The following is a 57,671-nucleotide window of genomic DNA, read 5'->3' as shown; positions in this document are numbered from 1 at the left end:
CGCTCATTATGATCAATTTCCAGGGAACCTCCAACTTTTTCCAATCGGTCCCGCATGGCTTTCAATCCATATCCCTCTTGAAAAAAGGGATGAGATGGAGCGATGTTAAGTACTTCAAATCTAAAAATACTCCCTCCCGGAGACTCAAACATGACATGCGCTTCTCTTGAGGTACTATGTTTCATAATATTTGTTAGTGCTTCTTGAACAGCCCGATAGATTGCAAAAGACTGCTCACCAGTTAGTGGTGCAGCAAACGCTCCATGCTTAACAGAAAAACTTATTTTCATAAAACTTTCCATTTCCAGTTTGCGAATTAAGCGGATCACTCCTTGTAAACCACCTACTTCTGTCTGTTTAAAGGATTTTACAGCACGTCTCGTTTCTTCTAAGCTTTGTTCAGCAAGTTGTTTAAGATCTGCTATTTTTTCTTTGTCTTTATCTTCTGCATGCAGGCGAAATACCTCAAACTGCATGATCAGTGCAGTTAGTTTATGTCCAACAGAATCATGTATTTCATGACCAATGAGCATTCGCTCATCCTGTCTGGCATGTTCTTCTTCTGTAACAAGCTGTCTTTTCATCTTTCGATACTCATCAAGTAAGGCGTCATTTTTTTGTTGTGTTTCCTTTTCTCGCTTATGTACGGCTTGATAATGGTATAACGCGCTTATTAACATCTTAAAAAACAAACTAATCCATATTACTTGTGTAGGACTAAGACGTGCTTCTGATAAGAGGCATATCAAACTTCCTAACTGAAACACTACCACTATTAAGCTTTTCCATCTAGGTAAATAAAAAACTGCTTCTGCCAGTAGTAAAGCATGTATGAAGAGCAGAAATGGATTTAGCAAATTGTCTGCCGGATAGAAAACGAGGATCGTTAAGATGATCTGGGTGCAAAATAATAGGGTTAGCACCAATGTTCTTTCTTTAAAAAGAGGCAGTATAAATAAAATAACTAAAAATAAACTTGTAGCGGCCAGCTGTCTCTCGTTTATACTTGATGGAAATTCATAAAAAGCTACTCCCCATACAGGGATATAAATAGCTAACCAAATAAGATATACCTTTTTCATCCGTATCTGTAAACTCCTCCGGAAAAGTGCAGAAAGTCTTTTTCTATTAGTATACTATGTTACACAACGTGAATCTCTAAGAACTAAATTGTTTTCCCTTTTTTCTTAATATCGGCATCCAAACCTGCTCCAATGGCCATTCCAAAACACATTCCAATCGGGATCCCTAAGGCAATATTGTCGAATATCGTTAATCCGAACACGACACCCAAACTCATTCCAATCGACATATAAATACTCATATAATACCCCTCTGGTAATAGTTTGTGTGTTTTCTGAAGATGGTTACAGATTTGCTGGATAAATTGGTGGTGTTGTTTTAGATCATGTTTATCTAATCCGTCTATATCCGCTTTTAATTTAATAAAGTGATTCTTAAATTCTAGTAATTGTTGCTCACATTCCTGGCAATTTCCAGACAATGATTCCAATTTTTCAGCAACTCGTTCATATTTATTTAAATCAAGTTTTCCAGTGGATTTTTTGTTATCTATACTTTTAAGTTCCTTTATGGTTGCTTTTATTTGATCAAGATGGTCCTTCATTTATGTTCCCCCTAGCATGTAACTTGCTACCTTTACATACGATTAACTGGTGAAAAAGTTTCAATATTGTGTTCAAAAAAAGAACAGGCAAAACATCCCAAAGTTAAAAGACGTTTTTGCCTGTTCTTATTTATTCAGTTTCGTTTGTTAAGCTTCATTTAAAACCGGTTTACCCGCTTCGATTAATACTTTATTTTGATTCATGAATAGCGTTAGGATGATGATGAACAGTCCTGTTCCTATCAATAGCCATTCGATTCTAATGATATCTGCAATAGGGCCAAATATGAGCATACCGATAGGCATCATTGAGGTTGAGATCATCCCCATTACACCAAACACTCTACCTAAATACTCTTCTTCAATTTTTTCCTGCAACAATACAGTTGTTGGTGTATTGAAGATCGGCATGGCCACTCCGAATAACGCCATAAAAATCAAGTACAACCAAAAGATTGGTGTGGCACCAAGGGCAAACGTACAGACTCCCATAATAAGACTTGAGAACGCCATTGTTTTCACTTTATTTGGGAAGCCTCCCCATGAAGCAATAATCCCCCCACCAATCATCATACCAATGGAAAAGGCGATTTCGATTGCCGTTAATTTCCATACATCATCACCGAACGTACGTGTCACCTGCAACGGTGTTAAAAATGCAGCAGGTGCCATTAACACAAAGAAAACAGCAAAGAATATGAAAAACGTTTTGAGAAATGCATGGTTATTTATATACTGTAAACCTTGTTTAAAATCACTAAAGTAGCTTGTGGTTTGTTTTTCAGCTGCTTTTTCATGGGTAGAGATTTTTAAAAAGGTAAGGAGAGTGAAAATCGCGATAACAGCTGTTATGACATCAATGAAAAAGATGATTTCAATTGATGTTGTTGCTAACAGCGCCGCACTTACCATTGGTGAAACAAACATGATAATGGCTTGAATACTTCCATTTGCTCCGTTCACTTTTGTTAGTTTATCCTTCGGAACAATTTGCGGAAGAATGGCTCCTACTGCAGGTGTTTGAATGCCCGTTCCAAAGGCACGTACAGCTGCCATCACAAACAGTAACCAAGTGGCATCATAGCCCATTAAAAAGAGAATGGCCAAAATGAGCGTCGCTGTTGCAATAAGCCCATCAGCTACCATAATCAACATTTTTCGATTGTACCGATCTGCCCACACTCCTGCAACTGGAGACAAAAGAAATGTAGGAATAAATCCGCAAATGATATACAAAGTCATCATTAAACCAGATTCAGTCTCCAGCGTGATGTACCACATAATCGCGTATTGGACTAATGATGACCCGAATAGTGATATTGTCTGACTACTTAAGAAGAGAATAATATTCTTAAACCAGTTCTCCTTGTGATCGTTATTTACTGTATTCATTTTTTAACAACTCGTTTCTATTAAGTTTTTTTAAATCTAGACTTCACCCACATCCATCTACATCGAACCGTTCTGATGTATATTTTTAAAGACATCAAAAAAAGAGGGAAAAATAATCCCTCTTTTTAAAAACCCGTTAAATAATGGTTTCCTTTAAAAATAGACAGACCAATCCCGTTGCTCTGAACATAGGCAGAGCTCCATACAAACGTATTCAATTAACGATTGCGGTCTAGGAATCTTAATCTCATTGATGCTGTCAAAAGGAAAACCTCCATTTCATCCATAGTTACTCCTATATTAACAAAAATGAATTACGTTAACAATACGTTTAATGATTTTTTACTCCAGTAAAAATTTGAATAGCATCTCTCAAAAACTCAGCTGTACCCGGTTGTTCCTGATCATAATAAGCTGTAAATCTCTCATCGTCGACATACATTTGAGCTAGACCTGCGTGTGCCTCTTTACTATAGGAAGGCCAGTGGAACAGTAACCATTGTTTATGCAATTGGGCAGCTCTTTGTGCTAATTCACTTGCAGGATCACCCATTATCATCGCATTTCTTAATAGTTCTCTCATCTCCTTTTCAATATTGACAGATTTTTCGTACTCCTCTTCAGACATATTCATGAATTTCTCATTCGATTTCTTGACGGTTGCTTCTCCGTATTTTTCACGGATTTCTTTTCCGTATTTATCTTCGTTTTCCTTCAGTGCTTTTTGTTTAAAGCCTTCGAATTTTTCTTGATCAGTCATCTTCATTCTCCCTTCTGAATGTGCAATTGTTTTTTCAACATTTGCAATTAGTTGATCTAATTGGTTTCGTTTATCAAGGAGACGCTCTCGATGTTCATGTAATGCCTTTTTGAAGTCAAAAGCAGGATCAGTCACGATATCTTTTATTTGATTTAGCTGCAGACCAAGTTCGCGATAAAAGAGAATCTGTTGGATAAGATTTACTTCATATTGTCCATAGATTCTGTAGCCCGATGAGTTGATTCTTGCCGGCTTAAGAATTCCAAGCTCATCGTAATATCGTAAAGTCCTCGTACTGACACCCGCTAATTCCGCAAGTTTGTGAATCGTGTATTCCATCTCTAATCCCTCCTTGATAATTTCACTTTACACCTTTACGCAACGTTAAGGTCAATACATGAATGAAGATTTTTTAAAATGATCAAAAAATGAAACGAAGCCATCACTTTAAACATCCTTTCTTCACGATTCATCCCTTTTAAACCTTTTTTCTGAATTCGAGTAAACCAATGCAAAAATAAGAAGAATAATAAATAAAATAAGGCCAATGGAGTTGATTTTTTAACCCTTCGCTAAGTGCCCATAAAAATAAGCTAAGACTGATTCCATACATGAGTTTACTCATAAACTTACACAACGCTACTTCATCATACTGAGCTTTTTCCTACTCAGACATCGTGTTATACCCCGCAAGCAGAAAGGCTCCTTTTCCTTTTGAATAGAACATAAGCGAATATCATGAAAGGTATTAATAAAATAAGATGGATAATAAATCCAGTCATAACTTATCACCTTCCCTTTACTATGTAAAATAATTGTCCATTAAATTCTACTATTACTACGGTCTACTAAAACAATAAGTTTCATTATACATCGGGAAGAAATCAATAAAGAAGTGGGAGTATTCACTTCTTTATTGTCTTGATGAGTGCTGTTACTAAACTGCTTTTTGTTTAAAATAGACCATGCCACCGACCGTAAAGACTAGAAATCCACCAATAATAACAAATACCAATGTCTCTATGGAAAATGTAAAGCCTGACTGCTGATCCATTACCATACCTAAAAACGGTTGTGCCCAAGGATACCATGGACCGAATGTTTCCGAATTTGCAATGAGTATGTTTGGTAAAGTTAGGATGACATTTAATGCAACAGGAGCAGCAAAACTGGACCAAGCGGTAGAAACCCATAATTGTAGAGAGATAATTGGTAAACATCCTAACCAGCCCATAAATAAGCGAAGGAATACTTCCTTCCAAGGAAATGGATCATTGAAACCATGTAACATTCCTACAAGAAATAATCCTGCTAACATCAGAATTTGTGTTAATGCCACAAACGTACAAACAGTGATGAGCTTTGCACTATATACTTGAAGCCTATCAACAGGTAAAGCTAATAATTGTTTCCATCCCCCCTCAGCGTGCTCATAACGGCAAACAGCTGCAGCAAATATTCCTGCAAGTAATGGTAAGAAGAGAATCGCTTGAACCATAATCATTGATAAAAATGAATTCATCCACTCATTTCCTGCATTTTCAAAGAAGTTAAAATAAGCAGCAATCGTTGAGAGTATTGGACTAATAAACAAAATTTGTAAAACTTTCGATTTTTTGAGCTTTAACCATTCTGTATAAATAAGTTTACTTAGCATTACTTCACATCCTTTTGATCAAAATGGATGAGACTGGTGATAAAAATGACCCCACCGACAATGATTCCTAGTAACACACTGATTTCTGGTATTTGCCATTTATTCTCTAGCAATGGCCATTTCCAAATCAACCATTCCGGCCCGCCATAGGCATACATCGACACAACCGAACCAATAATTCCGATTGTTAATGGTGTACCTTGGTTTGATGATGCAACAGAATACCATAACTGAAAAGCTAAGATTGGCAAGGCTGCAAAAAAAGGATAAAAGCTGTTAATGGCGATCTCCTTAATAGGCATGCTTTGCTCCCAATCAAAAAAGCTGCCAAACACAATCGTTCCAATAAACATCAGCAATGTAGAAATACATAACATATAGCTTATTGTTATAAATTTGGAGCTGTAGACTTTTACTCGACTGATAGGTAGTGCTAACAACTGTTTCCAGGAATTCGTCTTATGTTCGATATTAGCAAAAAGAGAGGCAAGCAGTGTTGTTCCTAAAAGCAAAGCAGGTGCGAGAAATAAATTGATTTGCCGTAACAACTGTAGCCAATAATCATCTGTTTGGCGGATGAGCCAATCATAGCGAACCAAATAATTAACGGTTGTTAAAGCGAATATCCCAATCGGTCCTAAGAAAACAAGAATCCACATGCCGAATGATATTTTTTTAAAGTCTGTTCGCAATAATCGAAGGATCACAGGCTTTGCGCCTCCTTCGTCATCTCGAGGAAAATACTTTCAAGGGAGCGTTTTTCCTCCTCAACTCGGTACACGTCTAACCCGTTTTGGACAAGGGCACGAACCATCGCAGCAACATCTCTATTGGTACTTTGATTAAACGATACATAATCTCCCTCTGCATTCCCTTTTAAGCCCTCTTTAAGAAGGACTTTCCAAGCAGCCTCTCGATTGTTTGTTTGGATACGAATTTTGTTAACAGATTTCTTTCGCAAAACGTCAATTGAATCTTGGAAAATAAGAGATCCTTTTGATATAATCCCAACCTCTGTAGCCATTTGGTCAATTTCTGATAAAAGATGGCTTGAAACAAGAACAGTCACACCATATTTTTCTGGTAAACTCTTTATTAATTCGCGCATCTCAATGATTCCTGATGGATCTAATCCATTTGTTGGTTCGTCAAGGATAAGGAGTTCAGGACTACCGAGCAAGGCAGAAGCAATTCCGAGTCGTTGCTTCATCCCTAACGAAAACCCTTTAACCGGTCGATTGGCATCCTTTTCTAATCGCACGATATTAAGAACTTCGTCAACTCGTTCTTTAGGAGTTTGTAAAATAATTTGGAGTAATTCAAGGTTTTCTCTTGCCGACAAATTCCCATAATATGATGGGGATTCAACCAAAGACCCTATGTTTCGTAAGATGGTTTGCTTCTCTTTTTTTAGTTCTTTACCAAAAATATGGATCGAACCTGAAGTTTCTTTCATTAATCCTAAAAGCAGCTTGATTGCTGTTGTTTTTCCAGCTCCGTTTGGACCAAGGAAACCATATATAGCTCCCTTAGGAATTGATAGATTCACTTGATTAACCGCAGCTTTTCCATTAAATGTTTTTGTTAAATTGCTGGTTTCCACAACGTATTGATTCATTTTAATCACCTCTATTAACACGATAAACAATGAATCTTAAAACGAAGTGGTGGTAATGTTTAAATTTTGTTTAAATCTACGGAAACATCAAAAAAGAATACGACGTTGATCAATCGGATTCTTTCGATAAGCATATTGTAGTTCCACCACTAGAGGTTTCAATATTCCAGGTAATGTCCATTTCCTTTGTCATCAGGTCAATGATGGAAAGGCCAATCCCTACACCCTCTTGTTCTGATTTGCTTTTCATTCCAGGTCCTTTATCCATTATATAAATCGTATTCCCTTTACACAGGATTTTGATATACTTACCTGACTTGGCATGTCTCACTACATTTTGAAAAAGATTGTCTAAAATTCGCTCAAACCAATTTGGATCCATCTTCCAAAAAACTGTTTCCTCAAACAAATCGATCTCTACTGTAAACTGTTCCTTTTCAAAAATTGGATACCAAGCTGTTAGCGATAGTCGGATGACTCGATTAACATCAACGTTTTGAGGCTTGTACGTATACTTTCCTGATGTTAATAATGTGTAAGATAGAAGGTTTTCAATTAACGTATGCAAATGATCAATTTTTTTATCAATGATTTCAATTGATTTCTGTCCGTCAGATGAAATGTCTTCATTTTTTAATGTATAGGCGTGGGCTCTAATGGTGGCTAAAGGCGTACGAAGATCGTGGGATAAATTGGCAATAAGCTCTTTTCGCAATTCCTCCTCCTCTTGTTCCCGTAACCGGCTAGCCTCTAAACGTTCAATCATTTTATTAAATGATACTTCCAGTTCACCTACTTCATCGATTTCACCAACTGTAACTTTATCTGGAATTCGTTGATCCTCTACATCCATTGAAGCTTGAAGTCGTACGATTCGTTTTCGAATCGACCGGAAAAATAGCCATGAAAGAGCGATAAATAAAAGTAACAATAGTCCAACAACCACGATATAAATGATTTCAAAATAATATTCAAGTTGTTGAATTGGATAATCCATATACTTCTTATCAATTTGCAGAACAATAAAACCGTTGTTTTCTTCTTCTCCAATAAACGAGACAACCGTAAATGGATCTCCGCCATAGCTTTGTTTCATAAAAGAAACTGTATAGGATGGTGTCCAGTGATCAGGAATATCTGCTGTATTGTCGGATATATAACGAGTTTTGCCGTTTTCATCTACCCAAAATACAGTGGATTCATTTATTTTATTTGTTGTTTCTTTTAAAGCAGTTACCATTTCAGCTTCTGTAAGCCTGTCTAATTCTTTTGCCTTTTCATGCCACTCAGTCTCAACTTCTTCACTATCATAAACATCCATCTCGTTGTGCTGAACAATAATAGCCGGCATATAAACAACCATTGATGCAAGTGGAAAGGCTATTGGGAGGATTAACATCGCACATACAATTAAAATTAAGTACTTTGTTTGCAATGTATTGCGTAGCTTCATTGTTTTAACCTATAACCAATGCCTCGGATTGTTTCGATTATGGTAGGTTTGGCAGGGTCTTTCTCAATTTTTTCCCGAAGATAACGGATATGAACCATTAATGTCTTGTCACCTTCAAAATAATCTTCTTCCCAGATAGATTCGTATATTTGTTCTTTCGTCAAAATTTGTCCGGCATGCTTTAATAAATAATCGAAGATTTGGAGTTGCTTAGATGTTAAAATAATTTCTTCGTCGTCTTCTTGCCGAAAAAGCTGATATTGCTTAGGAAGATAGCGTAAATGTTGAACGCTTATTTCTGAAGGCACAATGCGATCAAAACGGCGTAATAACACACTTATTCTTGCAGCAAGCTCATCTGGATGAAAGGGCTTGGTCATATAGTCATCTGCAAATTCAAGACCTTCCAGCTTATCATCTACCTGTGATCGTGCTGATAACATGATGATAGGCAAAGATGGCACTGTCTTTTTCAGGCGCTTACCAATGGAAAAACCGTCTAATCCGGGTAGCATAACATCAAGAATGGCAAGATCTGCTGCATCTGCATGCTCTATGGCTTTGTCTCCGTTTTTTAACCAGTTTACTTGATACCCTCGCTTTATTAGGTCTTGGTATACCCATGAGCCAAGTTCTTCTTCATCTTCTATGTATAGTATTCTCATAAAATAGGATCCTCTTTCCGGGTAAAGTCAATATATGTAAACTATATCATATTCTAATTGTTGAATTTGAATGTTCCACATTTTACTTAAAAAAAGATTGTTAGGTTTGTTTGGAGCTATTCTTTCGATCAAAAAAATGAATCTTTTTCCATTATTATACGTAAAAGCTTGTAATACAATGAGAGGAGTAGAGGTTTGAATACGTTAAAATACTTTTTCTGGGTAACAGATATTGGTTTTATCATTTATTGGATCGTTACATTGTTACATATCATTCCAAATGAGTACCTTTTTAAGGATTACAATGATCCCATACTTAGTGCATGGAATTGGTCGTTTTTACCTTTGGATTTACTAATCTCGTTCACGGGATTAATTAGTTTATATGCATATAAGAAGGGTAATCCCAATTGGATCAAATTTGCGCTCATTTCTTTAGTCTTGACATCCTGCTCCGGTCTTCAAGCTATAGCCTTTTGGACTCTTAGATCTGATTTTGATTTAACCTGGTGGATACCGAATCTTTATCTATTAATCTATCCATTAGTTTTTATCCCGGGTTTTTTTAAAAAGGTTCAAATTTAGTCATAATCTTTTAGATATTTAGATATAAGGAAGTGGAAACTTTTTTTAATGAAATCAACATATTGATAGGAGAGTGCTCGCAAAAGGCACTCTCCACTGCAAAAAAATTATTTTATCGCTGCCAATACGTCAATTAACATCTCTTTAAATGTGTTACGATTTATTGCTTCACAAACCCGAACATTTTTTGGGCGCTCCAATCGATTATTTACATCGACCAGGCTATATCCTCTTGTCAATTCTCCGACAGTTTCAACATCTACATGATAGAGATTCGATATTGTCATGATGTTTTCGTTTGCTGCAACTGCGGCAAGTAATGTATCCGGATGTGTTGTGCCATTCAATTTATGTACACTCTTGTTAAATTTCATGACAACTTTATTAACATCTTTAAAAAATTGAGAACCTTTTGTTGCCAAAGCTTCAATATCCTCATGGTCCTGATCATTCATAATTGAATATCTAGTACACATTTCCCAACCAACCATTGTCATTGGAATACCTGAATGTAGAACTATTTTCGCTGCCTCAGGATCAACATAGAAATTGTATTCAGCACTTGGAGTTATATTTCCTAATGAATTATTCGTTCCCCCCATAATATATAAATGGGGAATTTTCGAAATGATGGTTGGATCCTTTTTAATTGCCATGGCAATATTCGTTAATGGAGCAATAGCTAATATATGTATTTCTCCGGGATATTTATGAACGGTTTCAATTAGAAAATCAACTGCATGTCCCTCTGAAGGAGACTGGATCGCTTTTTCGAAAAACGAATCCCCCATTCCATCCTTACCATGAACATCCTCAACAGTACGATGCTGGTTTACTCCAAGACCCATTATTGGACGTTCATACCCTTTAAATACGGGAACTTCTTCACTCTTTCCTGCTACTTGTACTGTATAAAGTGCATTTTCAACCTGTTGATCGAATTGTACATTTCCCCCGGTGACCATGATGCCTTCTACCTGAAAATAATGAAGAGCAGTTAAGATGGAAATTGTATCATCGCCTGCTGTATCTGTATCAATGATTACTCGTTTCTTTTCTGCCATTTTAGAAATCCTCACTTACATTCTTAGCTAGTTCAGTTATGTAATCAAAGAATGCGTTGCGGTCCACGTCATAAACGACATTTACAGGTCTTCCTTCAGCTGTTTCAACCGTACGCCCCTGGCTCGGACCTTCTGTTAAGACAATGCTGTTAATTGTTTGTACCTTTACAAGATCAGGTTTGCCGACAAACGCAGTTGTTAACACATCCCATAAATAATAGGTAGAGTTCGTTGAAAAGTGAACGAGAGGCGGAACCATTGCATAACACTGCCCAAGGAAATCCACACCAAGATTTTTACGTTCTCTTGCCCAACGCTCACGCACATCTAAAGTTAGCGGGACTTGATTTGTACTTTCAAGAGCAACAAGATCAATTTCTATCTTCGTTTCCCATACACGGGCTGCTGCCTCAGGATCCCAATACACATTCCATTCGGCTGTTCCATCGTGTTCAGGCTCATGTACATTTCCTTCCTCGCGAAATGTACCTCCCATCCAAACCAGTCGTTCAATTTTCTTCTCTATTTCTGGTGCTGCATCTAACGCACGGGCAAGATCGGTTAGCGGTCCTGTAAATAATAACGTTGTTTTTCCATCCGTTTCTTGAATGGTTTTGATTAAATGAAGATGTGCAGGTATATCTGCAGCAGGTGTGACTACTTTTCCGGCTTCATTAAGTATTGGCAGCGCATCTACATAAAACGCATGCATGCGCCAATCTTTCGGAAATGGATTTTTTGCGCGCGAATTTGATTCCGCTACGTCAAGTCCTCCGTTTCCAAAACGATCAATAATTTTCCGACTTGCAAACATTGCAGGTTCTAAGTAACAATCTGCCGGAATGACCGAAACACCTGTAAGTTTAACAGTGTCCATTTGTAATAATAAAAATAAAGAAATTAAATCATCTACACCGCCGTCATGGTTAAAGTAAATTTTCTTTTTCATGTTAATCTCCATTCTTTTTCATTATTGTAAATATGTTCAACTTTATAATGTGGGATAAAATGTTGTCAATATAATTCCTGTATAAGCACCTGAATATTGTATGTATAAAGTTTTTACAAATAATGATCATTATCAGTTAAATTACTATTTGAATCATGAATAAAACATTTAATCATCCATCATTCAACAATATAAAATTATGTACCAGTTCGCTTTCATTAACAGAAATTCTAATTACCAAATCTTTTGTCCGGAATACAAATTCTTTAACACCGATAAACTCAGATTCAGCAATCAAATAGAATTGTGTTCCCTTTTTAAAGCCTTTAAAGTTCTTCTTTAGTTTATATATTTTCATTCTCTTTACCCAGCTACTTCCCTTATATGCTATTCTAATCTGAAATTATCAAGATCTGCATTGCATGTCAACTTAGGAACTAAAGAGTAAGAGTATCTTCTAATTAGTTTTGTTAGGATGAGATCCCTTTTTTATAATAGGAGCATTTTTGCCTAATATTACCGAAAAGACAACCACCACCGCTATGACTAGCGTGAAAAATGTGATGGATTCATCGAGAAAAACTGTTGCAAAGAGAATCATTAAAAATGGCTGTAAATATTGAATCTGACTTACTCTTGCTATACCACCCAAAGACATTCCACTATACCAAGCAACATATGCTAAAAATTGACTAACAACAGCTAGGTAAAAGAAACTGACCCATGCTTGAATGGGAGCATGAAGCATTTCAATGGTAAGATGTAACCCTACAGGAATCATGAAAAACGGTGCACCAATCAAAATTGCCCACGCAATGACTTGCCAACTTCCTAATTCCTTCGCTAATTTCCCTCCTTCTGCATAACTCAGTCCAAGTATCAACACAGCTGCCAGTATGGCTAAATCAGCAAATTGTAAGTGACCGAAACCTAGATGAAAGGCATAGATCATAACAGCCAAAGACCCTATTAAACTAGAAAACCAGAATTTTTTCGATGGAATTTCCCCTGCTCTCAGCATGGCAAATCCCGCTGTAGCTAATGGTAACAAAGCGACTTCTACTGCCCCATGAGAAACAGGCAAGGACTCCATTGCCCAAGATGTGAGGAGCGGAAATCCTAATACGGCACCAAAGGCAACAATTCCAAGGCTTTTGAATTGACGTGGTGACGGAAGTTTTTCTTTTCGAGCGATGAATATGATTGCCACTAAAATAGCTGCAACAACTGTTCTTCCTAAGCCCACGATTGTCGCTCCAAAATACTCTACAGCAATACTTGTGGAAGGAAGAGTTAAACTAAAACAAACAACAGCTATTATTCCTAACAAAAATCCAATTTTCGCTCTTTTTTCATTCTGCATGCTTACTCTACCTACCTTTATCTTTAGTATTATATTCTTCATGACGCAAGAGACAGTTCTGGTATAATTAACATGTTAATAGGTACACAGGGTAGAAATAAACAATTGTTTCACTTAACTGTACGGGTACAGATTGAGGAGGATGTACGGATGGGCTTAAAATATACGGAGATAATGGAAGAAATAAAAATTCGACTTACAGAGGGTTCACTTAATGCCGGTGATAAGCTTCCTTCTGTCCGACAGTTATCTGAGGATTTTTCTTGCAGCAAGAATACAGTAATTAAAGCTTACGAAGAACTTGAAAAAGAACATTTTATCTACTCCATACCTAAAAGCGGCTTTTATGTCATGAAAGAAATTCAGTATAAAGCAAGTGATCATGATGTGATCGACTTTTTGTCTGCAGGTCCAGATAAAAGTGTTATGCCATATGAAGACTTTCAACATTGTATGAACGAAGCAATTGAACAATATAAAGGTGAGTTATTTACATATACTGACCAACAAGGGCTTTACTCATTACGAGTTCAGTTGGTGAAATATTTGCAAAATCTCCAAGTGTTCACTCAACCTGAGAGAATAGTCATCACTTCTGGCTCACAACAAGCTCTGCACTTACTCATTTCTATGCCATTTCCTAATGGAAAAAACAATATTCTCATGGAACAGCCTACCTATTTCGGTTTCCTTGAATCGATCTCTTTACAATCAGCAAAAGCATTCGCCATTGAGTTAACGATGGAAGGCATTGATCTTGAGCGTCTTGAGTACATATTCCGGAATAATGATATAAAATTTTTCTATGTCATTCCCCGGTTTCACAATCCACTTGGACATAGTTATACGAACAAAGAAAAGAAAAAAATGGTTGAATTAGCGGAAAAATACGATGTTTATATTGTGGAGGATGATTTTTTAGGAGACCTTGATCTCAATACAAAATCGGACCCTTTCTATTCGTTTGATCCTTCCGGGAGAGTTATTTATATTAAAAGCTTTTCAAAAGTTTTCCTTCCAGGATTAAGGGTTGCTGCTGTTGTGCTTCCAACGTTTTTGATCAACACTTTTTTGCGATATAAATTCAGTTTGGATTTTAATAGTGCCGCCCTTTCTCAAGGAGCGCTGGAAGTCTATATGAAAAGCGGTATGTTTAATAAACATCTGAAAAAAATTAAACATGTATACAAAAGGAAGATGGACATTCTTCAAGAATCGTGTGAATTACTGTTACCAGATCATACCCAGTTTACAAAACCGACTTCCGGTTTTTATCTATCCGTCATTTTGCCTGAACATATATCGGCAAAACAAGTCGTTCTTATGCTGAATGAGAATCATGTGTTTGTCGATGATGCATCCCGGATGTTTTTGCCAGAATACCAAAAAGAAAATTTCTTGAGATTAAGCATCTCTCAAGTGGAGGAGAAACAAATTAAAGCAGGAGTTGAGCGATTGGCAGATTGTATCGCTTTATTAAATAATCGAAAAAATCGAGTTTCACCAAGTAATTCTTTGCGTTTTTAGTTTTAAAAGAATGAATCATACTTCACTCTCAAGAGGGAATTTGTGATACACTATTCCCAAAACTTGTTAAGAGAGGTATTTATATGAATATTGGTGATGTTGTATTTCAGCTATTAATGTTTATTTTTATGTTCGGAATTTTTGCTGTCGTTTTTTTTCTTGTTCGATCGCTCCTTTCGAAGAATCCGCAGTCTCAAAAAGATAATGAAATTGAAAAAAAGCTTGATAGAATTATTGAATTACTAGAACAGGATAAAAAATAGCCATTTTTATCCTGTTCAACTACGATTGTTATTACTCAGCCAAAGCTTCTTCAGTTAGCAGAAGCTGACTCCCTCCTTTTACCTCAAAGATCTTTTCATCCACACTTAGCCATACCGACATGGCTGATGGGTTGAAGACAAACTGGCTGCTTGCTGAAAATTTAAGGTTTTGGAATGCTTTCATATAATCAACAATTTCAATATTTGTTGCGTACCAGATATCATCCCGGTTACCAACATACTCACAGAAGTTTTCTATTAAGTCCCAGTTTTGATCGTTGTCAAATTCATAACTGTGACCCCAAACATACATCATATATAGATATTGCTTTTTGTGAAGTTTAACAAAATCATCAGCTCGTTGCATTAATTCTCTATTATGATGACAGGTTGGATTCCACTCCAACAAATCATCAGGTATGGAAAAGTCACCGGTACTATTGACAGTTCTTGAATATTCAATACCCATATAAGGCAGTAATTCTTTTATGTATGAATTATAAGAGCCGTTTGGATAGGACATTCCTCTAACTGTGTAATTTGCAATTCTCTCCAGATTTTTTCTATCTTCTAATATCTCATGTAGAAGTTGCTCTTTAGGAGACCTCGCAATAGTTGGATGTGTCGATGTGTGTGCTGAGATTTCATGGCCTCTGTATAGTTCAGCCACTTCGTTTTCAGGAATTCTGTCTCCTGTTCCAAACAGGCCGGAATTAAGGTGAAAAGTCCCCTTTATTCCATATCGGTTAAAAATTTCGACTAGCCGTCGATCGGCAGCCTTTCCATCATCATAGCTCATCGTCAGTACTTTATGCTTTCCTCCTGGAAAAGTCATAACCACTTTTGGCATTCCATTCACCTCACTAGATTGGTTTGTATTTTTAAAATAGTGTTAGGTAAAGTGTTAATCATACGCATTTTAATTTAATGCGCACCGATTATTAAACTCAAATAACTAAATAATGTTATTCTCTAAGCTTTCTATAATATCCTTCACGTAAATGAATCCGCAATTATACATATAAAAAGTACTACTCATGTGACGTAGGTCATGTTATAAGTAAACTAGATAAATGAATACATATAAAGGATGTGTAAGAATCGTGATTACACCGATTATAAGAATGTTTGAACTGGAAAAGGCAAAGGAATTCTATGTTGATTACTTAGGTTTTAAGATAGATTGGAGTCATCAATATGAAAAAAACATGCCTATCTATTGTCAAATATCTTTAAATCATATTATTTTGCATCTTTCAGAACATCATGGTGACTCCTCTCCAGGCTGTGCAATTCGAATTAGATTAGACAATATAAATCAATTTCATTCCACTCTTCAAGCAAAAAAGTATGATTTTTCCAATCCTGCTTTAGAGAAGTCGCCATGGAATACTGTTGAGTTGACAGTGATAGATCCTTTCTTTAATAGAATTATTTTTTATGAAGAGATAAATTGAGGATTGGTTGGAAAATTTAGTTAGCCATTGATATTCTTAAATTGTTGTCGAAATTGAGTCTTAAAAATATGAGCTGTGAAAATAACTTGTCTATATGTTTATAAAATCAGGCGACTTACACTATGTTTATCATAGAGTCGTAGTTGTAGTTATTAAACTCGTATGTGTGTCGTATATATGTTATAATTAATCTAAACGAACGAAGGATGGATGTTTATTAAATTTGGACAAAAAGTTATTTATAACAGTCGGATCCATTTCATTTTTCATGAACATGGTAATGGTCTATATGAAATCCAGAGTTTAGAAAATTCGTTTATTTTAGTCAAAGTACAAGATCTAATATACAGATTGAAATAACGGCCAACTTTTTAATAGTTGGCTTTTTGTTTTTAACTTATCTTTAACCTTGCATTTTGCAAGGTTTTTTTCAATATGTACAAAATGTGAAACTATTTGAATATCTCTATCGTATTATTTAGTGTGATATGGAAAAAATGGGGGTTTCAGGATATGAGAGATATGATAGTAGAAATTAATAATTTGAAAAAAAATTATGGTTCAAAGACTGTATTAAATGGTGTATCACTTCACGTGAAACGTGGCGAAATTATTGGTTATATTGGTCCAAACGGAGCCGGAAAAAGTACAACTGTTAAAATTATGCTTGGCATTGAAAGTGACTATTCAGGTGAGGTTAAATTATTCGGGCATGATATTTCTGATGGAAGTATTGAGTATAAAAGAAAAATCGGATATGTGCCGGAAATTGCTGAGGTTTATGATAATTTAACTGGTCATGAATATCTTACATTTATTGGTGAATTGTATGGACTCGATTCCGACCTTGCTGAATATAAGGCAAAACGTCTAATGGAACTGTTTGGTATTGGGGAAGTTTATCATTCCCGCATTGTGTCTTATTCAAAAGGAATGCGCCAAAAGCTTTTAATTATTTCTAGCTTACTACATAATCCTGAACTTTTGTTTTTTGATGAACCAATTAATGGTTTGGATGCAAACAGTATGATGGTTTTTAAAGAAATTATGACCCAGCTTTCAGCACAAGGCAAAACGATTTTCTACTCTTCACATATTATGGATGTGGTTGAAAAAATAAGCAGCAGAATCATTCTTCTACATGAAGGCAAAATAGCAGCAGATGGTCCATTTGAAGAGTTAAAACGAGAAAACAAAGATGGAACTCTTGAACAAATTTTCACCCAACTGACCGGATTTAGTGAACATAAAGAACTTGGCTCACGGTTTGTTTCTGTTGTAAGGGAGATGTAAAAATGAAGGATTTTCGCACACTTAAGCTATTAGATCGATTAGAGAAAGTTTTCACAAGCTTTGATATAGACTACAAGAGTATGAGAAAAATACTCCAAGTAAAATTGACAATGGATGGTCGGCGGATTCCAACTATTTACTCTCAAAATGCTCCAAACAAAGACAAGGAAACCAGCAATCAGTATATTAAATCATTATGGATTTATGTTATATTCGGACTGTTTATGATCCCTTTTTTATTTATAGGAGATTCTTATCTTTTTCAAATGAGCCTCTTCTATGGAATTTTCACCTTCTTTGTGATGACATCAATGATTTCCGACTTTTCTTCTGTACTGCTGGACATACGTGATCGAAATATCCTGTTTCCAAAGCCTGTTAATAGAAGAACCATTAGCACAGCTAAAATGGTTCATATTATGATTTATCTCTTTTTTCTAACGATTGCTCTTGTAGGAATTCCTTTAATAGCGGGTCTTGTTAAGAATGGATTGATTTTCTTCTTAGTATCAGTGATGAATATTCTCCTTATAGACATATTTGTCGTTGGGCTTACAGCACTTATCTATTTGTCTATTTTACTATTTTTCGATGGAGAAAAATTAAAAGATATAATTAATTATGTCCAAATTTTCCTTTCGCTCGCGATTATGATCGGGTATCAATTACTTGCTCGTTCCTTTGTTATTATTGACGTAACCATTTCATTTGAACCGCAATGGTGGCAGGTATTTATTTTTCCAATGTGGTATGGTGCAATCATGGATATGATCATGAATGGTGATTTCCAGCCGATTTATCTATTATTTTCAGCATTAGGGGTCATATTCCCTCTTCTATCGCTCTGGTTATATATAAAATTTAATCCTGCTTTTGAGCAAAACCTCCAAAAGCTTACATATCAAGAGAAAGCTAAAGATAAAAGACGGAGTAAGTTTGGTCAATTGCTCCTTACACTCATTTGTCGAACACATGAGGAAAGAACCTTTTTCCGATTTGCAGGTTTAATGATGAAAAATGAACGAGATTTCAAATTGAAAGTTTATCCATCTTTGGGGTTTTCTGTGGTCATCCCGTTTATTTTTATCATGAATGATTTTAATCCTGATTTTGATCGGATATCCACAAGCAATTCGTATTTATCCATTTACTTTAGTTTAATCATTATCCCGACCACCATGATGCTTTTGAAGTTTTCAGGAAAGTATAAAGGCTCATGGATTTACAGGGTTGCACCTATAACGCAGTTAAAGCCGATGTTCAGTGGCACAATAAAGGCCTTTATTTTTAAATTATATTTACCTGTTTACTTGCTGTTATCTGTACTCTTTCTTGCATTATTTGGTGTAAAAGTGCTGCCAGATCTAATTGTCGTCTTTATCAATTCCTGTCTATATGCTGTCATTTGTTTTATGATTGTAAAAAAATCACTACCCTTTTCAGAGTCATTTGAACAAGTAAATCAAAACAATGGGGCACTTGTATTTGGTTTAATGCTAATTGCCGGATTATTTGCAGGTCTACATTTTATCAGTACGTTATTTTCTTACGGCATCTATTTATATTTGGTTATTTCAATTGTCACTCTGTGGCTGCTTTGGAAAAAAGGCTTTGATATAACATGGGAGCAGGTTATCCATTAAATTCAATTCCAATGGGTTTCACAAAGAACATGAACGTTCATTGATATGGAGTAAAAAAGGATTCCCTATAGTAAATCAAGGTAATTGGGACAATTGACCTGTCCCTTTGTCCCATAGAAAAAGACAAGTGGGTCAGCTCACCTGTCCCCTTGTCCCTAATTTGGTTCGACGTGTATGTGGACGCGTTCGATGTTGTATGTTTCGCGGAGTCGTTGTTCGATTTTGTCGGTGATGTTGTGACCTTCGATGATTGTAAGGGTTGATTTGACAAAAATAATGGCATCGACTGTTGTTTGATTGCCGGATACGCGTGCTTTTAGGTCTTTAACGAAGGTGACTCCAGGTGTATTTTTGATTTCTTCTTCTATTTCTTTTAATTTCTCGGCATCAAAGCCGTCTGTTAAATCGTGGACGGCTTCTTTAAAGATTCCCCATGCAGTATGACATATAATAAGTCCGACGATGGCAGCCACAATAGAATCCAGACGGGCAAATCCTAAATATGAACCTACGATCCCAATAACTGCCCCTATACTAACTAATGCATCTGAGCGGTTATCCTGGGCAGCAGCGTATAATGCCTTACTTTCAAGTTTTTTTGATAATTTTCGATTGTATCGATAAACAAAATACATAAAAATGGCACCGAATAAAGCAACAAATGCAGTAAATAGTTCTGGTGTACTTTCCGTTGGAGAAGTAAAATTTTTAAAAGCATCCACAATCACTTGTATACCTACAATAAACATGATAATTGCAGCAATTAACGAAGCGATCGTCTCTGCTCTTGTGTGACCATACTTATGATTTTCATCCGCAGGTTTTTGGGCAAATCTTAACCCGATTAAAACAGTTACTGATGCAATCACATCTGTTAAATTATTTAATCCATCAGCTCTTAATGCATCTGAGTTTCCAATAAAACCAGCGATTAACTTAATCGCTGAAAGTAAAACATAAGCTAAAATGCTGATCCATACTCCTCTTTCTGCTTTCTTTAAGTTGTTGTTAACCACCATTATATCCTCCTAAATAGGCTGAAACGTAAGCAATAATATTTAGTAATTAGCTTTTTCTGGTTATTTTATTACGTACAGGAGTTAAAAATAGTATCCAATTTAATAAATAAACGTTTAAATAGATACAGCACTTAGTTAAAAAACGCTTCATTTTTAGAAACTCTAACCCTATCACGTGGAAAGTATTTTTTAAAATATTTTTCCACGGCTACGTGAATATCTTTCCGGTACCATTTAGATAGACCGTGTTCCTCAAATAAAGTCGGCATCCCTAATTTCTCTGAACGTTTTCCCATTGAACCATCGCCAATACTCAATGTATCAATCCAAATATGATCTGCCTTGTCTTGTAAAACTTTTGGAAAATCAGGTGTAAAGGGTAATACAGGAGAAATGGATGCTTGTGTTGATATTCCTGCGTCACGAAGTTGTTTCATAACGTTTAACCTCAATGTTATTCCGGGTGCGTATGGGGCAAATAACCTTTTGATATCTTCCCGATCTGTTTCAATCGTCATTGATACAAGAACATTGCATTTCTCTTTTAATATAACGAGCAAATCAATATCCCTCTTGATGAGAGGGCTTCGTGTTTGAATTTGGATAAAATCTGGTGGATGGTCAATCATTTCTTCTAGAAGCCTTGCGGGTGATGGTTGCTTTCCGTTCAATTGGTTGGTATGGGTCTGTGGCTGAAGACATAAAAATGTTCACCAGCTTTGCTTTTTTGCGAAGTCTCAGTATTTCTTTTCGGTAATTTTCTGCTGCATTTGTTTTTATATCCACCCATTCGCCCCAGGGTATGTCTTTGAATCGTTGAATAGGCATTTCTCGAACATAACAGTATAAACAGGAAAAACCGCAGCCGCTGTATGGATTTAATGAATGTGTAAATCCAACATCTAAATATCCCTTTGCTTCCGTTAGTATTTTCTTTGCTTGTGTTTCTTTTATATGCTTGGTCATTTGATCCCTCTTGTTTTTTATTATAACTAACCATTTATTAAATCATTTTCCTTCTATATTATTTAATATAACATTGGTCGTTTTAGCTAATCCAGTCAAGAGCAGAAACCCTACTCCCTCTTTCCGGATAATTACGCCAAAAATCCAACTTTATAAGTTGGCTCAGACTGTTGACAAACGCTCGATTTCTTCGTTACTCACCTTGCTACGGTGCTCATTACCATCACTGGTAACTCCGCTCCTCACAAGGCTTCGTGCTTTGATACGCAAGCGTTAGCAATCAGTCTGAAAGGCTAGCAAATTTTACTTTGTCTACAAACTGAGCAAACTTTATAAGATGGCTAATAATAATGTATGAGAAAATATCCTTCTATTCGTACATAACAGTTAGATAACACCGATAATAACTGCCACGATCGTCATCACGATTGTTGTTCCAAATGCCCATTTGAAAATAAAGCGTTGGTGATCACCTAATTCGACTCCTGCTAAACCAATAAGGAGGAAAGTTGAGGCTGTTAATGGACTTAACGGAAATCCTGTTGTCATTTGACCCAGGATCGATGCTCTAGCCATTTCAATTGGATAGACTCCATACATTTCTGCGGATTGACTTAATACCGGTAATACTCCAAAGTAATAGGCATCCGGAGTAAAAAGAAGACTAATGGGCATGCTGATGACGGCAATTAGTATGGCCATTGATCCCCCAACACTTTCAGGAATAATATTCACCATTGCCAATGCCATTTCTTCAATCATCCCTGTTCCGCTTAGGATTCCGGTAAATATACCTGCTGCAAAAATAATAGAAATGACAGTAACCATGCCAAGTGCCTGGCTTTTAATTTGTTCTTGTTGATCATATGGTTTTGGATAATTAAGTAGTAAGGCAATCGCAAAAGCAACCATAAAGACAATGGGGAGAGGTAACCAAACTTTGACAAGAGCAACAACAGCTAATACGGTGATAGCGAGATTGATCCAAAATAGTTTAGGTCTTCTCATGCTTCTTTCTTCATCCGAGAGCTCTTGATCATAGTTATATTCCATATCCTTAATACCTAAGCGTTTTCTCTCTCTTTTCCCAAGAATATAGGAAACAAAAAGGACCCAAATAATTCCTGCAATCATGGCTGGAATGAGAGGTGTGAAAATCGCTCCAGGATCGATCTCTAATGCACTCCCAGCTCTTGCGGCTGGTCCACCCCATGGCATGATATTCATAACCCCTGCGCCCAAAGCTACAACACCGGCAAGAACTAACCGACTCATTCCCAATTTATCGTATAAAGGGAGAAGTGCAGGTATTGTAATTAAAAAAGTTGAGGCACCAGAGCCATCAAGATGAGTAACCATAGCAATAACAGCTGTTCCAACTGCAATTTTTAAAGGATCTCCCTTCACCATTTTTAATACTCTTGAAATGATAGGGTCAAATAACCCGGCATTGTTCATAACACCGAAAAATAAAATGGCAAATCCTAACATAATTCCTGTGGGAGCTACACTTAGAATACCATCTAGCATAAGTGTCCCTAACTCAGAACCAAATCCTCCTATCAAAGCAAATACTAGTGGAACAATAATTAACGCGACAATAACGGAGACCTTTTTCGTTAAAATCAAAAGCAAAAACACCATAATTGTTAAAAAACCCAATGTCGCAACCATGATTTCCCTCCTGTATTTAAGCGTTCACATCACTTTGAAGACTCCCTCCCTAACTGGGAAGAGCAATCTCCATCTCTAATAAAGCACTGCTTAAACTTTTACCATGTGTATCTAATGCGAGTGACGTTGTGACACCGCCTAGTAAACTATTTTTGCAAACAAAATTATAGGATTTAATGGAAGGTAAATCATATCGGATCACATCACCATGGAAAATATCCTGTAAATGTTCTTTTACTCTTTTTGCTGTTATCTCTTGACCGATCCATTCATAGTCACTTTCATTGTAAGGAATCAAGGATAAGTTGGATGTATTTCCCTTATCACCAGCTCTGCTATGTGCTACTTTATAGAGTTTGATTGATTTCCCATTCATTTTTTAATACCTCCGTTTTCACATTTTTATCGACCCGTTCTCTTTCTAGTAACGTAGACACGACACCAACACACTCTGAAACTCTTTTTCTTGCACCTCCACCTCCATATGGCCCGTTTGTATAGAGTGCTTCCACTTCATTTCCTATAGAAATGGCATCCGTTCTTGTTGGGCAAAGTGCTATTGCTCGAACCCTCACTTCATAAGGATGTTCATTCCCGAAATTTGTTCTATGAACAGAGGAAAGTCCGATTAGGTCAACCCTTAAATCCTGAATTGTGCTAGAAAGTCTTTTTCTTAAAATTTCTTCAGCCATCCTGCCTCTTTCCACAGATGTCGTGCCTGCATAGGAAATTTCTCCTTCTCCTATATATCCTGCATGATAACCAATTGAAACTTTATAAGAATCAGGTTTTTTTCTCCCGCTACCTCCTGTGACCATTACTTTGTTTTTTTCAAGTTGAGTTAGCGTTACATTGGAAAAGTCTGCAGTTACATCAGGTGTCAGGTATTGACTTGGATTATGAACCTCATATAGTAATTGTTCCTTAACTGTTCGTACGTTCACAATTCCACCTGAATGTGGGGTTTTCATAATAATGCCTGTGCCATCTCGATCAATGCTGGCATAAGGGAATCCCAACTCAGCTAACCCATCAACTTCCTTTTCTCCTATATCAGCGAAATACCCCCCTGTAATTTGGCCTGCACATTCAAGCAAATGCCCAATGACAGTCCCTTGACCTAATCGTTCATAGTCCTCAAGGGACCAGTTGTAGTGGTGAATCATTGGTGCAAGGAATAAAGATGGATCAGCCACCCGACCTGTTATAATAATATCTGCATCTGTTTTCAATGCCGGGAGAAGTGCCTCTGCCCCAAGATATGCATTGGCAGAGATCACTTTGTAATCTTTTAGTTTATGATTGTTTTCAAGAACATCGTTTTCACTATCAAGCTCTAGGATTACATCATCACCTGTTACGACAGCAACCTTACAGGCAATGTCCTTTTCCCTTGAAATCTCAAGTATTTTTTTTGCACCTGCAATTGGGTTGGCCGCGCCCATATTGGTAACAATTCGAAACCGCTTCTCATTCAAAACGGTTAATAATGCTTGTAGTCGATCAACAAGCAGCGGATCATACCCCTTATTTTTATCTTTTTTCTTTTCCATTTGAGCAATAGCAATCGTTCTTTCTGCTAAACACTCTAACACTAAATAATCTAAGTCTACTTTTTTAGCTAGTTCAACCGCAGGTTCCAGCCTGTCACCTGAAAATCCAGCTCCACTACCTATTTTTAACACATCTCTCACCTCTCATATGACTAAAAGGTATTTGTTACCGCACAACTTCCTACTCTCCTTAATATATGTTGGAACAATCTTCCCTTCTTCATAATAAGTAATGCAATTTTTATGCCAAAATAAAAAACGCCTGATTGTAAGCGTTTTATAAATAGGTTTCTAATTTTTTAGAATCATAACAAATGTAAAACTTCTTTTTTGTTAACTTAGCATAGACTGTTCCTTGTATTCTAAACTTTTAGAATACAGTATCCACATTTCTAATTTTTTAGAAATCACCAATATGATATTTTTTCATTTTGTTATAAAGAGTAGCTAAAGACACTCCTAATACTTTGGCAGCTTTTTTCTTATCGTCGAGTTCTGATCCTTGTTTTTTCAACACCTCTATGATTACGTTTCGTTCAGTCTCTTCAACAGCCTGTTTTAACAAATAACTTGTCTGCTCATTTGATTTATATATCGTACCACTATGGAAATTATTTGGTAAATGCTCTGGTAAAATTATGTTTGTATCTGTCATACAAACAGCAAAATCAATCGTATTTTTTAATTCGCGAACGTTTCCTATCCAATCATATGCTTGAAAAATAGCAAGAGTTGACTCATGTAACTCATAAGATTGTTCTTTTTCAGAATGGATGGCATGTTTATTCAAAATAAACTCCACAATATCGGGAATATCTTGTTTTCTCTTTCGAAGCGGGAGGATCTCGAGGTGTAAGACATTTAGCCGATAATACAAGTCTTCACGAAAACGTTTTTTCTCGATCAGTTGGTGAAGATCACGATTAGTCGCAGCAATTATGCGGACATCAATTTGTCTTTCACCCGCTTCCCCTACACGCCGAAGCGTATTTTCCTGTAAAACGCGAAGAAGCTTTGCCTGTAAATCGTATGATAATTCTCCTATTTCATCTAAAAAGATTGTTCCGGAGTTAGCGATTTCAAAAAGTCCCAGCTTTCCACCTTTTTTCGCACTTGTAAAGGTACCTTCCGCATATCCAAATAACTCACTTTCAATTAGTGAAGCAGGAATCGAGGCACAGTTCACTGGAATAAACGGGCGATCAGCACGCGGACTGGCATTATGTATAGCTTGAGCAAAGAGTTCTTTTCCTGTTCCACTCTCGCCAACAATTAAAACCGGTAAGTTTGAGCTCGCCGCTTTTTTTCCTAAGTAAGCAGCATCCTTTAGGCCACCATCAGTACCGATAATCTGTTCAAATGTGTATTTCGCTTGATATAAAGTCCCCATCCTCTCTTTCAATTGTGATAGTTTTTGCTTATTTTTCTCCAGTTCCTTTGAAAGTGTATGTACCTCCGTTAATCCTTTACAAATCGAAACAGCTCCAATCATTTCATCGTGTAATAGAATTGGTGCCATATCAACTACATATTCTACATTTCCCTCTTTTCGATAAACACCGATTCGTTCTTTACCGTCTTTAAGGGTTTCAGCAAGTTGAGCCTTTGGGCGGACAACTCGAAGTGGTTTTCCAATGATGTCTTTTGGCTTTACTCCTGTAATTCGCGTATATTCCGGATTAATTAATCGAACAATTTCTTTAGAATCTATGACAAGTACTCCATCATGAATCGAATAAATCGCAGCTTTATACCACTCTAATTGATCTTCTATCGAAAGCCCTTTAAAGTTTTCGTAAGACAATGCCCAACCTCCTCCTAAACTTGAATTTAAATTTTCATAGAAACAAAAATATTTTTCTATATGATTGACCCTTATTTTAACAGGAAAAATCTACTTTTTTCATTTGAAAGTGTAAAAGATTGATATTGACAGCTTAATTTTTTTCGTAATAATATGTAAGCGTTAACAAAAATGTTCCTGAAATTTTCTAGACCTGCTTTCACACTTTCTGTTTATTAAACTGAGCTTGGAGGGAATTTATGTGTTAAATAACAAAGTAAAGGTATTCATACGTAGTTTGCTTCTCACACTTTCTTTGATCTTTCTATTCACCTTACCTGCATTTGCTAGTAACGGCAACAATAACGGAAAAGTCCAACCACCTACTTCATCTCATGAACCAGGCCAGTATTACAAGGAACAGCAAATAACATTAAAAAGCAACACTCCCGGCACTAAAATTTACTATACAGTAGATGGTAGTACACCTACGATAAAAAGCAAATTGTATACAGCTCCTATTACAGTCAATGAAGATGTAATGATTAAAGCTTTTGCTGTGCGCGGAAATGTGAACGATCATGCCCTTACCAAAAGTTACGGAAAAATTAGCAGTGAGGTGGTAACATTGACTTATGACTTTGTTAATAGACAAGAAATAGCCGATCAGTTTTTGACACTTGAATATCAAAACATGCCATATCGTTTATATGTCCCGGAAAATTATGAACCAAATGTATCTTATCCACTCGTTTTATTTCTTCACGGAGGTGGAGAACGTGGTGATGACAATGAAAAGCAATTGCTGGCAAATGATGGTGCGGTGATATGGGCAGCACCAGAAAATCAAGCAAAACATCATGCCTTTGTACTGGCACCTCAGGCTAGAAATCAACATGATGGAGGTTTCGGAATCACACGAAATTCAGATAATGTTATCGATTTAGCTAGAGTATTTGAATTCTCTAAGGATTTAGGAACAGCTTATAACATCCTTCAAAAAGTCATACAAGAATACAATATTGATCCTAATCGACTGTATTCTACAGGACTTTCACAGGGTGGTTACGGAACTTTTAATTTAAATGTAGCATATCCGGACCTTTTCGCGGCCATGGTACCAATTGCCGGTGGTGGGAATCCGGAAGAAGTCCATGTATTAAAGGACAAACCACTATGGGCGTTTCATGCTGAAGATGATGCTGTAATCCCAGTTTCCTACACGAGAAATGCGATTGAAGCGATCAATGAAGCTGGTGGAAATCCTATTTACACAGAATATCCAACGGAACTAGGCTATAATCATGGATCATGGGTCCCTGCTTATGACAACAAAGAAATGATCGATTGGATGTTTAGTCAGGTTAAACGTTGACTAAAAAAAGTGTCTGATGCTTTATTACTAGGTATCAGACACTTTTTTTAAGGCTGTTTTCGCAAACATTGTTGCTTTGTAATAAGTGTAGAGGTTGTTGATTTGAGCTCCAGGTTACTCGCTTTCCGTGGGGTGGGCGGTGAGCCTCCTCAACGCTTTGCGTCTGCGGGGTCTCACTTGTCCCACAGCTCCCACAGGAGTCTCGCATATCCGTTCAAATCAACCCTATTTAGTTTTTTCAAGTACTTATTAAAAACAACAATCTTTTAGAAAAGAGCCTTTTTCAATTAAAAAACGAGTTTATGAATTCACTCGACCAATCAATTTACTTAACACGACCAAAATGAATCCAGTGATGAAATACACCCACCACTCTACCTGAACCTCAGGGCCAAAGTCCGGAAGAATCCAGGTGAAAAGCATGATGATTGCAAATGATCCACCACCTAATAAGCCTGCTTTCCACATTGTATTGCGGGTTTGCTTTTTATTTTGTGTGAAAAGTGTTGAGCGAATTAGTTTAAAAAATACAATGATGCCAAAATACGTCATGGCCAATATGATCAAGATAAGCCCCACACTATTTCCAAGCGATAAACTTTGGGGGATTTGTATAAAATAAGGCAAAATTAGTTGTCCGAGCCCGTATATGAAGCCGAATAATCCGAGCAAATTGAAAACTTGTGAGATGACGAAAGGAAAAACATAGCGTTTCTTTTCTTCAGGTAGTGAAGCTATTAGTTCTTCCGCATACTCTTTTGGGTTTGAGCCGAACAAGGTTGTTGCGTCTTTTCCATTTTCCTGAGCTTCTAATAGATGATCTAAAATATCCATTAGAAGTTCCTCACTTTCATATTCGGCTATTCGTAATTCTGTTCGCATATAGATCAAAAAATCTTCATAAAGTTGTTTATTCTCATCGGTCAATAACTCACGTTTTTCATTATTTTCATGAATTAACTGTTTTGCACTTCTCATTCTTTTTCACCTCTATTTAATAAATTGTTAACTGAATTGGTTATAAGTGACCATTCATTTGTAATCCGTTCCAATTCCTCTTCTCCTTCTTCGGTTAAAAAATAATATTTCCGATTAGGCCCTGATGGAGATTTTTTCATTTCACTTCGTATGTATCCGTTTTTTTGAAGCCGAAGTAACACCGGGTAAATTGTTCCTTCACTAATATCAGGCAATCCCGCATGTTGTAATTTTTGTGATAGCTCATACCCATATACAGCTTGATTTTTTACTATTGCCATCACACATGCATCGAGAACTCCTTTTAATAATTGACTTCGTATTGACATCACATCACCTCACTATCTTGTTTTACAAGATACCAGACTAAAAAGTTAGCTATTTTGCATTGCAAAGTAGCTAAGATCATCATAATGGAAATTCTCATTCATTTCAACAAAAAATGGAAATTATTTTTGGAAGATAAAAAATGAAACTTCTCTTTAATCCGAGAAGTTTCAAAAAAAGTATGATCAAAGCACGCTTTTAACCTGCTTCGTATAAAAAAAGCGAACAATGAAAAAGTATACAATTTGTATCGCTAAGAATACACCTAATACCGTTACAGACTGTTTCACAAGATTAAAATAAAACATGTTAGACAATGCTGTAAGTGCAACCGCTCCATGAATGAGTGCGACAACTATTGGTGCGAAGAAAAGGATCGCCGTTTGCCTAGTCAGCACATTCTTTAACTCTTTTTCAGTTAAGCCTATTTTTGAAATGGCTTTGAACTTTTGTTTGTCTTCATCTAAGTCAGCATAAAGACGGAAATACAGGAAGCTGCCCGCAGAAACGAAAAAGACAATTCCAATAAACAGTCCGACAAACATTACAAGTCCAAAAGCTTTATTAATTTCATAGATTTCATACTCGACAGCAGTGAATTGATAGCGCTGCATGGCTTCTGCTAATGTTTTAGAAGCTTCTAATATGTGTTCTTCACCTTTTGTTACCTGCCAGGCATGATACTTCTCTTCCCAAGAAAGAGTAGCTTGTAATTCTTCATAGCTTTCATCTGAGATAACATAGTAGGAGTCAGTATCAGGGAGTGCTCGTGAATAAATCACTTCCTTAGGTTTTAAGGTTTCACCTGATTTTAGTTTGATGGATTGCTTTAATAACTCTTCTGTCTTTCCGTATGTGGAATCTGTAAATTCCACAACCTTAACCTGATCTTTGTCGATCTCAATCGTTTCTTCCCCGATCAAGGTCGCAAAACGATTAAACTCAGATTCACTTGCAATAAGATTGATATCTTCCCCTACTTCATAATAGCGAAGCATTATTTCTTCATGATTCGCTTCCATATTTCCTTGACTAATCGTTTTGTTAATCAACGACACATCTCGTTCTTCATTATCTTCTATTACCCGATACGAAAATGTCGTAGGATTGGTATTTTTGAACGTAGACGTTAGAATGCTTTGGAAACCATAAAGTGAGCCGATCGCACTAAAGGCAACCGTTGAAACGATCGCAACCAAGAAAAAGGTTCTGGCATTGTCTTTCATACGAAACGAAAGGTCGGATAATAAAATCATATTCGTTTTACGCCAAAAGACATTATTTTTGTTTTTAAATGTACGGATAATATAAACACTTAATTGGGTAAATAGTAAATAAGTTCCTAAAATAACCACGATAACAACTGGTAACAGAGCGGCTACTACTTGCATTCCCTCCACCATTAATGCAACAACATATCCAATTCCAATCAAAACACATGCAATAATTGTTAGGAATATATTCGCTTTCGGTTCACCTTTCGATTTCTTATTTCCTTTAATTAAGTCGATTAGTTTTCTACTGCGTAGAATATATGAGACGAATAAAGAAATAAAGAAGAATAGGATGATAAACGATACAAATGTTGCAAGAATAGCCATCATTGGAAAATAAAAGTTAAGCCCTTCTTCAATGACAAGTACATTTTCAGCAATCATCAAAATCACTTTAGCAAACACTAATCCAAAGAGAATACCGCTAATCGTGGCAAAAAAGCCAATAACCATGTTCTCGAGGAACACCATAAGACGTATTTGTCTTACTGACATACCTTGCATCATTAATAAACCAAACTCTTTTTTTCGGGTATTTAAAAATGAACTCATTGAATACAAGATAAAGAAAAAGAAAAAACATAGATGATCCCAGCTGCAATGTACATTCCAGTTTTCACATACGTATTCATTTCATTTCCGCTTAACGTTGGGTGGAAAGCAAAAATGGCAAATGTAAAAAAGACCATCACTGTAAACATACTACTTAGGAAGTAGGCGGCATATAACCGTTTATTGCGAAAAACGTTATTAAACGCGAATCTGCGAAAGGTCATTTCCATCCCCTCCCAGTAACGAAAGTGTATCAATTATTTTTTGGAAGAAAGCTTGTCGGTTATTTCCACGATGAATCTCTGAATAAAATTGTCCGTCACGAATAAAAATGACACGGTTGCAGTAGCTAGCAGCTTGTGGATCATGTGTTACGAGTAACATGGTCGTGCGTTCTGTTTGGTTAATGGATTCTAACATTTGCATCACATCTTTAGATGATTTGGAATCCAGATTACCTGTTGGTTCATCTGCAAGCAGCAGCTTCGGAACATGAATCATTGCTCTGGCAACAGCTGCCCTTTGCGCTTGACCACCTGAAATTTCATAGGTGCGTTTTTTCATTATTTGTGATATCCCTAATTTTTCAGCGATTGCATTCGCTTTTTCTTTCATCTCTATTACCTTTTTGCCATCAAGGGTTAATGGAAGGACAATATTTTCTTCTACAGTTAATGTATGAAGTAAATTAAAATCCTGAAAGACAAAGCCTAATTCGCTTCTGCGAAATTTCGCTAGTTCTTCCTTTTTCAATAGATGAGGATTTTGCCCGTTTATTAATATTTCACCTGTTGTTGGTTGATCAATTGTTGCGATCATATTTAGCAGAGTTGTTTTTCCACTTCCTGACGGACCCATTATTCCAACAAATTCACCTGATCCAATCGATAATTGAATATCGCTTAATGCCTTGTAGGCAATTTTTCCTTCATAAATTTTACTTGCGTTTTTAACTTCCAGCATCACAAGATCTCCTTTCACGTTATCTGATCTGTGATTAGTATAACGCGCAAATATTTCCATAAACTATCGATTACTCTTTCACTTTCCTTACAGTTTTGTAAGGTTTTGTGTTTCTGAGAAAATGATACGAAAAGTTGTTCCGATTCCTGCTTCTGATTCCATTTCCAATCGATGACCTAGATGATTTAATGTTTCTTTAACTAAATATAAACCCATTCCTGTTGATTCACGATATTTCCGACCATTTTCTCCTGTGAAAAATGGTTGATAGATTCGAAGCTTATCTGTATCAGGGATCCCAATTCCAAAGTCTTTTACTTCAAGAATAGCTTCCTTTTCTTTTTCATAAATGGAAATTACGATTGAATTACTTTTTCCTGCAGAATATTTAACTGCATTATTAAAGAGCTGTGAGAGAATAAAAAACAGCCACTTTTCATCTGTTTCAACTGTTATCCCTTCTCTTTCAATAACTAACTTTGGGTAAACTTGATTCCGAATATAAAATCGCTTATTTTCTCTGTTTACCTCTTGTACAACTTTTGATAATTCTACATGTTTAATATGAAAATCTTGTTCAATTGTTTTAAAACGTGCCATATAGAGAACGGTATTTAATCCTGATTTCATTCGGTCTGTTTCTTCACGAATGCTTGATGAGTCAGGTTCATCTAAGTTTTGAGCTGTTAACTCAATGACTGATAAAGGTGTTTTCATCTGGTGAACCCATTGATCCATAAACTTTCGGTGCTCTTCCTGCTGCTTTTCAATGAACTCCAGCTGACTCTGATAAAGAACATATTGCTCACGTAACACCTTGTCAAAAGCAACAGACAAAGGTGCTCTATCTGTTAACTGAAAGGTGTCATCCAGTCTTGTAAGGGGTGTTTTTAGTCGATCATAAAGCTTGCGGTGACTCATATAATGATAGACCAGATAAATAACCAGGATGAAAAAGCTGAGAAAGGCAGAATAAAAGAACAGTCTCAGATCACGAAACCCGTCAAGCCAAAAGATCGAAAGGATGACGGCCAATTGAAATGTTTGTACGAGAAGTAATAAGGAATGCTGTTTGAAAAATAACCTCATTCCTCATTCTCCTTCCACGATACATGTAAGCGATAGCCCGCACCTCGAACAGTTTCTACAACACCTTCCAGACCAATTTCCTGTAATTTTTTCCTTACTCTTGTTATATTCACATTTAGTGTATTTTCATCAATGTAGGTTTGGTCATCCCACAGTTTCTCCAGTAAATCTTCCCGTCCTGCAACACGTGGGAACCGCTCCATCAAGCTCTCTATAATATCTGATTCCTTTTTGGATAAGGAAACGGTTTTTGTCTCAAATGTTAATTCCAATCTTTCGGGAAAAAGCTTCAGTCCATTGTTTTCCAATACTCGCTCTTCTACCTTTGACGCATATTCTCCATAGGCACGGCGAAGCTGACTGCGAATTTTGGCCATGACAATTTCAGCACTAAATGGCTTCGTGATATAATCATCACCGCCATTTTCCAGCGCCATCACCTGATCCATTTCACCAATTCGGGCAGAAATAAAAATTACGGGGCATACCGATTCCTTGCGAATTTGTCTGCACCAGTAATATCCGTCAAAACTTGGCAGATTTATATCCAAAAGAACAAGTTGAGGCTTAAACTTATAGAATTCATCCATAACATGATCAAAATCAGCCACAGCAGAAACATCATAGCCGTATTTTTCAATATGTTTTTTTAGATGCTCTGATATTTTCGGATCATCTTCAACGATCATTATTTTTTGCATGCTTATCACTCCTTGGTTCTTGGTTAATTATGGCATAGAAATGAGATGAGATACAAAAGGAATTTATGTAATCAGTTGAATTAAATAGTAAAAGTCCCACCTATTTTTGTAGGCAGGACTTAAAAAATTGTTGAAACTGATCGTTTACTCTTCTTCGAATAATATGTATCTTTTAAGATTGATTATGTTTTAATAAATCACGAATCTCTGTTAACAGCTCAACATTTTTATCCACTACAGGTGCTGGCTGTGTTTCTTTTTCTTTCTTTTTGAAATACTTATTAATCATTTTTACAACGATAAAGATTGAAAAAGCTACAATGAGGAAGTCAACAACATTTTGTAAGAATAAGCCATATTTAACCTCTGCTCCTCCTACTTTTACAATCAAATTTGTTAAGTTGACTCCACCCATTAGAAGCCCAACAAGCGGCATAATGATATTATCTACAAGTGAAGAGACTATTTTTCCAAAGGCTGCTCCGATAACAACACCGACAGCCAAGTCAATAACATTTCCTTTTAGTGCAAATTTCTTAAATTCATTCCACATTATGATAATGACACCCTTCTTTGCAAAATTAACGTTATTATACTATAAATTAACATTCAAGAAAAATAACTAAGTAGTCTGAAATAAATCACGATCTATTAAATTGATTTTCAATATACAACTTTGCTTCAGCATATGTTCTCACACTAAAGTCATTATAACGAATATGTACGTCCAATATTTCCACTAGTGCCTCATCAACTAGTTCTTTGTTTTCCCATTCACGAAGAGCTTGAACAACCTTTTCTAAACAGTCCTTTTTATAACTGATTTGACCTAGTACATGAATGACCATATTTCTTACACGTTTTACTCTTTCAAACTGTACTTCCTGTAATAGTGGTAATACATCCTCAGGATGTGTTCTCCCTCTTAACTCGATTCCATGAATGACTTCTCTTCGAATTTCTGCTTCGGGATGATGGAGATACTTTTTGGCAAAGTTCAAAATGGGTATAGGGTTAACTTCGCCTATCTTTTTCAGAGAACCGATAACTGCATTTCGAACAGAATGATGTTTATCGAATAAAGCGATCTCAAACAATTCCAGCACTTTTTCTGTATCGTTCTTTCCAATTTCACCAAGGCAATTCACCATAGTTTGTCTAATTTTCTCATTTTCATTTTTCAGTAGTTGTCCAAGAGTTTGGGTGATTCTGCTTTGAAAAGAAGGATTGGCATTATATAAGCGTCCTAATATAAGATAAGTATTTTTCCGTATGTAAGTATCACGATCCGCTGCATACAAAAGAATATGATCTACTTTTTCCTCTGTAATGTCTATTAAGATATGTTCTTCCATTGTATTGTAAAATTGAACTCGTTCAGCTTTAGAAAGGTCATAATAGCCCATTCGGCCACTCCTATCAGTGTTAATTCTGTATTTCTATACAATAGCAAATGTTTACCATGAGAACAATTACTCGATCCAAAACTCACCGAAACCATAATAACATTATGTAAACTGTGAGTGAAAAGAAAGCAGGAAACCTACTTTCTTTTCTTTATATAAACTTACTGTATATTTTTGTGTGAGCCATCACAGTTCGGCATCCTTTTCGATAAGCCACAAATACAATCATTTAAACCCTTCCCTATAAGAATTCGCTCTATAGATTTCATAATTCTTGATTCACGGGTCTTAGCTTGTTTGGGTTGAGTAAAATGAAGAATATATGCTCTTTGCCGGCCCGGTGTCAATGCTTCAAAAGCAGTTTTCAAAGCTGGAAGCTCATCGAATTTCGTTTGAAGTTCTTCAGGAATAATGATCTCTTTCTTTTTTTCAACTTTTACTTCCAAGCCAGCTTTTTCAACTTCAATGGCTTCCTGAATATAAGCTTTTATAGTTGATTCCAATTCAACGATTTCTTGAAGATTTGTAAACCGAATCTGGCGGGCAGATTGTACATTTTCCGTTTGTTGAATGAGAATTTTATCTTCATCCTTTAACAAGGCACCTTTATGAAAAAGTAGTGCACAGTAATCTTTAAATCCATGTATTAGAACAATGTTTTTCCCATTCAACGTATAACAAGGATGCATCCACTTAAACTCTTCAGTCAGTTCACAGCTAAGGACAATCTCTCGAAGTTTTACAAATTCTTCCTTCCACGCTTTTGCTTCACTTAAAAAAACATCAACTTTTGGATTTAATTTACTATTGGTCATTATGCAATACCCCTTTTTAAAAATTCATCAAGTCCAATTGTCACCTCGGTTAGCAGCTTATTGAATAATTTCATACTTTCCATTTTTATAAAAGTTTAGTTGAACTTTAAAGTAAAGATCCTTCGTATAATCTCATTCTCTTGAATTGTTACCAGTAAAATTAGATCTGGTTCACTTCTATTACATATATTACAATTATCTCTTAAAATAAGAATAACATCTATTAATTATTTTTAAACCTTTATCTACGTTTCAAATCATCCTCCGATTCATTTATAGATAGAATGGTCTTACTAATTTGTGTGAATATTGAGTAATGGCAAAAACAACTTCCGATCTATTCCGTACAAAAAATATCAAGTGAATAATAAATGGCAGCGATATGATGAGTATGTAAAGGAGGGAAATGAATGGTACAAGAATTCAATCAATTAATGGACTATATTGAATTACATTTAACAGAAGAAATTTCCGGGAAGGATATTTCAAAAATTGTGGGGATGTCTGATTATCATTTTAAAAGAATGTTTTCGTATATGGCCGGAATGTCATTGAATGAGTATATCAAGAACCGGAGATTATCAGTTGCGAATGTTGAATTAATAAATGGAGAAAAAGTGACAGATATTGCCTATAAATATGGTTATCAGTCACTTGAAGGATTTTCAAGAGCCTTTCGTGAGTGGAGTGGTTTTTTACCATCGGAAGTAAGTAAAAATAAAATCCAAAAATCATTTCCCAAATTTACCTTTTTTATTGATATTAAAGGAGGTATATCGATGGAATTCAAACTAGAAAAAAAGGAAAAGTTTACGATTGTAGGTGTTTCAAAACGAGTGCCGATTCAATTCGAAGGTGAGAACCATGCGATCATAGAACTAGCCCAGTCCATTACCGAACAACAAAGAAATGAAATGCATCAATTAGCTGACTTATATCCACATCAAGTCTTGAATGTATCGTATGATTTTGATGAGGGTTTCCTGGAAGAAAAAGGTTCCCTCACTCATATGATTGGATTAGCTACGACAAAAGAAAACCCATTCGATGATTTAGAACAAATTTCTATTGAGGAAAGTTTATGGGCCATCTTCCCTAATCAAGGGCCATTTCCTGCTACACTTCAAGAAACGACTGCAAAAATTTATTCTGAATGGTTACCTTCTTCAGATTATGTAGTAGCTGATTTACCTGGAATTTCATTTACAAAGTATAGTGGTACATCGGAAAATGTATATAGCGAAATTTGGTTGCCGGTAAAGAAAAAAGACAGCGATAAACGAGGATAATTCTTATACTTAGAGACGTTTTATGATGTTAAATTTGCATGTTTTATAGTAGACCAGTCAGTAGTGACTGGTCAGACTGTTGACAAACGCTCGCTTTCTTCGTTACTCACCTTACTGCGGTGCTCATTACCAACACCGGTAACTCCGCTCCTCACAAGGCTTCGTGCCTCGAAAGCAAGCGTTAGCAATCAGTCTGAAAGGCTAGCAAATTTTACTTTGTCTACAAGCTGAAGCCAGTCAGTAGTGACTTGTCACTTATTAATATGGCGGGAAGTGTACTCCCTCCTCGTAATATTTACTAACCCATTATTTTTTCATACGATTATTATTTTTCAGCTGTTCATTTACTTCGTTCAAGTGATGCTAAACATTCAAATAGAAATACACCGCTTAGCTGGATGCTTAAATCAATTCCTTTTGTTAAGTCGGGCTGCTCGCTCCAAAGATGATTGAAAATCGTTTTATCTTTGTTTGTCCCGTGCTGCCAAAGTTTTTCCGCATTCATCTTAAGATAAGTGAGGATAGCTTCCGTTCTTTCAGGTGCTGTTGCAATTAATTCGGTGAAATATCGGATCATAATTCCTTTAAACAAACCACCATCACCGTTACCTTCACTTTTCAACACATTATGCGTTTTGTCGTGTAATTTTTCAATTGCAAAATGAGCGGTTTTTAGCGCTTTTTCTAAGTATTGATTGTCGTTTGTCATTCGGTACAGCTCTACTGCTCCACCTACATACACTCCTTGGCAATACGTGAATTCCCAATCAGTATCGATCTGACCATTACCAAGGCGGTTAATACCGTCCATGACAAAGCCGGTTTCTTTATCAACGAGATTGTCATCAAGCCAAGTGAAAAGTTCTTTTGCAAATTTGAGGTCTGCTTCGTTTCCAAACTCTTTATATAACCTGGCTGCCAAAATGATCGCCGGACCATTTGCTGGTGTATTTTTATAACCAAGCTGCTCTTTATGCCAGGCTATACCTCCACCCATTTGGTCATTCCAGCCTGTCTTAATATCATCCCATAGAATGTGTACATCTTTTAAATAGTCTTCGTTAGTTGTAGCTTGATAGCTTCGAAGTAATGCAAGAGCCAACCATTCCATATCGTCATATAGGAGATTTGTAGGCTGGCCGCCATTCCGAAATAAAAGCCCGTTATATTCCTTTTCAATTAAAAATGTAATCTCTTCGTCATTTGTCCGATAATATGCGTCTACCAAACTATCAATTGCATGCGCATACCACCAGTAATGAAACGTTACATTTGATCTGTTATCCGGATTTGGGTAGTGATTGTTGAACATATTTAAATGATGATTCCAGTAATTTTGCAGCAAACTGTTAAATGCTTCCTGCGCTCGTGATGCCCATTTCGTTTGATTTGCGATGTTCATTGCTTCCTCCTCTTTCTCTATAAATATGTCAAAAGCTACATTACCACTTTTAAATGTAAAGGGGCTCATCCCCATCGATTTAACGTAAGTACGTCTGCTTCATTTTCTCCAACCCATAACGGGCGACCTCCAAAGCAGATTGGTTGTGATAGTTTTCGATAAACAGTTCCAATGACAAGTAACCGTTGTAATTCATCTTCTCTAAGTAAGTTGCTATCTCTGCAGTCGGTGCGATCCCATCACCCGGGAATACGCGATCTTTGTCGGTAATTGATTTTCGCGTCGGGTGTGCTGGATAATCGTTCACATGGAAAATTCCGATGTGTTCAGATTTAAGATAAGCAAGACCACTAAAATGGCTTCCGCCCGTATACATATGAAACGGGTCAAGCAATAACTTTACGTCAGGAAGACCACTTTCAAGTGCGATAAACATGGCCTCACTTAGGGTACTTAGTTTGGGAGCTTTACCCCAGAATTCGAGGTAGACGTCAATTCCAATTCGGTCTGCAAGCTCACTTAATTCAGTGAAATGCTCAGTGATCTTTTGTAAAGGTAGAGCTGCCATGTCTCCGCTCGGAGGTGCAGCAACAGCTTTACATCCAATTTCTTTTAATAGTGTCATTTCCCTCTCTGCTTCTTTGAGCCCCTGCTGTCTTGTCCCTTCATCTGCATCCGACCATTTGAAAAAAGTAATCGCATTGACCACTTCGATACTGCTCACTTCGATGCACTCTATTAACTCTTTTATTGAACCTTCTTTTTCAAGATAATCCTGGATATCCTTTACCCATAACTCAATGCCATCATATCCTGCATGTGCTGCTACCTTGATTTGATTGATTACATCCAGGTCAAATGGAAAAAGTGTTGAAGCATTTAAAGAAAATTTAACGTCACGCATTTAATTCACCCTTTTGTAGGAACTTATGGTTAATGAAATAGGATTTATTACTCAACATCAACCGTCCGACCTTCTCGACTACTCACAAGCGCCAGTTCAATTAACTTAATCGCCATCTTCGCCTCCTCAGGTTTTACAATCAGCTCAGCACGGCCAGTTATTGCATCATACATATTTTGATAGTACGCTTGGTAAGCACCGGCAACTGTTTCAACGGTACCTACTACATGGAGATTATTCACCACTGTGTTCAAAGTGCCCCACATTTCTTGTGATTCCTTGCCCCACCCGTTTTCAGCAGGTGAGCGTCCTGCTATTAACGCTTGTTCCTGGGGATCATTGCCATACTTCACAAACGAACCCTTTGTTCCATGCACGACATAACGTGGACCAGGTTCTCTGGCCAGCACAGTGGATTTTATGGTCACGCTTAAGTCATGGCGGAATCCTAGTGTTACATCAAAGTAATCATCCGCTTTTGTATCTGCCCTCAAAGACCGGACTTCTGCACGGATTTTGTCTGGTTTCCCAAATAGACAGAGGACTTGATCAAAAAAGTGCACTCCAAGATCATAGAGCACCCCAGAGCCTAGTGCATTGCTGTCACGCCATTTATCAGGATTCGCATCCGGGATATACCGGTCCCAGCGAAAAATGGCTTCTTTTACATTACCCACCATTCCGTCAGCTAAGACACGCCTCAACGTCATAAAATCTCCATCCCAACGGCGGTTGTGGAAGACGCTTAAAACTTTTCCTTGTTCCTTTGCCAATTGTGATAACTCATCTGCTTCAGCCGAGGTTGTTGTAAACGGTTTTTCCACGACAACATGTTTCCCTGCAAGCAATGCGTCACGTACAAATTTCACGTGGTCAGTGCTTGGTGTTGCCACGACAACCAAATCAATCGCATCATCTTGATAGAGATCGTCGACATGACTGACGACCTCTAACTCAGGATACCGCTCGTTTGCGCTCGTGCTGTGGCGCTGGACGATTTTAGTTACCTGTAAATTTGGTATACTTGTAATGACCGGTGCATGAAACGTCCTCGATGCAAATCCGTAACCGATTATGCCAACTCGAAGTTTTTCGTCCATCGATTCACCCCTTGCATGTAAGAATCTATTATTAAAAGTACCTCCGCAAATGCTCTGCAGCTTTCACGATCCCTTGTTGCTCGGCTTCCAGTATACCCCAATAGCGGTGATCTTCTAATTCGATACTGATCGGTCCATTGTAGCCCAACTGTTGTAAACGAATAGCAACTTTCCCCCAGTCAACTTCCCCGTGGCCTGGGATTGTGTATCGCCAAGAGCCTTCTGAGAATAAGTATTTTTCCGTGAAAGTCGACTGCAGCACACCACATTCATACAGATCATCTGTTAACATTTCAGTGTCTTTGCCATGGCAGTGATTCACTCGTTCCCCAAACTCAGACAACACGCGGATATAGTCAATTCCTAAACGGACCAAATGTGATGGATCATAGGTCATTCCAAAATGCTTCGATGGGATCGTGTTGAACATTGCCCTTAATGTCTCCGGCGTACAGCCCAGCGTTGGATAGTATGGTGCCGGTCCTGGCCAGCCTTCGATGGCAATGTATAACCCATTCTGTTCAGCATGTTGAATGATTTCAGGAAATGTTTCTTTCCAAATTCCGAAAGAATCTTTTCGTGACAGCGTGTGATCCTCAGGTACAAGACACATGAACAGCACACGTCCTCCAAATGCAGCGATGTCAGTCATCTGTTTTTTCACACTGTCAACTGCATCTGCACGGCGTTTTTCATCTAAACTAAAAAGTTGACCAACCTGTGCAACATCGACGGTTCCGATCCCGACACCTGCGTTTTCACAGGCAGCTTTTACTTCCAGCGTGAGCCGAGGGACATCAAGTGTGTCCAATTGAACTTTCGCAGCCCAGCTTGCAACTTTTTCAATTCCTTCACTACCGATTTTTGGTGGAATCCGCATTCCTATATTAAAATTCATGTAGTCAATTCCTCCTTTAGTAAGGCTTGTAGCCAACTGATTCATAAACCATTTCCGAAAACTTAACAACCTTTAAAGCAAATTCTCCTGGCACCTGTACATCCCCATCTCCACGGATCGCATCTATGAAGCTTTTGTCTTGATTCGTTGTTGCCTTAGGTAATTCCGGTACGACTGGTTCTTCTCCTGTTAAATGAAGGGTTATTTTATCGTTGTCATAAAAAATGGCTCCCTTTTCACCGCAGAATACGTATGTTTCATGCCAAGCCGGTGAGTAACCGACAAGGTTCAAACCGGCAACCGCACCTTCTTTAAACTGAATTGAAGTGAATGTATCGATTTCTACCGGTGCACCCTGTTGAGAAAGCTGTGCCGTTACTTCAACTGGTGTTAATCCTGTCGTCCAAAGCAATACATCGATTATATGGCTGCCGGAGTCCATTAAAAATCCTCCTCCAGATAATTTCGGATCCTTGCGCCATGAATACGTGTCGTTCGAACCGTTCCACCATTGCTGGTACAATGATGCTGTAACAGATGTAACCTTTCCAATTTTTCCGGCAGCGATTGTATCGTGAATATAAATAAATTCCGGCTGAAAATGGCGTTGGTATGACACTTGCATGATCATTCCTGTTCGCTTTGCCGCTTCAATTAATTGCTCAGCCTCATGTGATGAACATGTCATCGGTTTTTCGATTAACACGTGCAACCCCTTCTCCAACACTGCTGTTGCTTGTTCAAAGTGCAAAGTATGTGGTGAACAGATAACAACTCCATCCAATTCTGCCTGGTCGAGCATGTCGCGGTATTCTGTAAATTGCTGAACATTTTCTAATCCCGCTTTTTCGATAAATCTCGCCCTTGCGTCAGGACTCACATCTGTTATCGCTGTAATTTTTACATTTTCAAGTTCCAGCAGTTGCCCTGCATGTACTTGAGCCATTCCACCTGTCCCGATAAATCCAATTCGAATCGTTTTCAACCGTCCCACTCCTTTTCCTACCTGTTTATGAATTGACTAATTTCTTCAAATTGTCACTTTATTATTTCAATATTCTGTCTACTAAGTGTTGAAGTTCTTCATAAGCTGCATCGGTGACATGACCCTGTTGCTTCCCTTTTTGTAAATGCTTTTCAAAGTCTTCAAGATGTTTAAGTGCCTGCTCAAAGTGTCCTTTGCCAAGATGGTGCTCTACTTGTTGATACGATTGCTAAGTTTTTTCACTACGGATTTCTCCAAATCACCCGCTGCTGCATAAACGTTAATCTTCACAGCTAACACATCACTCACACTGTCAAACATAATCGGTTCGAGTTCTGCTGCGTGCTCCATCAGCATAACGCCGCTTAATTGCTGACTAAGCTCAACAGGGGTATTAATGGCACCTTCCCATGATGATCCAAACAAAATTACCGGCTCTTCCTTTGTTTGATTCCAAACACTTTTGGCATTTTTAATGATCCATTCAGCAAGATTGACTTGTGACTCGTCTGCTTTTACTAGCTCTGTTACGTAACGGACGAGAATTCCTTTAAATAATCCACCATCGCCAGAGCCACCTTCATAGATGATTCCGTTGTGATTGGAGAATCGTTCTTTTGTCGTTTCAGCTGTCTGAATGGCAGCATCAAGGTATTGTTGATCACCTGTTAATTTAAAAAGCTCAACAGACGCCCCGATATAGACACCTTGGTTATACGTGAACTCCCAGCCTTTATCGATATTTCCATCACCTGTCCGATTAATGCCATCCCACACTAAGCCGTTTGCAGGATCCACTAATGTTTCCTGGTGCCAGTTATAGATTTTCTTTGCCCATTTTAAATCTTCTTCTTTTCCATACTGCTCAAATAGCCGTACGGCAAGAATAACTGCTGGTGCATTTGATGGTGTATTTTTGTAATCAAGTTGGAATTTGTTCCACGCGATGCCGCCGCCAAATTCCTCACTCCAGCCAGTTTTAATGTCTTCCCATAGTGTAAACACTGCTTGTTCATGCTCCGGATTATCGGTGTAGCTGTGCAAACGTTGAAGAGCAAGTGCCATCCACAACATATCATCATAAAAATCGTTACGGATATCACCGCCGTTTCTTGCTTTAACACCTTCATATAAAGCTTGCGCTTTGTCGAGATACTCTTTATCACCTGTTCGTTCATAACCGTCAATTAATGTGTCAATTCCATGTGCCTGCCACCAGTAATGGAATCGATCATTTGTTTCGCTATCAGGATATTGATTATTGAACATGTTTCGATCATTGTTCCAAAAGTTTTCAGTAAGCGATAATTGAGCCTGCTCAGCTTCTTCTTTTAATCCCCATGGCACTAGCTCTGTTTCACTTGGTTCTTTTACAGTCAGACTGTCATAGTTAAGCCAGTTCGTACTGCCTCTCGAAGAATCAAAGCCAAGAGTTATCGTATTTTTCCCAGCAGTTAAGCTGATGTCGTTAACATTCGCAGTTTGCCAGTTCCCCCAGCTTCCTGTTCCAGAAAAACGTACTTGATCGACAATCTCTTCCCCATTCACTTCAAGATAGCGGGTAGCAGAGCCGGCACCACCAGCATATTTGAACACCAGTGTGTAGCTGCCATCACTAGGTACGTCCACTTCGACATCGACTTTTTGACCATCTCTGCTCCAGCCGGCAACATAGCCTTCACCGAAATAGCCTGCTTCCGAGTTTTCTGTTCCGACGTTATATAACGTTCCTTGTGCTGCATCATACTCCTCACTCCATAAGCTTGCAGCTTCAACCTGTTCTGAATGAAATAGAGTTGTAACAAGTAATGAGAATATCATCAATAGGACTGCCGGCAAAACGGTCATTCCACGCCATTTAGTAAGCATAATGTCACTCCTTTTTATAATAAATAAAGCGGTTACAATTAAAACTTGATATATGAAACTATTAGACTTCTGATACCTGGTTACTGGTAGCTGCTTTTTCTGACTCAAGCCGGCCATACTTCCTAAACACCGGCAATAATACGACCATCACAAAATAAGCAGAAACGCTGACCATAAAGAACAAAAACAAGATTGGAAATGCAATCAAAATGCGAGAATAAAAGAGTACTCCAAAATTGAGTGCAAATAGAGAAAACAACACAAATGATACAACCGGGTGTCCTAGTGCAATCACACTTGATAGTTTTAAATGATTCAAAAATGATGCATGAAAATACGTAAATACAGGCAGCAGATATAGGGATATCATGAAAACCAGCACCGTCACCACAAAAATTGGTATGGCAAGTAGTAGTGAGGAATGAACAGATTGGATCGCAAGTGATATCAAGACAATATTTACAAACATGATCAAATAGCCGTAGGCATTAGCCTTGATAAAATTTTCCACATAGTAATTCAGGAAAGAAGCTCCTATGCCCTTTTGATTCCCCGTTTTTACATCCCGTATCACCATTAACAAAGCGACTGTTGCTGGAAAAAAGCCCAAGAAACCAAATCCGCATAATGTGAACAAAATCCATAATAAATTCAATCCAGCTGCCTTTGCGATCCATACCATCCATTTATACATTGTTTCACCCTCTACCTCATTAGCTTTTAATCCCGGAGAAGTTTGCCCCGTCAATAAAGTATTTTTGTAAGTACATGAAGAGTGCAATGATTGGCAAAATGATGATAATCGTCGCTGCCATCATCGGTCCGTATGCTGTTTGTTTATCAAAAGTAAATGCTTGAAGCCCTATCTGTACTGTGTATAATGATCTGTCATTTAAGACGATTAACGGCCACAGGAAACTGTTCCAGCCTTGCTTGGAATGTGAAAATTCCAAGTGTTGCTAACGCCGGTTTTGTAAGCGGCAAGTAAAGATTCCAATAAATCCGAAACTCACTGCAACCATCAATCCTCGCTGATTCCATATACTCATCCGGTAAGGTTAAGAAAAACTGGCGCATAAAGAATACTGCGAACGAACCGGCCGCACCTGGAAGAATAACCGCCCAAAAGTTGTTCAACAATCCATGCCCACCTTGGCCTAAAATGTCATTTCCACCCATTAGTGGCATATTGTTTAGGACGATATATTGCGGGATCATGACAACTACACCGGGAATCATCATAGCTGCCAATAACACTGCAAAAATAACTTTTCTTCCTTTGAATTTGAGTTTCGCGAAGGCGTAACCACTCATTGAACCGAATAAAAGATTAAAGAACACTCCCATTACTGCAAGATAAAGTGAGTTAAACAAGTAACGTCCAAACGGTACTGATTCAAATGCTTCGATATATTGCTCAAAGGTGATCGTCGAAGGAAGCCACTGCAGAGGAATCCGAAATATCTCAGTATCTGGTTTTAGTGATGTCAATAAGCTCCAAATAAATGGCATAACCATAATCACTGCAATAGCTGAACTTACGATATAGAAGATCAGCTTTTTAATATTTTCACTTCTTTTCATCTCAGGTCCTCCCTTCTATTGATCCTTACTTTGATTAATCTTAAAGTTAATGGCCGTAAAAATTAAAATGGTGATGGTCAGAACAAGCGCCTGTGCTGATGCATACCCCATTTGCAGCTGTTGAAAGCCTGTTGTATAAATGTGGTATACGATTGTTTTCGTGGAATTCGCAGGTCCCCCTTGCGTTAACACGTATGCCTGGTCAAAAATTTGAAGTGCACCAATAATCGTCATCGTACTTACTAACAATGTTGTTGGGCGTAGCATTGGAAATGTAATATAAATAAGTTGTTTAAAGGCTGAAGCACCATCAATCTTTGCTGCTTCATAGAGCTGCGTTGGAATCCCTTTAATACCCGCCATGTAAATAATCATGTTTCCACCAACACCCAACCAAAGCGTAACAGCAATTACAGATGCCATTGCTGGCCCTGATTCAGACAGCCAAGCAGGTCCAGAAATTCCAACAAAACTAAGCATCTGATTGATTAATCCATATTCTGAGTTCAATATCCATAACCAAACGATTGATGCCGCCACTGCTGATGTTACTGTCGGCATGTAAAAAGCGAGTCGGAAAAACGTAACACCACGAAATGGCTGTGTGACCAAAACGGCTAAAAGTAATGAAATAATGATCATTAGCGGCACAAAAAACAGGGTTAACACTCCGACATTTCGGAATGTCTGCCAAAGAATGGCATCGTCAATTAGTCGTTTGAAATTATCAAATCCTACCCATTTCATTGAGCTGATAATGTCATAATTAGTAAAACTTAAGAAAATAGCCATTCCAATTGGAATCACCATAAATACAATAAACAGAATGAGTGTAGGTGCAATTAGGAAATACGCAGCCCGCGATTGGTATCGGTTAAATGAACTTTTTTTAGGAACAGAATCAAGAGAGAGTGCACTCTCTTGAATTCTGTTAATTTTATTCAACTTCATTTTCCTTAAGCATCCTATCTCCCTCTTTTTGGGCTTTTTCTAACGTTTCCTCTGCTGATTGCTCTTTCAACACGAATTTCTCCAGGTTCGGAATTAAGGCATCAACCTCTGCAACAGAATAACCCGGGTGACGTGGACGGATTTTAGCAAATTCTAATGAATCGATGAATGGCTTCCAAAATGGATCGTCTTGGAAGAACGGATCCTCAAGAGCGACTTTGTTACCAGGAATGTTCAAGCTTGTTTTACCCCACTCAAGTGCATTTTCCGGTTCTGCTAACCACCATTTAATGAACTCCCATGCTGCTTCTTTCTTTTTAGAAGCTTCTGGCAGAGCTAAACCAAAGCCACCCATAACCGCACCTTTGTCACCATTTGGACCGGATGGCGGTGGGACAACTCCGTAATTTAACTGATCACTGTATTGCTCATACGTACGTAGATCCCATGGTCCCGTAAAGTGCATCGATGATTTACCTGTTATGAAAGGATGCTGAGCACCTTCGAGTCCTTTGTCAAATCCAGTCTTATACACTTCATCTTCAAACAGCAATTGATTCCAAAATTCCAGCACTTCTAAACCTGCTTCACTATTGTAGGCTGTTGCAGATAAATCTTCTGTCAACATCTGGCCACCAGCCTGTTGAAGCCACATATTGAATAATCCCAGATCATTTAAGGAAAAACCAACTCGTTCAAAGTCTTTTCCATTTTTAACAGTTAGCTTTTTCGCTGCTTCACGAAGCTCTTCCCATGTGGTCGGAGGCTCTATGCCCGCTTCTTCAAAATGGTCTTTATTATAGAATAAGGCACGTGTATCAACTGTTAATGGAAGACCATATAAGTTGTCATCATAGCTTAATTCCTTTAATGCTTCCTCGTAGAAATCGCCATCTGAGATGCCGTCCGCTTCCATATATTCGTTAATCGGATGCAGCACGCCTTTTGGTGCATAAAGCGATGTTCTCCAGCGATCCCAAAGTAAAACATCAGGAACTTGGCCAGACGTAATACCGGTCATAAATTTTGTGATTAAATCTTCTTGAATGACGTATTCTACTTCAATACGGTCTTGAGATTTGTTAAACTTTTCAACCATATGGTTAAACTGATCTTCCCCATCACCTGTCCAGTCACCCCAGAAGGTCAGCTTCACTTTTTCATCACCTGAACTACTTTCACTTTTACTAGAATCTTCACTGCTGCAGCCTACTAATGCTAAACTCAGCAGTACCCCCAGCAACAGCATCCAACCAAATCGAAATTTTCTCATCCCAGCCACCTCTTTATCATTTATTCACTTTTTAGAAGCGCTTTCAACAACACTCATGATAAACTCACAATACATCGCGTTTGCCCATGAAAACCATTTACGCGTGAATTGTGTCGGGTCATCAACATGAAAACCCTCGTGCATATATCCAGTATCTGCATCCGTTGTTTCAAAGAGTCTTAGTAACTCCGCTTTTTCTTCTGTTGAATTTGTCGTAAGTCCTTGGATAGCGAGAGCAATATGCCACACATATTGATCAGGCGTATGTGGACTTCCTATCCCCTTTGCAGCTTTTCCTTCAAAATAGTAAGGATTATCTTCACTTAAGATAAATGCTCTAGTATTTTGATAGATTTCATCTTCAATACTGCAAAACCCCAGGTATGGCAAAGCAAGTAAACTCGGAACATTGGCGTCATCCATTAAATTATATTGACCAAATCCGTCTGTCTCGTATGCATACATTTTTCCATACTTTGGATGGTCCACAATGCCATATTCATTAATTCCAGATTGAATTTGGTTCTTTAACTCTGTTACACTACTAATAAGGTCACTAGTTTTATAGAAACTGGTTAAAATTTCTTCCAAGTAGTTTAGCACAACGACAGCAAACATGTTGGAAGGAATTAAATAGCCATACATACACGCATCATCACTCGGTCTAAACCCTGACCACGTCATACCCGTGTAACAGACCGGTTCTCCCAAACCGTCCCGAGTGAGCGTGTCTGATGGCGGACAATTTTTTCGTTGAAACCGATATGGTGATTGTTCTTCATGGTGCTGTTCAACTTTCCAAACTCCAATAATCTTCTTCACAGCCTTCAAAAATTCGTCATCAAAGTGACTTGTAATTGCAGTCTTCTTCCAAAATAAATAAGATAATTGTATAGGATAACAAAGTGAATCAATTTCATATTTTCTTTCCCAAATCCAATCGGACATATCAGTTAGATCATTTTGATGCCCGGCTCCGTCAGCCTCTTTATTAAAGGCATTTGCATACGGATCAATATTGACATAATCAATTTGGCGTTTAATCACCCCCTCAATGATCGTTGAGATTGTTTCATCACGGTCAGCAAGTGCAAGGTATGGTTTTACTTGTGCAGCCGAATCTCGCAGCCACATAGCTGGAATATCTCCTGTAATAATAAAGGTAGATTGATCTTCAAGGCGCTTAACCGTTGTTTGAATCGTATTTTTAAAGCAATTCTGAAACATCTTCGCAAGCTTTGGACGATCTGCCAGACGGCACGTGATATCATCCATCATGTTAATCATTGTTGCAGGTAATGTATTTGTTTCCATCTATGTATTTCACCTCCTTTTAGTGAAGCGCTTACAAATAGTATAATTGTTATATAAATAGTATGTCAATAAGTAATTTAATATTACATTTAATTATATCATTTAAAAATTTTTATTTAAGAGATAGATAATGGTATATTGAGTTTTTGTCTTTTTTACAAACAAAAAAGTGCCTCCAATCTTATGAAGACACCATTCACCCATATTATTTTTTAATTGTAACTGGAGCGGTCGAGTTACCAATTACTAGATTAGCATCTAGCAACACCCGCTTTGGTACAACGGCTTGATCCTCTTTATTTCGTAGTTTCAAAAGGAGTTCAAATACTTTTTGCCCCATTTTTTCCTGATCTTGTGCCAGGTAAGTTAATTGAAATTCACCTATATGTGTTGGCGGACTATCAAAACACATAATCGAAACATCTTCAGGTACACGCATCCCCAGCTCTTTAACCGCTTCATTCGCCATTAGAGCGATGTAATATTCCGCCGCAAATAAAGCTGTTACTGTCGGGTGGTCTATTAGGTGTTTCTTTATTTTATCTATATCATGCCTAATGTTAGGTGGCCTAAAAGAATTAGGAAGTGTTGACGTAATGTTATTCATCCATAAATCTCGGTCAACGATGACTCCCTTTTCTGCATGAGCCTGTACAAATCCTTCAATACGATCTTCTAAAGCAGTTGTATCATTTGGGGGTGGCGTCAGCAGGCCAATATGCCTGTGACCTAACTCCAGCAGGTATTCTGTTCCTTTTCTGGCCGCTCCAACGTTATCCGTGCTTACCGATGCAGTGGAAATTCCCTTTAAATGACGGTCAACCAGAACTAACGGAAATTTATTCAAGACGAGTTTTAAGATCTCTTCACTAAAATATTCTGCTTGAGCAGGAAAGACAATGAGTCCATCAACACCAAGCTCAACCAATTCCCGAATCGCTTTTTCTTCAATATCTGAAATTCCAAAGGAGCGGCGCAGTATGAGGAAGCAAGAATGTTCGGTTGTACACTTTTCAATGGATGAAATAAGTGCTGTCCCATAACTATCATCAAAATCTGTTATGACTAGACCAATCATTAGTGGTGTACGCTTTTCCTCTTTCGAAGTCGATTCGACTAATTCAGGTACCTTCTCTTCGTCGCTAGAATTTTGCTTCACAAACGAACCTCTTCCCGGCTGTCTAACGATCAAACCTTCTCCGGCTAACATTTCCAATGCTTTTTTTGTTGTAATTCTACTGACATCATATTGTTCTGACAATTCTTTTTCGGAAGGAACGCGGTCTCCTTCTTTATACACACCTGATATAATATCTTTTTTTATGTTTTCATATAAAACCTCATATAAAGGCTTTGTCAAAGCAAACACCAACTTTCAAAAAAATAGATCTATACATAATGTTATATCATGATATATCATATGTGTAAAGGTTTTCATTAAGATTACCTTTATTAGAAATTGAACTGTCCAACTTTATTATGGCGTACATACAGATCTAACTACCCATCCTTCTTATATTAAAAAGCAAACCTTTGGTCTATTTATTCGTGCTATTCGTATGATAGTAATGAATAATACGGATTTGAGGTGGATAATGAAAGCAATCGTGTATACAAATTACGGATCCCCCGACGTTCTTCAATTGACAGAAGTAGAAAAACCGATTCCTAAAGAAAACGAAATTTTAGTGAAAGTTAAAGCAACAACCGTAACAGTCGCAGATATTCGAGCGCGAAGTTTTACAGTTCCACCCGCTTTTTGGCTGCCTGCCCGATTAACACTTGGTTTTAGAGGACCAAAAAAAGAGATATTAGGGATGGAGTTAGCTGGTAAAATTGAGTCTGTTGGAAAAGCTGTCAAAAAGTTTAAGACAGGTGACCAGGTTTTTGCAGCCTCTCTCTCTGGGTTTGGTGCCTATGCCGAATATATTTGTTTACCAGAGGATGGTCCTGTGTCTATAAAACCGTCCAATATAACGTATGCAGAAGCTGCTGCCATTCCAATTGGAGCACGGACTGCTTTGTATTTTCTTAGAAAAGCCAATATTCAAAACGGGCAAAAGGTTCTAGTGTATGGTGCGTCAGGAAGTGTAGGAAGTTATGCGGTTCAGATTGCCAAGTATTTCGGTGCCAATGTTACAGGGGTATGCAGTACGACAAACTTGGATTTGGTAAAATCCTTAGGAGCCGACAAGGTCATTGATTATACAGCAGAGGACTTTTCCGGGTCAGACGAGACTTATGATGTGGTCTTTGAAGCAGTAAACAAAAGTTCTTTTTCAGCTTGTATGAAGGTGTTAAAGAAAGACGGTACATATATAAATGTAACTGAACCGTTACCAAATGTTAACATGCTCTGGACTAATTTGAAAAGCCGCAAGAAGTTATTATTTAGTCGAAATGCACCTGAAACATCGAAAGCACTGGATTTCCTTAAAGAACTTGTTGAGATGGGGAAATTAAAAGTGGTCATAGATAGATACTATGATTTTGATGAGATTGTTAAAGCTCATCGATATGTGGAGAAAGGGCATAAGCGTGGAAATGTTGTGATAATAGTGGAAGAAAGCAACGAATCCTAATAAAAGAAGTCCTTCATGCGTTCTCTTAGGTAAATAAATTAGTAGTTTCATAATATTGTGAATCAAACATTTGGCTCCTGTTCTCCCTCATAATAAATTAAGACGAATGGTGAACAGATGAAAGAGCTCCTGGGATACTTTTCTATAAGCTTGATTGTCAATCCGTAGGCTCATTCCTAGACAAAAAAGGTACGAGATTATTCCTCATACCTTTTTCATGTTGATACTCAACACTTACAAGATTTCGATATACCCTTCTGTCCCGTTCACCCGAATTCGTTGCCCATCTTTTATTAGCTTAGTAGCATTATCCACTCCAACAACTGCCGGTAAGCCATATTCACGTGCGATAACGGCTCCATGTGTCATCAGTCCACCCACTTCGGTGACAAGGCCTTTTATGGAAACAAACAATGGTGTCCAGCTGGGGTCAGTGAATGCTGTAACTAAGATATCTCCATCTGCTAAATCAGCATCTTCCATATTTAAAATGACACGGGCACGTCCCTCTATAACTCCGGAAGAAACAGGTAAACCTGCTATCGCTTCGGCCGGGAGATTTTCTCGTTTGTAGTCACCTGTAATGATTTCCCCGTCAGACGTGATAACGCGCGGTGGAGTTAGTTTTTCATATAATTTGTAATCATTTTTTCGTTTGGTGATGATTTCGTAATCTAGATATTTTGTGCGGACGACTTCTCCGAGCTCTTCAAAAGTAAGGTAATAGATATCTTCTTTTTTATGAAAAACTCCCTCTTGTTGGAGCTTTTCGGCTTCCTTCAGTAGAGCCTGTTTATAAACAAAGTAACGATTTACCATGCCGTATTTAGGGTATTCTCTGTATCCGCTGAAATTCCGGATAAGAGCGATTTTTTGTTTTGTTTCTTCAGCTTTTTGTTCACCATCCGGTAATTGCTTCAAGCGATCTAATAATTCCTGTTCTTTTTCAAACGCAACATGCAGTCCTTGCTCAAATTTCCGTTTGCTTTCATGAGGAAGAAAGTTTTTGACATTACTTAGAATCATAGGTACAAGTGTAATTGGTTTTTCAATCCAACGAGTTTTCGTTATATCGATTTCACCGGCACATCTCATTCCGTATTTATCGAGATAAGTTCTTATTGCAACTTCGGTTTCCTGTCCACCCTCAAATTCACTTAATTTTTCCAAGAAGTTATTATCTTTTACATGTTGTAAATACTCAATGACGTCTGGATAAGGACGAATCACATCAGCAACATCCAATAAATCCAGTCCCATTTCCGAAGTAATATTGTTTGGAACAGATTGAGAAAGTATATCTGCTACATTCTTTTCACCCAACCACTCCAGCATTTTTTCATTGATCCATGATGAAGCATTCATAGCAGCCATAATAACAGCCGAGCTTTGTGGGTCAAATAAAACCTTCTTTAATTCCTGGATATCTTCCAAAATAAAATCAACTAATTCTTTTCCTGATTTCGATTGGATGTTATGTCTTAACTCTTCTATCGATGTTTGATTTTTCTTTATTAAATCAGAAACGATTTTTGGATCGTTTTCGATTTGTGATTGAGGACCTGCTTTATTGGTATCACTAGGACCTGGGATATTTATTGGATCTGGTGATGTTTTTATAAAATCTTCTCGCCCAAGCACCGTCATGAGTGCATCTTTTATAAGAGGATCGGATTTTCCCAAAGCCTCTATCACCATTTTTCCTCTGACAGGTGAAGCTAAATTATTCGTCACATCAACAAACAACCTGCCACCAGCTGTACGCATAGGTGCGGGAGTTGTTAACAGGTAAAAAGACAATCCCAATGGTTTCATTGGGTCAGTCATCATTTGTTGATGACCAACAGATACATAGACGCGATTTTCTTCTGTCTCCGTTTCAGGTATCGGGTATAAAGTTGTGATCGGACGGCTCTGGACAATGTAAAAAGTATCATCAACCAAGCACCATTCAATATCTTGTGGGCAACCAAAATATGCTTCGATCTGCCTGCCGATACGTGCCAGTTCTAACATTTGTTGATCAGAAAGTGTTTGGGCTTTTTGCTGATTAGGATCAATTTGTTTTGTCTCTGTTCCGCCTTCTATTCGTCCATAAACAGCTAGTTTCTTGGTTGCTATCATTTTATCAACGATTTGATCTTCCTGTACCTTATAACAATCTGCAGATACCAAACCTGAGACCAGTGCTTCCCCCAGCCCAAAACTTGCATCAATAGAAAGTAATTTTCGGTTGGAAGTAATCGGGTCAGCGGTAAATAAAATCCCTGAAGCCTGGGGAAAGACCATTTTTTGAATGATGACTGATAATAAAACTTCACTGTGGTCGAACCTATTTTGCATCCGGTAGATGACCGCGCGCTCCGTAAATAGAGAAGCCCAACATTTACTGATATGCCGCAGGATGGCGTCTTTTCCGATAATATTTAAATAGGTGTCTTGTTGACCGGCAAAAGAGGCATGTGGTAAATCTTCAGCGGTCGCACTAGAACGCACTGCATATGCGTGTTCCTCGCCGAACTTGGAGAGATAATGAGTAACTTCTTTCACAACATCTGAAGGAATTTCTACTTCCATTATGAGTTGTCGCATCTTACTGCTAATTTCACGAATTTGATCTCGATCTTCAACTTTTAGCATTGCTAATTGATCCAATAGAGCATGGTACTTTTTGTTTTCATTGATGGCTTTTTGAAAACCTACTGTTGTAACACAATATCCTCCGGGAACTTGTATTCCTTGGATTTTTGATAATACCCCTAAATTTAACCCTTTACCGCCTACGAGCATAAGCTGCGATTTTTCGACCTCTTGAAAATCGAGTACCAAAGAACTCATTCCACATCTCTCCTAACGTTTCATGTTCAATTGATTTTAGCAGTAGTAAAGGGGAATAAACAGTCTATTTTCACCAGTTTTTACGTGGTATAATTAAGTTAGGAAGAGGTTGAAGAAAAAGTTTTTTAGTGTGAGTATTTAAGGTCTAGGGATTCTCTCTCTTCTGAAATATTTGGTATATAAAGGAATCCTAAGAAAACATGAAGAATTAAACCAACTTCATGAACGGAAAATATGTAAAATAAAAACAAAAACACTCACAAACGTTGATTAACAACATTAGTGAATGTTTTTATTTATTTTATATCAAATATTTTCCCAAACCATCAACAAAACCGTTCCCATACTACTAAAATATTTCCTCTAAATCAATTTTGAATCCAACTAGGAACTTCGAAGTAATGATCCCATTCCTTGTTTTCATATCATGTTGATCATACATACTTTCGTCATTAAGAGCATAGACAGTGATTGAATGTAGCATCGGATTGACAATCCAGTATTCTTTAACACCATAATTCATGTAAAGATTTAATTTAGTAATTAAATCATGCGATTGATTAGATGGGTTAAGGGTTTCAACAATAAGATTTGGAACTCCACTATACCGTGATTCAGTAAAACCTCTTTTTTCACAAATTACGCTTAGATCTGGTATGACAATTTTCGTTCCTTCTATGATTTCATTTTTTAATTCAATATCAAACGGAGCATGAAAAACTTCACAATGCTTTCCTTCAAGAAAATTGCCAAGTTTAATATGGAGTTTGCTAGAAATTCTTTGATGTTTTGTTGAGGGTGATGGTGACATATAGATGAAGCCGTCAATATACTCTAAAAGATGTTCGGACTTCTCTCGAATTTTAAAATAGTCATCAATGGACATTGACTCATTTATGTACAAATTCATTCCAACCATCTCCTAAACTTATTCGTTTTATTATTTTATCATATTTCATAAAGTGAAGAAATCAATACTATCCTTACATATTTACGCTTTAAATCAATCATACCCACTTCAAAATAACCAACCTAATTATTTTTATCTAAAAAATGAATGGGTCTATTTTTAAAAGGATCAAATCATTTCAAGTCGCATCATTCCTCACTTTCTGGTCTTTGTGTATAATAAAGACTAGTGAGTTAGTATCGTTTTATATTCTTCTTAGATCGAAATGTCACACTTTATTCCATATAACCTATTTATCCATTTGATTGGATCATTTTATATATATGTATATGAAACGAAACTATTAAAGACATATTTCTATATCAACAGGTCATAAATACTTAATTAACAACAAATAAATAGTACCATTTATTTCAAACAAAAAAGGCATGGATTCCCCATACCTTTAGAACTTTGTGACATCCTTCACAAGAAGCGCTGCTACTACTATATGATTTTCGAATCCTTTACAAAAATTCGTTCCTCCAAGCTAAAACCTTCTCTTCACGATATAGGTCTGCTTTATCCTGAGAGTTAAACAAGTTCATTTTGTATTTCACTACTTCTTTCGCAGCATCGATACATTCCGGATAAATCACGTTTGGATCCCAGAGTTCGGTTGCTGCTAAAATTTCACGGCATTTTTTATAGAAGGCATATTTATAATCTGATGAAATGTTTACCTTTTGTATCCCAATTTTTACTGCTTCGGCAATTTCTTCATCCGGATTCGCTGAGCCTCCGTGAAGGACGAGTGGAATATCTACCTCCTGTTTAATCGCCTGCAGAATATCCATGCGGAGTTTTGGTTCCATATCTTTTGGATAGATGCCATGACATGTACCGATTGCAACAGCCAATGTGTCCACACCTGTGCTTTCTACAAATTCCTTTGCATCTTCAGGTCTTGTGTAAATAACCTCAGACACACCACCCTCTACAGAAGTTCCTGTGTTTCCAATTGTTCCTAGTTCACCCTCCACTGACACACCTAATGGATGGCTGATGTCGACGATTTCTTTTGTTAGTTTAATATTTTCTGCAAGTGGTAATAGTGAGCCGTCAATCATCACTGAGCTGAAGCCGACCCGTATTGCCCTCATAATATCAGCTACATTTCCTCCGTGATCCAAATGAAGGACAAATGGGACATGGCTGTTTTTAATTCTGTTTAGTACATAACTGAAGAAGTCATCCTTTGTAAACTCTAATTCTGTTGGATGTACTGCGATAATGGCTGGCGAATTATTTTTCTCTGCCTCCTCTACTACAACTCTTAGAAAATTACTATCTGCTACATTGAAAGCACCTACTGCAAATGTATGTTCCTTTGCCACTTCTAGTAACTGTTTCATATTTATTAACATTTTCTTATCTCTCCTTTTATTATATAGATTTGTTTTCAGATCCGGATAATCGGATATAATATTTGACTAATTCTGTACCCGCAGTAACTGTATGGTGGATTACATCAAAGTAACTCAGTTCCGGGTCCTCTCTTAAGTCAGTTTTTATTTGTTGTACCTGAGCATTCATAAAGTCTGAACCAACATTTATTTTATTGATCCCAAGCTCAATCGATTTTCTTATATTTTCTTCCCCACACCCTGATCCTCCGTGGAGAACGAGCGGAATATTTGTTGCCTTTTTTATCTTTTCGACAATATCAAATCGAAATTCAGGTACATAGCCATCAGGGTAATTTCCATGACTTGAGCCAAAAGATATGGCTAAAGCATCTACTCCTGTTTTTAATGCAAACTCAATTGCAATATCAGGATTGGTATACATTTCGTCATCTGTCATACGGTCACTGGATAAAGAGCCAATGCTTCCGACTTCCCCTTCTACACTGGCATCATAGGTTTGGGCAAATTCAACCATATTGCGGGTAATGTCAATGTTTTTCTCGATTGGATAGTTGGAGGCATCCATCATGACA

General features: G+C 37.4%; 51 protein-coding genes and 4 pseudogenes (2 of these 55 cut by a window edge). 9 read left to right on the top strand and 46 right to left on the bottom strand.

What is annotated here, in order from left to right; all coding sequences use genetic code 11:
• The 10 genes from AC0L8O_RS10550 to AC0L8O_RS10505 all read right to left on the bottom strand — a co-directional run.
• Positions 1-1,082, bottom strand: partial view of a sensor histidine kinase gene (locus AC0L8O_RS10550; protein WP_473447953.1) — the 5' portion only. Its footprint begins 58 nt before the window's first position; the window shows 1,082 of its 1,140 coding nt (coding positions 1-1,082); it begins with the start codon at positions 1,080-1,082; its stop codon lies beyond the left edge, outside the window.
• Between the two features lie 83 nt (positions 1,083-1,165).
• Positions 1,166-1,627 (bottom strand): glycine zipper domain-containing protein, encoded by a 462-nt coding sequence (locus tag AC0L8O_RS10545; RefSeq protein ID WP_473447951.1) that lies wholly within the window; start codon positions 1,625-1,627, stop codon positions 1,166-1,168.
• Between the two features lie 147 nt (positions 1,628-1,774).
• The gene (locus AC0L8O_RS10540) at positions 1,775-3,019 is read right to left on the bottom strand and encodes an MFS transporter (protein ID WP_473447949.1); all 1,245 of its coding nucleotides are present in this window, start codon (positions 3,017-3,019) and stop codon (positions 1,775-1,777) included.
• Between the two features lie 331 nt (positions 3,020-3,350).
• Positions 3,351-4,118, bottom strand: coding sequence for a MerR family transcriptional regulator (locus AC0L8O_RS10535; RefSeq protein ID WP_473447947.1), 768 nt, complete (start codon positions 4,116-4,118; stop codon positions 3,351-3,353).
• Positions 4,119-4,257: 139 nt separating this feature from the next.
• Entirely contained in the window at positions 4,258-4,392 is a 135-nt protein-coding gene (locus tag AC0L8O_RS10530; protein WP_473448823.1) for a hypothetical protein, read from the bottom strand.
• A gap of 324 nt (positions 4,393-4,716) precedes the next feature.
• Positions 4,717-5,436 (bottom strand): ABC transporter permease, encoded by a 720-nt coding sequence (locus AC0L8O_RS10525; protein ID WP_473447945.1) that lies wholly within the window; start codon positions 5,434-5,436, stop codon positions 4,717-4,719.
• On the bottom strand, positions 5,436-6,143 hold the full coding sequence (locus tag AC0L8O_RS10520; protein WP_473447943.1) for an ABC transporter permease: 708 nt from the start codon (positions 6,141-6,143) through the stop codon (positions 5,436-5,438). Before AC0L8O_RS10520 ends, AC0L8O_RS10525 begins: the two co-directional genes overlap by 1 nt.
• Positions 6,140-7,054, bottom strand: a complete 915-nt coding sequence (locus tag AC0L8O_RS10515) for an ABC transporter ATP-binding protein (RefSeq protein ID WP_473447941.1) — start codon at positions 7,052-7,054, stop codon at positions 6,140-6,142. The genes AC0L8O_RS10520 and AC0L8O_RS10515 overlap by 4 nt, the downstream gene beginning before the upstream one ends.
• Before the next feature lie 109 nt (positions 7,055-7,163).
• Positions 7,164-8,507 (bottom strand): HAMP domain-containing sensor histidine kinase, encoded by a 1,344-nt coding sequence (locus AC0L8O_RS10510; RefSeq protein WP_473447939.1) that lies wholly within the window; start codon positions 8,505-8,507, stop codon positions 7,164-7,166.
• Positions 8,504-9,172 carry a response regulator transcription factor gene (locus AC0L8O_RS10505; RefSeq protein WP_473447937.1) on the bottom strand — a complete coding sequence of 223 codons (669 nt, stop codon included), beginning with the start codon at positions 9,170-9,172 and terminating at the stop codon, positions 8,504-8,506. The genes AC0L8O_RS10510 and AC0L8O_RS10505 overlap by 4 nt, the downstream gene beginning before the upstream one ends.
• Positions 9,173-9,367: 195 nt before the next feature.
• On the opposite strand from AC0L8O_RS10505, the gene AC0L8O_RS10500 reads away from it, so the two are divergent.
• Positions 9,368-9,757 carry a YvaD family protein gene (locus tag AC0L8O_RS10500; RefSeq protein ID WP_473447935.1) on the top strand — a complete coding sequence of 130 codons (390 nt, stop codon included), beginning with the start codon at positions 9,368-9,370 and terminating at the stop codon, positions 9,755-9,757.
• 107 nt (positions 9,758-9,864) lie between these two features.
• Here AC0L8O_RS10500 and AC0L8O_RS10495 read toward each other — a convergent pair whose 3' ends face one another.
• From AC0L8O_RS10495 to AC0L8O_RS10485, 3 genes are all read right to left on the bottom strand, one after another.
• Positions 9,865-10,821 carry a nucleoside hydrolase gene (locus AC0L8O_RS10495; protein ID WP_473447933.1) on the bottom strand — a complete coding sequence of 319 codons (957 nt, stop codon included), beginning with the start codon at positions 10,819-10,821 and terminating at the stop codon, positions 9,865-9,867.
• Position 10,822: 1 nt separating this feature from the next.
• Positions 10,823-11,770 (bottom strand): nucleoside hydrolase, encoded by a 948-nt coding sequence (locus tag AC0L8O_RS10490; RefSeq protein ID WP_473447931.1) that lies wholly within the window; start codon positions 11,768-11,770, stop codon positions 10,823-10,825.
• 457 nt (positions 11,771-12,227) lie between these two features.
• A complete protein-coding gene (locus AC0L8O_RS10485; RefSeq protein ID WP_473447929.1) occupies positions 12,228-13,133 on the bottom strand; it encodes a DMT family transporter in 906 nt (301 codons plus the stop codon).
• A gap of 150 nt (positions 13,134-13,283) precedes the next feature.
• Here AC0L8O_RS10485 and AC0L8O_RS10480 point away from each other — a divergent pair, with 150 nt between their 5' ends.
• Both AC0L8O_RS10480 and AC0L8O_RS10475 read left to right on the top strand, forming a co-directional pair.
• A complete protein-coding gene (locus tag AC0L8O_RS10480) occupies positions 13,284-14,660 on the top strand; it encodes an aminotransferase-like domain-containing protein (RefSeq protein WP_473447927.1) in 1,377 nt (458 codons plus the stop codon).
• 83 nt (positions 14,661-14,743) lie between these two features.
• Complete coding sequence (locus AC0L8O_RS10475; RefSeq protein WP_078433909.1) at positions 14,744-14,923, top strand: DUF4083 domain-containing protein; 180 nt, start codon at positions 14,744-14,746, stop codon at positions 14,921-14,923.
• A 31-nt stretch (positions 14,924-14,954) separates the two neighbouring features.
• On the opposite strand, the gene AC0L8O_RS10470 is transcribed toward AC0L8O_RS10475, so the two are convergent.
• Complete coding sequence (locus AC0L8O_RS10470) at positions 14,955-15,773, bottom strand: polysaccharide deacetylase family protein (RefSeq protein ID WP_473447925.1); 819 nt, start codon at positions 15,771-15,773, stop codon at positions 14,955-14,957.
• Between the two features lie 253 nt (positions 15,774-16,026).
• On the opposite strand from AC0L8O_RS10470, the gene AC0L8O_RS10465 reads away from it, so the two are divergent.
• From AC0L8O_RS10465 to AC0L8O_RS10455, 3 genes are all read left to right on the top strand, one after another.
• On the top strand, positions 16,027-16,380 hold the full coding sequence (locus AC0L8O_RS10465; RefSeq protein WP_473447923.1) for a glyoxalase superfamily protein: 354 nt from the start codon (positions 16,027-16,029) through the stop codon (positions 16,378-16,380).
• A gap of 513 nt (positions 16,381-16,893) precedes the next feature.
• The gene (locus AC0L8O_RS10460; RefSeq protein WP_473447921.1) at positions 16,894-17,673 is read left to right on the top strand and encodes an ABC transporter ATP-binding protein; all 780 of its coding nucleotides are present in this window, start codon (positions 16,894-16,896) and stop codon (positions 17,671-17,673) included.
• A gap of 2 nt (positions 17,674-17,675) precedes the next feature.
• Positions 17,676-19,316, top strand: a complete 1,641-nt coding sequence (locus AC0L8O_RS10455; protein ID WP_473447919.1) for a hypothetical protein — start codon at positions 17,676-17,678, stop codon at positions 19,314-19,316.
• A gap of 155 nt (positions 19,317-19,471) precedes the next feature.
• Here AC0L8O_RS10455 and AC0L8O_RS10450 read toward each other — a convergent pair whose 3' ends face one another.
• From AC0L8O_RS10450 to AC0L8O_RS10425, 6 genes and pseudogenes are all read right to left on the bottom strand, one after another.
• Entirely contained in the window at positions 19,472-20,335 is an 864-nt protein-coding gene (locus AC0L8O_RS10450) for a cation diffusion facilitator family transporter (RefSeq protein ID WP_473447917.1), read from the bottom strand.
• Between the two features lie 131 nt (positions 20,336-20,466).
• Positions 20,467-21,301, bottom strand: a pseudogene (locus AC0L8O_RS10445) (SPL family radical SAM protein).
• A gap of 387 nt (positions 21,302-21,688) precedes the next feature.
• Positions 21,689-22,975, bottom strand: a complete 1,287-nt coding sequence (locus tag AC0L8O_RS10440) for a CitMHS family transporter (RefSeq protein WP_473447915.1) — start codon at positions 22,973-22,975, stop codon at positions 21,689-21,691.
• A gap of 49 nt (positions 22,976-23,024) precedes the next feature.
• Complete coding sequence (locus tag AC0L8O_RS10435; protein ID WP_473447913.1) at positions 23,025-23,351, bottom strand: AtuA-related protein; 327 nt, start codon at positions 23,349-23,351, stop codon at positions 23,025-23,027.
• Entirely contained in the window at positions 23,323-24,660 is a 1,338-nt protein-coding gene (locus AC0L8O_RS10430; RefSeq protein ID WP_473447911.1) for an acyclic terpene utilization AtuA family protein, read from the bottom strand. Before AC0L8O_RS10430 ends, AC0L8O_RS10435 begins: the two co-directional genes overlap by 29 nt.
• 268 nt (positions 24,661-24,928) lie before the next feature.
• Complete coding sequence (locus tag AC0L8O_RS10425; protein ID WP_473447909.1) at positions 24,929-26,332, bottom strand: sigma-54 interaction domain-containing protein; 1,404 nt, start codon at positions 26,330-26,332, stop codon at positions 24,929-24,931.
• A 241-nt stretch (positions 26,333-26,573) separates the two neighbouring features.
• On the opposite strand from AC0L8O_RS10425, the gene AC0L8O_RS10420 reads away from it, so the two are divergent.
• The gene (locus tag AC0L8O_RS10420) at positions 26,574-27,686 is read left to right on the top strand and encodes a chitobiase/beta-hexosaminidase C-terminal domain-containing protein (RefSeq protein ID WP_473447907.1); all 1,113 of its coding nucleotides are present in this window, start codon (positions 26,574-26,576) and stop codon (positions 27,684-27,686) included.
• A gap of 300 nt (positions 27,687-27,986) precedes the next feature.
• Here AC0L8O_RS10420 and AC0L8O_RS10415 read toward each other — a convergent pair whose 3' ends face one another.
• The 9 genes and pseudogenes from AC0L8O_RS10415 to AC0L8O_RS10375 form a co-directional block, all read right to left on the bottom strand.
• Positions 27,987-28,664 (bottom strand): DUF1129 family protein, encoded by a 678-nt coding sequence (locus tag AC0L8O_RS10415; protein ID WP_473447905.1) that lies wholly within the window; start codon positions 28,662-28,664, stop codon positions 27,987-27,989.
• Positions 28,661-28,993, bottom strand: coding sequence for a PadR family transcriptional regulator (locus tag AC0L8O_RS10410; RefSeq protein ID WP_473447903.1), 333 nt, complete (start codon positions 28,991-28,993; stop codon positions 28,661-28,663). The genes AC0L8O_RS10415 and AC0L8O_RS10410 overlap by 4 nt, the downstream gene beginning before the upstream one ends.
• A gap of 183 nt (positions 28,994-29,176) precedes the next feature.
• Positions 29,177-31,041: pseudogene (locus AC0L8O_RS10405) on the bottom strand (ABC transporter permease).
• Positions 31,016-31,780, bottom strand: a complete 765-nt coding sequence (locus tag AC0L8O_RS10400) for an ABC transporter ATP-binding protein (protein WP_473447901.1) — start codon at positions 31,778-31,780, stop codon at positions 31,016-31,018. The pseudogene AC0L8O_RS10405 and the gene AC0L8O_RS10400 overlap by 26 nt, the downstream one beginning before the upstream one ends.
• An 87-nt stretch (positions 31,781-31,867) precedes the next feature.
• Entirely contained in the window at positions 31,868-32,869 is a 1,002-nt protein-coding gene (locus AC0L8O_RS10395; protein WP_473447899.1) for a sensor histidine kinase, read from the bottom strand.
• Positions 32,866-33,570, bottom strand: a complete 705-nt coding sequence (locus AC0L8O_RS10390) for a response regulator (protein WP_473447897.1) — start codon at positions 33,568-33,570, stop codon at positions 32,866-32,868. The genes AC0L8O_RS10395 and AC0L8O_RS10390 overlap by 4 nt, the downstream gene beginning before the upstream one ends.
• 172 nt (positions 33,571-33,742) lie before the next feature.
• Positions 33,743-34,123 carry a large conductance mechanosensitive channel protein MscL gene (gene mscL, locus AC0L8O_RS10385; RefSeq protein ID WP_473447895.1) on the bottom strand — a complete coding sequence of 127 codons (381 nt, stop codon included), beginning with the start codon at positions 34,121-34,123 and terminating at the stop codon, positions 33,743-33,745.
• Positions 34,124-34,211: 88 nt separating this feature from the next.
• Positions 34,212-34,976 (bottom strand): HEAT repeat domain-containing protein, encoded by a 765-nt coding sequence (locus AC0L8O_RS10380; RefSeq protein ID WP_473447892.1) that lies wholly within the window; start codon positions 34,974-34,976, stop codon positions 34,212-34,214.
• A 161-nt stretch (positions 34,977-35,137) separates the two neighbouring features.
• Positions 35,138-35,791, bottom strand: a complete 654-nt coding sequence (locus AC0L8O_RS10375; RefSeq protein ID WP_473447890.1) for a YdeI/OmpD-associated family protein — start codon at positions 35,789-35,791, stop codon at positions 35,138-35,140.
• 410 nt (positions 35,792-36,201) lie between these two features.
• Between AC0L8O_RS10375 and AC0L8O_RS10370 the strand changes: the two genes are divergently transcribed.
• Positions 36,202-37,080, top strand: coding sequence for an AraC family transcriptional regulator (locus AC0L8O_RS10370; RefSeq protein ID WP_473447888.1), 879 nt, complete (start codon positions 36,202-36,204; stop codon positions 37,078-37,080).
• 340 nt (positions 37,081-37,420) lie between these two features.
• Here AC0L8O_RS10370 and AC0L8O_RS10365 read toward each other — a convergent pair whose 3' ends face one another.
• The 13 genes and pseudogenes from AC0L8O_RS10365 to AC0L8O_RS10305 form a co-directional block, all read right to left on the bottom strand.
• Entirely contained in the window at positions 37,421-38,482 is a 1,062-nt protein-coding gene (locus AC0L8O_RS10365; RefSeq protein WP_473447886.1) for a glycoside hydrolase family 76 protein, read from the bottom strand.
• A gap of 79 nt (positions 38,483-38,561) precedes the next feature.
• On the bottom strand, positions 38,562-39,386 hold the full coding sequence (locus tag AC0L8O_RS10360) for a sugar phosphate isomerase/epimerase family protein (protein ID WP_473447884.1): 825 nt from the start codon (positions 39,384-39,386) through the stop codon (positions 38,562-38,564).
• Positions 39,387-39,433: 47 nt separating this feature from the next.
• On the bottom strand, positions 39,434-40,486 hold the full coding sequence (locus AC0L8O_RS10355; protein WP_473447882.1) for an oxidoreductase: 1,053 nt from the start codon (positions 40,484-40,486) through the stop codon (positions 39,434-39,436).
• 31 nt (positions 40,487-40,517) lie between these two features.
• Positions 40,518-41,420, bottom strand: a complete 903-nt coding sequence (locus tag AC0L8O_RS10350; protein ID WP_473447881.1) for a sugar phosphate isomerase/epimerase family protein — start codon at positions 41,418-41,420, stop codon at positions 40,518-40,520.
• Complete coding sequence (locus AC0L8O_RS10345; RefSeq protein WP_473447879.1) at positions 41,401-42,369, bottom strand: Gfo/Idh/MocA family protein; 969 nt, start codon at positions 42,367-42,369, stop codon at positions 41,401-41,403. The genes AC0L8O_RS10350 and AC0L8O_RS10345 overlap by 20 nt, the downstream gene beginning before the upstream one ends.
• 61 nt (positions 42,370-42,430) lie before the next feature.
• A pseudogene (locus tag AC0L8O_RS10340) lies at positions 42,431-42,535 on the bottom strand (FIMAH domain-containing protein); the annotation flags it as partial.
• Between the two features lie 44 nt (positions 42,536-42,579).
• The gene (locus AC0L8O_RS10335) at positions 42,580-44,238 is read right to left on the bottom strand and encodes a glycoside hydrolase family 76 protein (protein WP_473447877.1); all 1,659 of its coding nucleotides are present in this window, start codon (positions 44,236-44,238) and stop codon (positions 42,580-42,582) included.
• A 61-nt stretch (positions 44,239-44,299) separates the two neighbouring features.
• Positions 44,300-44,932 carry a YesL family protein gene (locus AC0L8O_RS10330; RefSeq protein ID WP_473447875.1) on the bottom strand — a complete coding sequence of 211 codons (633 nt, stop codon included), beginning with the start codon at positions 44,930-44,932 and terminating at the stop codon, positions 44,300-44,302.
• A 19-nt stretch (positions 44,933-44,951) separates the two neighbouring features.
• A pseudogene (locus AC0L8O_RS10325) lies at positions 44,952-45,822 on the bottom strand (carbohydrate ABC transporter permease).
• A 15-nt stretch (positions 45,823-45,837) separates the two neighbouring features.
• The gene (locus AC0L8O_RS10320; RefSeq protein WP_473447873.1) at positions 45,838-46,773 is read right to left on the bottom strand and encodes a carbohydrate ABC transporter permease; all 936 of its coding nucleotides are present in this window, start codon (positions 46,771-46,773) and stop codon (positions 45,838-45,840) included.
• Complete coding sequence (locus AC0L8O_RS10315) at positions 46,760-48,046, bottom strand: ABC transporter substrate-binding protein (protein ID WP_473447871.1); 1,287 nt, start codon at positions 48,044-48,046, stop codon at positions 46,760-46,762. The genes AC0L8O_RS10320 and AC0L8O_RS10315 overlap by 14 nt, the downstream gene beginning before the upstream one ends.
• A gap of 24 nt (positions 48,047-48,070) precedes the next feature.
• Complete coding sequence (locus tag AC0L8O_RS10310) at positions 48,071-49,360, bottom strand: glycoside hydrolase family 125 protein (protein WP_473447869.1); 1,290 nt, start codon at positions 49,358-49,360, stop codon at positions 48,071-48,073.
• Between the two features lie 205 nt (positions 49,361-49,565).
• Positions 49,566-50,729, bottom strand: coding sequence for a GntR family transcriptional regulator (locus AC0L8O_RS10305; protein WP_473447867.1), 1,164 nt, complete (start codon positions 50,727-50,729; stop codon positions 49,566-49,568).
• 226 nt (positions 50,730-50,955) lie between these two features.
• Between AC0L8O_RS10305 and AC0L8O_RS10300 the strand changes: the two genes are divergently transcribed.
• Positions 50,956-51,942, top strand: a complete 987-nt coding sequence (locus AC0L8O_RS10300) for an NAD(P)-dependent alcohol dehydrogenase (protein ID WP_473447865.1) — start codon at positions 50,956-50,958, stop codon at positions 51,940-51,942.
• Between the two features lie 234 nt (positions 51,943-52,176).
• Here AC0L8O_RS10300 and ppsA read toward each other — a convergent pair whose 3' ends face one another.
• The 4 genes from ppsA to AC0L8O_RS10280 all read right to left on the bottom strand — a co-directional run.
• A complete protein-coding gene (gene ppsA, locus AC0L8O_RS10295; protein ID WP_473447864.1) occupies positions 52,177-54,780 on the bottom strand; it encodes a phosphoenolpyruvate synthase in 2,604 nt (867 codons plus the stop codon).
• 349 nt (positions 54,781-55,129) lie between these two features.
• Positions 55,130-55,690, bottom strand: coding sequence for a Uma2 family endonuclease (locus AC0L8O_RS10290; protein ID WP_473447862.1), 561 nt, complete (start codon positions 55,688-55,690; stop codon positions 55,130-55,132).
• A gap of 506 nt (positions 55,691-56,196) precedes the next feature.
• Positions 56,197-57,096, bottom strand: a complete 900-nt coding sequence (locus AC0L8O_RS10285; protein WP_473447860.1) for a ketose-bisphosphate aldolase — start codon at positions 57,094-57,096, stop codon at positions 56,197-56,199.
• 19 nt (positions 57,097-57,115) lie between these two features.
• Positions 57,116-57,671: the 3' portion of a class II fructose-bisphosphate aldolase gene (locus AC0L8O_RS10280; protein WP_473447858.1), read on the bottom strand. It continues 299 nt past the right edge of the window; the window shows 556 of its 855 coding nt (coding positions 300-855); the start codon falls outside the window, past its right edge; it ends in the stop codon at positions 57,116-57,118.

The sequence above is a fragment of the Metabacillus sp. KJ11-3 genome, assembly GCF_055808295.1.
The sequence above is the reverse complement of the archived record's forward strand: the minus strand, read 5'-3'. Positions and strand labels throughout refer to the sequence as shown.

What these genes read in the sequence shown, in the direction of transcription:
- AC0L8O_RS10545 (WP_473447951.1), bottom strand. Translation starts at nt 1,627, where the DNA reads ATGAAGGACCATCTTGATCAAATAAAAGCAACCATAAAGGAACTTAAA.
- AC0L8O_RS10540 (WP_473447949.1), bottom strand. Translation starts at nt 3,019, where the DNA reads ATGAATACAGTAAATAACGATCACAAGGAGAACTGGTTTAAGAATATT.
- AC0L8O_RS10535 (WP_473447947.1), bottom strand. Translation starts at nt 4,118, where the DNA reads ATGGAATACACGATTCACAAACTTGCGGAATTAGCGGGTGTCAGTACG.
- AC0L8O_RS10530 (WP_473448823.1), bottom strand. Translation starts at nt 4,392, where the DNA reads ATGTATGGAATCAGTCTTAGCTTATTTTTATGGGCACTTAGCGAAGGG.
- AC0L8O_RS10525 (WP_473447945.1), bottom strand. Translation starts at nt 5,436, where the DNA reads ATGCTAAGTAAACTTATTTATACAGAATGGTTAAAGCTCAAAAAATCG.
- AC0L8O_RS10515 (WP_473447941.1), bottom strand. Translation starts at nt 7,054, where the DNA reads ATGAATCAATACGTTGTGGAAACCAGCAATTTAACAAAAACATTTAAT.
- AC0L8O_RS10510 (WP_473447939.1), bottom strand. Translation starts at nt 8,507, where the DNA reads ATGAAGCTACGCAATACATTGCAAACAAAGTACTTAATTTTAATTGTA.
- AC0L8O_RS10505 (WP_473447937.1), bottom strand. Translation starts at nt 9,172, where the DNA reads ATGAGAATACTATACATAGAAGATGAAGAAGAACTTGGCTCATGGGTA.
- AC0L8O_RS10495 (WP_473447933.1), bottom strand. Translation starts at nt 10,821, where the DNA reads ATGGCAGAAAAGAAACGAGTAATCATTGATACAGATACAGCAGGCGAT.
- AC0L8O_RS10490 (WP_473447931.1), bottom strand. Translation starts at nt 11,770, where the DNA reads ATGAAAAAGAAAATTTACTTTAACCATGACGGCGGTGTAGATGATTTA.
- AC0L8O_RS10485 (WP_473447929.1), bottom strand. Translation starts at nt 13,133, where the DNA reads ATGCAGAATGAAAAAAGAGCGAAAATTGGATTTTTGTTAGGAATAATA.
- AC0L8O_RS10480 (WP_473447927.1), top strand. Translation starts at nt 13,284, where the DNA reads ATGGGCTTAAAATATACGGAGATAATGGAAGAAATAAAAATTCGACTT.
- AC0L8O_RS10475 (WP_078433909.1), top strand. Translation starts at nt 14,744, where the DNA reads ATGAATATTGGTGATGTTGTATTTCAGCTATTAATGTTTATTTTTATG.
- AC0L8O_RS10470 (WP_473447925.1), bottom strand. Translation starts at nt 15,773, where the DNA reads ATGCCAAAAGTGGTTATGACTTTTCCAGGAGGAAAGCATAAAGTACTG.
- AC0L8O_RS10460 (WP_473447921.1), top strand. Translation starts at nt 16,894, where the DNA reads ATGAGAGATATGATAGTAGAAATTAATAATTTGAAAAAAAATTATGGT.
- AC0L8O_RS10455 (WP_473447919.1), top strand. Translation starts at nt 17,676, where the DNA reads ATGAAGGATTTTCGCACACTTAAGCTATTAGATCGATTAGAGAAAGTT.
- AC0L8O_RS10450 (WP_473447917.1), bottom strand. Translation starts at nt 20,335, where the DNA reads ATGGTGGTTAACAACAACTTAAAGAAAGCAGAAAGAGGAGTATGGATC.
- AC0L8O_RS10440 (WP_473447915.1), bottom strand. Translation starts at nt 22,975, where the DNA reads ATGGTTGCGACATTGGGTTTTTTAACAATTATGGTGTTTTTGCTTTTG.
- AC0L8O_RS10435 (WP_473447913.1), bottom strand. Translation starts at nt 23,351, where the DNA reads ATGAATGGGAAATCAATCAAACTCTATAAAGTAGCACATAGCAGAGCT.
- AC0L8O_RS10415 (WP_473447905.1), bottom strand. Translation starts at nt 28,664, where the DNA reads ATGAGAAGTGCAAAACAGTTAATTCATGAAAATAATGAAAAACGTGAG.
- AC0L8O_RS10410 (WP_473447903.1), bottom strand. Translation starts at nt 28,993, where the DNA reads ATGTCAATACGAAGTCAATTATTAAAAGGAGTTCTCGATGCATGTGTG.
- AC0L8O_RS10400 (WP_473447901.1), bottom strand. Translation starts at nt 31,780, where the DNA reads ATGCTGGAAGTTAAAAACGCAAGTAAAATTTATGAAGGAAAAATTGCC.
- AC0L8O_RS10395 (WP_473447899.1), bottom strand. Translation starts at nt 32,869, where the DNA reads ATGAGGTTATTTTTCAAACAGCATTCCTTATTACTTCTCGTACAAACA.
- AC0L8O_RS10390 (WP_473447897.1), bottom strand. Translation starts at nt 33,570, where the DNA reads ATGCAAAAAATAATGATCGTTGAAGATGATCCGAAAATATCAGAGCAT.
- mscL (WP_473447895.1), bottom strand. Translation starts at nt 34,123, where the DNA reads ATGTGGAATGAATTTAAGAAATTTGCACTAAAAGGAAATGTTATTGAC.
- AC0L8O_RS10380 (WP_473447892.1), bottom strand. Translation starts at nt 34,976, where the DNA reads ATGGGCTATTATGACCTTTCTAAAGCTGAACGAGTTCAATTTTACAAT.
- AC0L8O_RS10375 (WP_473447890.1), bottom strand. Translation starts at nt 35,791, where the DNA reads ATGACCAATAGTAAATTAAATCCAAAAGTTGATGTTTTTTTAAGTGAA.
- AC0L8O_RS10370 (WP_473447888.1), top strand. Translation starts at nt 36,202, where the DNA reads ATGGTACAAGAATTCAATCAATTAATGGACTATATTGAATTACATTTA.
- AC0L8O_RS10365 (WP_473447886.1), bottom strand. Translation starts at nt 38,482, where the DNA reads ATGAACATCGCAAATCAAACGAAATGGGCATCACGAGCGCAGGAAGCA.
- AC0L8O_RS10360 (WP_473447884.1), bottom strand. Translation starts at nt 39,386, where the DNA reads ATGCGTGACGTTAAATTTTCTTTAAATGCTTCAACACTTTTTCCATTT.
- AC0L8O_RS10355 (WP_473447882.1), bottom strand. Translation starts at nt 40,486, where the DNA reads ATGGACGAAAAACTTCGAGTTGGCATAATCGGTTACGGATTTGCATCG.
- AC0L8O_RS10335 (WP_473447877.1), bottom strand. Translation starts at nt 44,238, where the DNA reads ATGCTTACTAAATGGCGTGGAATGACCGTTTTGCCGGCAGTCCTATTG.
- AC0L8O_RS10330 (WP_473447875.1), bottom strand. Translation starts at nt 44,932, where the DNA reads ATGTATAAATGGATGGTATGGATCGCAAAGGCAGCTGGATTGAATTTA.
- AC0L8O_RS10320 (WP_473447873.1), bottom strand. Translation starts at nt 46,773, where the DNA reads ATGAAGTTGAATAAAATTAACAGAATTCAAGAGAGTGCACTCTCTCTT.
- AC0L8O_RS10315 (WP_473447871.1), bottom strand. Translation starts at nt 48,046, where the DNA reads ATGAGAAAATTTCGATTTGGTTGGATGCTGTTGCTGGGGGTACTGCTG.
- AC0L8O_RS10310 (WP_473447869.1), bottom strand. Translation starts at nt 49,360, where the DNA reads ATGGAAACAAATACATTACCTGCAACAATGATTAACATGATGGATGAT.
- AC0L8O_RS10300 (WP_473447865.1), top strand. Translation starts at nt 50,956, where the DNA reads ATGAAAGCAATCGTGTATACAAATTACGGATCCCCCGACGTTCTTCAA.
- ppsA (WP_473447864.1), bottom strand. Translation starts at nt 54,780, where the DNA reads ATGAGTTCTTTGGTACTCGATTTTCAAGAGGTCGAAAAATCGCAGCTT.
- AC0L8O_RS10290 (WP_473447862.1), bottom strand. Translation starts at nt 55,690, where the DNA reads ATGAATTTGTACATAAATGAGTCAATGTCCATTGATGACTATTTTAAA.
- AC0L8O_RS10285 (WP_473447860.1), bottom strand. Translation starts at nt 57,096, where the DNA reads ATGTTAATAAATATGAAACAGTTACTAGAAGTGGCAAAGGAACATACA.